Raw genomic sequence first — 41,869 nt, 5'->3', positions numbered from 1 at the left:
CGGCGGCAGTGGGTCGGGCGGGCAAGGCGCTTCACAGGATGGGCAGGGCGAGGACGACTTCACTTTTCGCATCACCCGCGAAGAGTTCATGAACTACTTCTTCGACGACCTGGCGCTGCCCCGCATGATCCGCACCCAGCTGCTGGCGGACGTGCCCGAGTGGAAGGTGCGCCGCGCCGGCGTGGTCTCCGAGGGCAACCCGACCAGCCTGCACGTGGTGCGCTCCATGCGCGTGGGCCTGGCGCGCCGCATTGCGATGGGCGGCGACCCGCGCCGTGAGCTCAAGCGCGCCGAGGAGCAGCTGGCCGACCTGGAGCGCCGCGCCGAAGGCCCGCCGCCCGAGGTGGAGGTGCTGCGCAAACAGGTGGCCGAGCTGCGCGAGCGCCTCAAGCGAGTTCCCTTCCTCGACCCGTTCGACCTGCGCTACCGCAACCGCGTGCGCGAGCCGATGCCCACCAGCAAGGCGGTGATGTTCTGCCTGATGGACGTGTCCGGATCGATGGACGAATCGCGCAAGGACCTGGCCAAGCGCTTCTTCATCCTGCTGTACCTGTTCCTCTCGCGCCATTACGAAAAGACCGAGGTGGTGTTCATCCGGCACCACACCCAGGCTGCCGAAGTCACGGAAGAGGAATTCTTCCACGCCACCGAGAGCGGCGGCACGGTGGTGTCGAGCGCGCTGACGATGATGAACGACATCATCCGGGCCCGCTACATGGGAAGCGAGTGGAACATCTACGGCGCGCAGGCCTCCGACGGCGACAACTGGCAGCAGGACTCGTCCAAGTGCCGCGCATTGCTGGAGCACAAGATCCTGCCGCTGGTGCGCTACTACGCGTATGTGCAAGTGGCCGACGAAGACCAGAACCTGTGGGAGGAGTACACGCGGGTGCGTGACGCCAACCCGCAGTTCGCCATGCAGAAGATCTGCACGCCTTCGCAGATCTTCCCGGTCTTTCGCGAGCTGTTCAAGAAGAATCCGGCGGTGGCCTGATGCAAGAGTCGCTCCTCGAACCCGGCGTCACGGCCGCGGACGTCCCCGCCAATCGGCTGCCCAATCCGTCGGACTGGGACTTCGATCTGATCGAGACCTACTTCAACGCCATCCGCAAGACGGCGGAGCGGTTCGGCCTGGACACCTACCCGGCGCAGCTGGAGCTGATCACCGCCGAACAGATGCTCGACGCCTATGCGTCGGTCGGCATGCCCGTGAACTACCGGCACTGGTCGTTCGGCAAGCACTTCATCGCCAGCGAGAAGAACTACCGGCGCGGCCACATGGGGCTGGCCTACGAGATCGTGATCAATTCCGATCCCTGCATCGCCTACCTGATGGAAGAGAACACCATGCCGATGCAGGCACTGGTGATGGCGCATGCGTGCTTTGGCCACAACTCGTTCTTCAAGGGCAACTACCTGTTCCGCATGTGGACGGATGCCAGCTCGATCGTCGACTACCTGGTCTACGCCAAGGCCTACATCGCCGAATGCGAGGAGCGCCACGGCATCGAGGCGGTCGAGCAGACGCTGGACGCCTGCCATGCCTTGATGAACTACGGCGTCGACCGCTATCGGCGGCCGCAGAAGATCTCGATGGTGGAGGAAGAGATCCGCCGCAAGGACCGTGAGTCGTACCTGCAGCAGCAGGTGAACGACCTGTGGCGCACGCTGCCCACCAAGGCCGGCAAGCAGGCCAAGAAGGAAACCCGGCGCTTTCCGGAGGAGCCGCAGGAGAACATCCTGTACTTCATCGAGAAGAACGCGCCGCTGCTGGAGCCCTGGCAGCGCGAGATCGTGCGCATCGTGCGCAAGGTGGCGCAGTACTTCTACCCGCAGCGGCAGACGCAGGTGATGAACGAAGGCTGGGCCACGTTCTGGCACTACACGCTGCTCAACACCATGTACGACGAGGGCCAGCTGGCCGACGGCTACATGATGGAGATCCTGAGCTCGCACACCAACGTGTTGTTCAAGCCGCCGGTGACGCACCCGGCCTACAGCGGCATCAACCCGTATGCGCTGGGCTTTTCCATGTTCTCGGACATCAAGCGCATCTGCACCGACCCCACCGACGAGGACCGCGCCTGGTTCCCCGACATCGCCGGCAGCGACTGGGTCAAGACGCTCGATTACGCGATGCGCCACTTCAAGGACGAGAGCTTCATCGGCCAGTACCTCAGCCCCAAGCTGATGCGGGAGTTGCGGATGTTCGCCGTGGTCGACGACGCCGCCCAGTCGGAACTGGAAGTGGCGGCCATCCACGACGACCACGGCTACCGGCGCCTGCGCGAGTCGCTGGCCCGCCAGCACGACCTGGGCTGGCGCGAGCCGAACATCCAGGTCTGGAACGTCAACGCCCGAGGCGACCGCTCGCTGACGCTACGGCATGTGCGCCACAACGACCGCCCGCTGGACAACAGCGCCGAGGAGGTGGTCAAGCACGTCGCCAGGCTGTGGGGCTTTCGGGTGCGGCTCGAAAGCGTGGATGCCCACGAGCGGGTGATGCAGCACTGGGAGGTGACCCCGCCCATGCACCAGCACTGAACAGGCCCGTCTGCCTGCGAAGGCGGGGATCCAGCGGCAGGGCAGGCGTTGATCGGGTGTCCTGCCGGCTTCGACCCAGGAATCCAGGCGGCCGTTGCGCTAGCGCCATCTGGATTGCGGCTGCAGGCCGCAATGACAGGGGGTGCTCCACCGCCTGGCCTAAGCCGCCCCTTGCGACCGCCCCGCCTGCGCTGCCACTCCCGCCAGCACGGCCTCGGTCGCAGCCTGCGCCATTGCCGCCGAGGCCTCGCTGGCGTGTTCCAGTGTCGGCAGCCGGTCCGCCTGCGCCAGCAGCGCCAGGTTGTTCCTGCCGATACCGACGTATGTCAGGCCCGCCGCGGCCATCGCGTGCGGCTCGTACAGGTTGCGGCCGTCGAGCACAAGTGGCGAGCGCAGCGCGTTCTTCAAGGCCCGCAGGTTCGGGCTTTTGTAGTTCTTCCACTCGGTCAGAACGATCAGCGCATCGGCGCCCTGCGCCGCATCCAGCGGCGTGGCCACGAAGGTGATGTTGCGCAGCAGTTCCCGGTCGTCCTGCAGGTCGCTCGCAAGCGCGCGGGCGGCCTGCTCCTGCGCGACCGGGTCGTGGGCGCGCACCTGCGCGCCGGCGCGCAGCAATGCCGCGATGATCGAGCGGCTGGGCGCATCGCGCATGTCGTCGGTGCCCGGCTTGAAGGCCAGGCCCCACACGGCGAAGGTGCGGCCCGCCAGGCTGCGGCCGAAGCGGGCGAAGATCTTGTCCAGCAGCACGCGCTTTTGCGAGTGGTTCACGCGCTGCACCGCGTCCAGCACCTGCAGCGGTTGTCCGTGTTCCAGCGCCGTTCGGCACAGGGCGTCGACGTCCTTTGGAAAGCACGAGCCGCCGTAACCGGTGCCGGCGTACAGGAAGCTGTAGCCGATGCGCGGGTCCGAGCCGATGCCCTGGCGCACCAGCTCGATGTCGGCGCCCACGCGGTCGGCCAGGTTGGCCAGCTCGTTCATGAAGCTGATGCGCGTGGCCAGCATGGCATTGGCCGCGTACTTGGTGAATTCGGCGCTGCGCACGTCCATCACGCGCGTGCGCTCGTGGTTTCGGTTGAACGGGCCGTACAGCTCGCGCAGCAGGGCGAGCGCGCGCCTGCCGCCGGCGTTGTCCTCCACGCCGAGGACGATGCGGTCGGGCCGCATGAAGTCGTCGATGGCCGCGCCTTCCTTGAGGAACTCCGGGTTGCTGGCGACCGAGAATTGCGCATCACCCAGGCCGCGCGCCGCCAGTTCCTCGTGCACCGCGGCCGTCACTTTCTGCGCGGTGCCCACCGGCACGGTCGACTTGTCGACGATCAGCTTGAAGCCGTCCATGTGGCGGCCGATGTTGCGGGCCGCCGCCAGCACGTACTTGAGGTCCGCGCTGCCGTCCTCGTCCGGCGGCGTGCCGACGGCGATGAACTGCACCTGGGCGAAGGCGACGCTGGCCGCCACGTCGCAAGAGAACTGCAGCCGTCCTTCCTCGACGTTGCGCTGAATGATCTCCTCCAGTCCCGGCTCGTGGATCGGGATCCCGCCCGCGTTCAGCAGCCGGATCTTGGTCTGGTCGAGGTCCAGGCAGAAGACGTTGTTTCCCAGTTCGGCCAGGCAGGCACCGGTGACCAGCCCCACGTAGCCGGTCCCGACGATCGTGACGTTCATTGCATCCTCTCCCTTTGCGCATGCGAATAGCCATGAGAGTAGGGGGGGCTCCCCGGCACCGTCTTGCCGACACTGCTTGTAGCCGCGTAGGACTGTTCCTACGAGTGGTCAGGCGAATGGCGGTGCCGTTCATCTCGTTGCATTTGTGACCATGGGCTCTGTCACAAAGGAGGATCAGCCATGATGTCGCGTGAAGCGAACCTGCCGCGTAAGGCAATGCGCGTGGCCATTCCGTTGTTCGTCGAGATCGATGGCAGGAATTACGCGGCCAGCGACTGGTCGACCACCGGCGTCGGCCTGGGCGAACTGGCCTTCGCGCCGAACCAGGGCGACGTGGTCCCGGCGCGCCTGAGTTTCCCGTTGCTCGAGTCGACGCTGCTGATCCCGGTGGAGCTGATCTACCGCAGCACCCATGGCAGCGTGCACGGCTTCGAGTTCCACGACCTGTCCGACCGCACGCGGCGGCTGCTGCGGCACTACATCGAGCTGTCCCTGGACGGCAAGCTGGGCGACGTCGACGACATCGTCGCCGTGGCGGCCTTGGCGCCGGCGGCGAGCCAGCCGGTGGCGCCGCTGTCGCTGCGGCCCGGTCCGGTGACCGCCGCCGGCCCACGCGCGGCGCGGCTGCTGGGCAGCGCGCTGGCCGGGCTGGCGGTGCTGGCGGTCGCTGGCGGCATCCTGTACTACAACCTGACCTACCAGCTCGAAGGCACCGGCTTCGTCAGCGGCAGCATCGCCCGCGTCACGGCCAACCACGACGGGCGGGTGGGCCACCTGCTGGTGCAGCCCGGCGCGCGCGTCGAGGCCAACACGCCCCTGTTCGCCGTGGAGAGCCCGAATCTGCGCAACGAGATCGAGGCGCTGGAGCAGCACGTGGCCCATCTCGGCGCCGAGCAGGCGCGGCTGGCCGGGGCCCGCCGCTCGGCCGAGGCCGGTCTGCTCCATTCCCTGCGGCGCGACATCGGCGAGCACGAGCGCGAACTGGCCAACGCCCAGCGCCTGCTGGAGTCCGGCGCCATCACCCAGCGCGACATGCTGATGGTGTCCAACCAGGTGCAGGACTCCAAGGTGAATTACCTGCGCCAGGTGGCCGAGGGCGCGGGCCGCACCCAGAGCCTGGAAAACAGCGACGTCGTCAGCCGCCTGCGGCTGGACCTGGCGGCCAAGAAGGTGCTGCTGGCACGGCAGGAGGCCCAGCTGGTGGTGCGGGCGCCGGTGCGCGGCAAGGTCTACCACGTCGACAAGCAGGCGGGCGAGTTCGTCTCGGCCCAGGACCCGGTGGTGCTGCTGGAGGCCGACGTCACGCCCAGCGTGCTGCTGCGCGTGCCGAACGACTCGGCGCTCAAGCTGCGACTGGGCATGCCGGCCAGCATCTACGTGCCGTTCGAAGACCGCCAGTACCCGGCCACGGTGGCGGCGGTCGGCCTGGCCGCGGCCAGCGCCGCGGCGGTGGTGACGCAGGAAGTGGGCGCCGACGAGACGCTGGTCAAGCTGGAGTTCGACGACCCGAAGGTGCGGCTGCCGGCCAACGCCCGTGTCAACGTCTGGATCCGCAACCCCGCCTTGCCGTGGTCATGAGCCATGGCACGGGCAGGGCGCACGCGCTCCTGAGCGCCATTCCGCCGCTGCTGCTGTTCGGCGGCGCGGCCCTGGCTTTCCTGCTGTGGGGCCGCGGGGTGCTGCACGGCATGCACGCGCAGGTGATCCTCGCCTTCAGCCTGTTCGCGCTCTGGCGCTACGGCTGGCAGCTGACGCACTACCTGCGCGCCGCCTGGTATGCCGGCTGGCATTACCCACGGCTGCGCGCCGCCGCCGAACAGGCCGCCGCCGGCCGCGCCTGGCCGAGCCGCATCTTCGTGGTCGTGCCTTCGTACCTGGAAGAGGCGTGGGTCAGCGCCTCCGCGATGCAGGCGCTGCTGGCCAACCTGGCCGAGCTGCCTTGCAAGGCGACCGTGGTGGTGGCGCTGGGCAGCGACCAGGACGAGGCCGTGGTTGGCGCGGCCTGCCGCGGCCACGCCGCGTTGGGCCAGGTGGAGGTGGTGTGCCAGCGGCAAAGCCAGGGCAAGCGCATTGCCCTGGGCCACGCCCTGCGCGCGGTGGCGCGCCGCTACGACCACGAAGCCGACAGCGTCACCGTGTTCATGGACGGCGACTCGTGGCTGGAGCCGGGCGCGCTGCGGCGGGTGCTGCCGTTCTTCATGGCCTACCGCGACCTGGGCGCGGTGACGACCAACGAAGAGGTCTACCTGCCCGCCGGCGGCGCCTGGTACCGCGACTGGTTCCGGCTCAAGTTCGGGCTGCGGCAGGTGCTGTTCCAGTCGCACAGCCTGTCGCACAGGGTGCTGACGCTGACCGGGCGTTTCTCGGTGTTCCGCACCTCGATCGTGGTGGCCGAAGACTTCCTCGCTCTGATCGAGAACGACACCATCGAGCACTGGCTGCACGGGCGCTTTCGCTTCCTGATGGGCGACGACAAAAGCTCCTGGTTCCACGTGCTCAAGAGCGGCTGGAGCATGCTGTACCTGCCGGACGTCACCTGCGTCTCGCTGGAAAGCCGCCAGGCCTCCTTCCTGCAGGCGAGCATCTCGCTGCCTTACCGCTGGTTCGGCAACACCCTGCGCAACAACCCGCGCGCGCTGGCGCTCGGGCCGGGCCACACCGGCTGGTTCATCTGGCTGGTGCTGCTCGACCAGCGGCTGTCGATGTGGACCTCGCTGGTCGGCATCGCCGGCGCCAGCGTGCTGGCCATCACCAAGTCCGCGCTGTACCTCCCGCTCTACGTGGCCTGGGCGGTGGCGGTGCGCAGCGTGCAGCTGGTGGTGATCGCCTGGCATGGGCACCCGGTGACGCTGCGGACCATTCCCATCATGCTGTACACGCAGTGGGTCGGTTCGCTGGTCAAGATCCGCGCCTGGCACCACCTGGCCGACCAGAACTGGAGCAAGGGCAAGGCCAACCAGCGCGTCGCGGCGAGCGGCGGCTGGCCACGCCGGCTGGTGCCCACCGGCCGCATGCTGGTGGCGTACGTCGCCTTCGCGCTGGTGATCCTGCTCGGGCACAGTGCGCTGCGGCTGCCCGGCACCGAGTTGTTCGCGGCGCAGCGCCACGCGCATGCAGCGGCCGCCGCCATGCTGGCCGCTGCAAATGCCGCGCCGGCGCCGCTCGCGGCGTTGGCCGACGTGCGTGCCGACGACGGCCGCGACGACGCAGCCGCGTTGCAGGCATTGATCGAATCGGCGCCGCCGGGCCCCGTCCGCCTGCGGCTGCCGGCCGGCCAGCTGGACTTTCACCGGCCACTGGTGATCCGCCGCGACGACGTCAGCATCACCGGCGCCGGCGCCGACCGCACGCGCATCGTCTCGTGGCTGCGCAAGCCGGAACCGGCCGTGTTCCGCATCGAAGGCGCGCCCGGCCCGCGGCTGGGCTCGCTGGCGCGCCCGGCCGGCGAGCAGGAGGCGCAATTGCAGTTGTCAGGCGGCCAGCAGCCGGCGGCCGGTGATTTGCTGTGGCTGCGCCAGCCGAACGACGAGAAGCTGTTCCGGGCCCTGGGCAGCGAGCAGTGGCGGCGCGAGTATCCGTACCTGCGGCAAGCGCTGGTGCGCGTGGCAGGCGCCGCCGGCGACGTCGTCAGGCTGGCCGAACCCGTCGGCACCGCCTTGGACACCGGCACCACGCAGGTGATGCAGGTGCGGCCGGTGCGCGGCGTGCGCCTGGCCGATTTCAGCATCGAGCAGCGCGCCGGCGAGCGCGCCATCGGCTCGGTGGCGCACCGCTACGAAAACCTGGAGCCGGACTTCGCGGTGGACGCGATCTCGCTGATGTGGACGCAAGACGCGGTGGTGGACGGCGTGGCGATCCGAGCGGCCGGCCGGCACCCGCTGAACATCGAGCAAAGCCACGGTTTCCTGGTGCGCAATTGCCTGATCGACGGCGCCTGGAACAAGGGCGAGGGCGGCAGCGGCTACCTGCGCATCGCGCGCAGCCACCGCGGCATGGTGGAAGGCTGCACGGTGCGCGGCATCCGCCACATCGCGCTGCAGTGGAGCGCCTCGCACAACCAGCTGCGCAACATCGACAGCGCGGTGGACATCAACTTCCACGGCGGCTACGCCCACCACAACCGGGTGGACGAGGTGCGCTTCGCGCTGCCGCCGCAGCACCCCTGGCCGCAGGTCTACATCACGCCGCGCAACGCGCGCTGGGCGCCGCCGGACGGGCCCGGCAACCTGGTCAATGGGCGCGCAGCGAATACAGCTCCTGCGGCTGGCGCGGCTTCACCAGCGCGCTGACCTGCGTCAGCACGTCCAGCACCTCCAGCCGCGCCGTCAGGATCTCGCGCTGCAGCTCGTGCAGCCGCAAGGTCAGCTCCTCGACGTCGCGGTCGGAGTCGGGCAGGCTGGAGATCGGGTGGTCCAGACGGTAGCAGGCCAGCTCCGCCTTTTGCCGCACCATGCGGTTCTCCGCCTGCAGCAGCCGCATGTCGTTTTGCTTCAGGCGCAGCCGCTCCGACAGCAGCGCCAGCTTTTGCGCCAGCGCCGCGCGGATCGAATCCTGCTGGTCCTGGAACATCCCCTGGCTGGCGGCGGCGACGGCGTCGCGCACCTCGTCGTTGCCGATCGGCACCCGCAGCCGCACGCCGGCCACGGTGTACGGGCCGCGTTCGAAATCCTTGGAGCGTTCGACGTAGAGACGCACCGAGGTGTTGTCCTTGACCGAGGGCAGGAAGCGGTTGCGCTCGGCCAGCAGCTGCTGCAGCCGAAAGTCGGCCGAGCGGGCCACGGCGCGCTCCAGCAGTTCGGCGTCCGGCTGCAGTTGCACGTCCTCGATCTGGTTGATCAGCTCCTGCGCCTGCGGATAGACCAGCACGTCGCCCAGCCCGGTGTAGTGCTGGGCCCGCAGCGCGGCCCGTTCGGCCTTGTATTCGACTTCGGCGACGTCGCCCCGGGTGGCGCGGCCGGCGGCCAGCTCCTGCTTGCGGCGCTCCAGCACCGGGCGGATCGCGCCGGCCTCGCGCTGGTACAGCAACGCCAGCAGCTTGTTGCGCATCTGCTCCACCGCCAGCAGGTTTTCCTGCAGCTGGCGCTGCTCCATGTCGCGCAGCAGCTGCACGTAGTGGGTTTTGCTCTCCAGCTTCAGGCGCTCCAGCGTGCGGCGTGCCTCGCCGCGGCCCTGGTCGTACAGCTCCCATTCCAGCCCGAAGCTGTAGCGGCCGCCCTCGTTGGGGGCGAACGACTGGTCCGTCATCCCAGTGGCATACAAGCCCTTGAACGGTACCACCGCATCGAGCCGGGCGAAGTAGCTGTCACGCTGCTGCTCCATGCGGTCGGCCAGCGCCGCGTTGACCGAGCTGCCGGCCGGCGCGCTGGACGACAGCGGCGGCACCTGCTGGCTGGTGAGCACCTGGCCCGTCATGCTGCTGCACAGGCTGGCCGCCAGCCGCAGCCGCACCTGCTGGGCATTGGCGCCGGTGAAGGCAGCGGCGGCGGCGAGGGCGATCGCGGCGCGCGCGCAGATCTTGAGCGTGGCTCGCTGCATGGTGTTTTTCGGGCTTCCTGATGAATTGGCACTCAATGCTATGCCAGCCCTGCATCCCGCGGGGGCCGCGGCGCGGCCTGGATGCAAGAAGGAGACACCGATCCAACCTGATGCGAGGCCAGCGCATCCTGGGCACCGGCACCGGCACCGGCACCGGCACAGGCACAGGCACAGGCACCGGCACCGGCACCGGCACGGACACCGGCACCGGCACCGGCGGCAGCGGCCTGGGCAGGGCCATGGCCGAGCGTTTCCTGGCGCTGGGCGCCGACGTCTCCAGCCGCGGCCGGTGCACGGGCGGTCTGCGACGAAAGCGCGGCCGAATGGCGCGACCGCTTTCCGGACCGCACGATCGCCACCTTCGAAGTCGACATCCGGGTGGCCCAGGCGGTGCAGGACATGGTCGAGGCGCTGGCGCCGGGGCGGTGCGACAGGCTCACCGCGCAGAGCATCATGACGGGCGGCGGCAAGGCGCTGGCCGAGGCGGCAACTTCTACGGGCCGCGCAGCTGGAGCGATTCCGAATGGCAGGCCGCGCGCGCCAACAGCGAGGCGCAGAACGCGAAGGACCGCGGCCGGCGGTCCTGAGGGCTCATGCCAGCGCCGTCGCCGGCAGCACCTCGACGGCGGGGTCGCCGCGCCGCGTGACGCTCTTGCGTCCGGTCGTCATCAGCTTGTCGAGCGAATCGGCCAGCGCCTGCGAGGCGCCGACGCGCCAGCCGCTGCTGCCGGCCAGCTCGCGCAGGGCCGAGACGCAGGTGATCGACTCGCCCGGGGCCAGCGTGTGGCCCTGGTCGCCATGCAGTTCGTCGTGCACGGCCACCAGGGTGACCGGGCCGGCGTGCAGCGCCACCACCGGCTGGCGCTCCTTGGGCGCGGCCTTGGTCAGGGCGAAGGCGGCGCGCAGCGCGCGCAGCTCGGGCGGCGTGGTGAGCGTGCCTTCGTCGCCGGCGAACACGGCCATCAGCTCGGTGCCGAACGGGATGACGTGGGCGGCGCCGAACAGGTAGAGCGTGTCGCGTGCCGACTGCTGCACCTGGCGCACCAGCTGCGGCACGTCGGCGCTGGGCTCGGCCTGCAGCGAGCCGATCAGGTCGGCCATCAGCACGATGGCCGAGCCGTAGACGACGTCGCCGTCCTGGTTGGCACGCCGGGTCCAGCGGGCGTTGATCTCCGTGATCAGCCGGCTTTCGTACTGCTTGCCCAGGCTTTCCTTTTGCTGCTCGAGCGCGTCCTCGACCACGTTCGACATCGAGTTCATGAAGGCCTCCTGCTGCACCTGGCGGCGCGCCAGCACCGAGGTGATGGACTCGCACAGCTCGTCAGGTCGGTAGGGCTTGGTCAGGTAGTCGTCGGCGCCGGCCGACATGCCCTGGCGCATGTGCTTGCGGTCGGACATCGCCGTCAGCAGGATCATCGGCACCGTCGCCAGGTGCGGGTCGGCGCGCAGCGTGGCCACGACTTCGTAGCCCGTCATGCCGGGCATCATCACGTCGCAGACGATCACCTCCGGCCGGCTCGCGCGGGCCTTGGCCACACCTTGCGGCCCGTCGGAGGCTTCCTCCACGGCGTGGCCCGCCTTTTTCAGGGCGAAACTTGCGACGAACCGCTGGGCGTCGTCATCCTCGATCAACAACACTGCTGCCATGCCGCATTATTCACTTGGAAACGGCCGCGATTCCCGGGCGCTCTCAGTTCGCCGCGAAAAAGCTCAGGTTTTGCCCTGAGCCAAAAAGCTCAGGTTTTGCCTGAGCCAAAAACTCAGGTCACGCCCTGGGCCAGCATCGCGTCGGCCACTTTCACGAAGCCCGCCACGTTGGCGCCGTCGACATAGCTGATCGAGCCGTCTTCGCGCTCGCCGTGCTTGACGCAGGCCGCGTGGATGCCCTGCATGATGAGCAGCAGGCGGGCATCCACCTCCTCGCGCGGCCAGGAAAGTCGCATCGCGTTCTGGCTCATCTCCAGGCCCGAGGTGGCCACGCCGCCGGCGTTGCTGGCCTTGCCGGGCGCGAACAGGACGCGGGCCGCTTCGAACACCTCCACCGCCTTCAGCGTGGAAGGCATGTTGGCACCTTCGGCGACGCACAGCACGCCGTTGCTGACCAGCGTGCGCGCGTCCTCTTCGTCCACCTCGTTCTGGGTGGCGCAAGGCAGGGCCACGTCCACCTTCACGCCCCAGGGGCGCAGGCCCGGGTGAAACTGGCTGCGAGTGCGCTGGGCGTAGTCGCTCACGCGGCCGTACAGGTGGTTCTTGACCTCCATCAGCTCGCCCAGCTTCTCGGTGGTGAAGCCTTCCTCGTCGACCACCGTGCCGCTGGAGTCAGACACCGTGACCACGCGGGCGCCCAGCGCCATCGCCTTTTCGATCGCGTACTGAGCGACATTGCCCGAGCCGGAGACGCTCACGCGCAGGCCGTCGAACGAGCGGCCGGTGCGCTGCAGCATTTCCTGCGCGAAGTAGACGGTGCCGTAGCCGGTGGCTTCCGGGCGGATCAGCGAGCCGCCGAAGGCCATGCCCTTGCCGGTGAAGACGCAGTCGGCGCGGTTGCTCAGCTTTTTCATCATGCCGGCCATGAAGCCGACCTCGCGGCCGCCCACGCCGATGTCGCCGGCCGGCACGTCGGTGTCGGAGCCGATGTGGCGGAACAGTTCGCTGATGAAGGCCTGGCAAAAGCGCATCACTTCACCCGGGCTCTTGCCCTTGGGGTCGAAGTCGCTGCCGCCCTTGCCGCCGCCCATGGGAAGCGTGGTCAAGGCGTTCTTGAAGGTCTGCTCGAAGGCCAGGAACTTCAGGATCGAGGCATTGACCGACGGGTGAAAGCGCAGGCCGCCTTTGTACGGGCCGATGGCCGAGCTGTGCTGGATGCGAAAGCCGCGGTTGACCTGCACGTCGCCATGGTCGTCGACCCAGCAGACGCGGAAGGTGATCATGCGTTCCGGCTCGACCAGGCGGTCGAGCAGGCCGTGTTCGGCATAGCGCGGATTGCGGCCGATGAAGGGCCATAGGCTCTCCATCACCTCGCTGACGGCTTGCAGGAACTCCGGCTGGCCGGGATTGCGGGTGGCCACATGGGCCAGGAAATCGTGCGCGCTCTGGTATTTCACTGCGGGAAGGTTCTTATGACGGGAAGATGCAAATTTTGCCTGAAGTCATGCATGACTTTGGTGCATACGACAAAGGTTCGCACCTGGGCGGCGCGACTGGCCTGCCCCGTTGAGTCCCTTCCCGCCGCTGCCGTTACTTGTCGCCCCAGACTTCCTGGGCGGTTTCGATCACCAGCCGCAGCTTGCTGCGCTGGTCTTCGACGGCGATGTTGTTGCCGTGCACGGTGCTGGAAAAGCCGCACTGCGGCGACAAGGCCAGCTGCTCCATCGGCGCGAACCTGGCAGCCTCGTCGATGCGGCGCTTCAGCGCGTCCTTGTCTTCCAGCTGGCCGAACTTGGTGGTCACCAGGCCCAGCACCACGGTCTTGCCCTTGGGCAGGAAGCGCAGCGGGCGGAAGTCGCCGGAGCGGGCATCGTCGTACTCCATGAAGTAGGCGTCGATGTCCATTTCCTTGAGCAGCGCCTCGGCCACAGGCTCGTAGTTGCCGGCCGCGGCGTGGGTGCTCTTGAAGTTGCCGCGGCACAGGTGCATGCCCAGCAGCATGCCGGCGGGCTTTTGCGCCACCACCTTGTTGATGAAGGTGGCGTAGCGGTGCGGCAGCTCGTTGGGGTCGTCGCCGCGCTGGCGGGCCGCTTCGCGCATCTTCTCGTCGCACAGGTAGGCCAGGTTGGTGTCGTCCATCTGGACGTAGCGGCAACCAGCTTCGAACAGGGAGCGCAGCTCGTCACCATAGGCCTTGGCCACGTCGTCGTAGAAGGCCGGGTCCAGCTCCGGGTAGGCGTCCTTGCTGATGCCGGCGCGACCGCCGCGAAAGTGCAGCATGGTCGGCGACGGGATCGTGACCTTGGGCGTGAAGCCGGCTGCCACCTGCGACTTGAGGTGCTCGAAATCGGCTTTCTGGATGTCCTTGGCGTGGGTCACCTTGTCGATCACGCGGATCACCGGAGGCGCCAGTTCCTCGGTGCCGTCAGGCTTGCGGATGGTGACCGGGATGTCGGTCTTGACGCCGCCGAGCTGCTCGAGGAAGTCGATGTGGAAGTAGGTGCGGCGGAACTCGCCGTCGGTGATGCTCTTGAGGCCGACGTCCTGCTGGAACTTCACGATCTCGGTGATCGCCTGGTCTTCCACCGTGCGCAGCTGCTCGGGCGTGATCTCGCCGCGCGCCTTCTGGGCACGCGCCTGCAGCAGGGATTGGGGGCGCAGGAAGCTGCCGACGTGGTCGTAGCGGGCGGGGAGTTGCATCATGTTGTTGGTCCTCGGGTCTGGCGGGAAGGGAATAGTTTATGCGTGGCCGCATGGCTGTGATCCCGGGCTTGACCCGGGATCCAGGCGGCGCTCGATCGGGCGCCGGACTGGATTGCGGCTCGAGCCCGCAATGACAAGGTCGGTCTCAGAGGTCCAGCACCAGCACGTCGCTCCTGGCGCGCGAGCAGCAAGGCGTGAACTGGTCGTTCTTGGCCTTTTCGTCGTCGGTGAAGTACAGGTCGCGGTGGTCGCACTCGCCGTCCAGCACGCGCGTGATGCAGGTGCCGCAGACGCCTTGTTCGCAGGACACGAGGATGGTCACGCCGTGCTTTTCCAGCGCCTGCACCACCGTCTCCTTGGCCCCGACTTCGACCAGCTGGCCGCTGCTGGCCACCTTGACCCGGAACGCGCGGTCGCCGCCGGTGTCCTGCGCCGCGGCACCGAAGTATTCGAGGTGGACGTTCTCGCCGGCCCAGCCGAGGTCCTTGGCGGTCTTGACGACGAAGTCGATGTAGCCGGTGGGGCCGCACACGTACAGGTGGGTGCCGGGGTCGGGCTGGCCGATCGCCGCGCGCAGGTCGAGCTTCTGACCAGCGTCGCCATCGTCGTGGTGGAACTGCACCCGCTGGGCGAAGGCCGAGGCGGCGATCTCCTGGCGGAAGGCGGTGCGGTCTTCCGAGCGGGACGAGTAGTGCATGGTGAAGTCGGCGCCGATGGCGGCCAGCCGCTGCGCCATGCACAGCAGCGGCGTCACCCCGATGCCGCCGGCAAACAGCAGCGTGCGCTTGGCGTGCACCAGCGGAAAGTGATTGCGCGGCTCGCTGATCTGGAGGGTGTCGCCTTCCTTGATCGCGTCGTGCATGGCGACCGAGCCGCCGCGCGAGGCGGGGTCGCGCAGCACGGCGATGCGGTAGCGGTGCTGCTCGCCGGCGTCGTTGCACAGCGAGTACTGGCGGGTCAGCCCGCCCGGCACCTGCACGTCGATGTGCGAGCCGGCGCTGAAGCCGGGCAGGGCGGCGCCGTCGGCGCGGGCGAGTTCGAAGCTGGCGATGCCGGCGGCTTCCTGCTGCTTGCGCAGGACTTTCACTTCAATCATTTTGTTCTCTCAGGCTGCGAGTTGCTGCGGCCGCTCGGCCGCGATCAGGCCGTCGATGATACGGCGCGACTGGACCCCGCCGGCGTCGATGTTCAGCATCAGCAGGCGCCGCTCGGGGTAGCGCAGCAGGTTGCGCTGCTGCGCCTCGAGCACCTCCATGTCCTCGGCGAACACTTTCGCCTGGCCGTCGCGGATCTGCGCGGTGAGCGCCTTGTCGCGCGGGTTGAAGTTGCGCGCCATGCCCCAGAAGTACCACATGCTGGTCTCCGATTCGGGCGTGAGGAAGTCGACCACGATGCTGGAAACCTTGTCTTTTGGGTCGGCGTCGTAGCCGCCTTTGCCGGCGTGCGCCACGCCCACCTCGATCATGACGTGGCTGGGCGGCTCGAAGTGGCAGACCTGCCAGCGGTCCACCGGCACGTCGTCGGCCAGGTTGTTGCCGCGCAGGTTGGCCTTCCAGAACGGCGGCGGCATCACGTTGTCCATGAAGCGGCTGGTGATCACGTGGTCGCCTTCGGTCCTGGTGGTGACCGGCGTCTCGTCGATTTCCTTTTGGCCGATGCTGGTGGTGTGCACGTAAGTCTCGTGCGTCAGGTCCATCAGGTTGTCGACCATCAGCCGGTAGTCGCACTGGATGTGGTACAGCCCGCCGCCGTAAGCCCAGTCGGGGCTCTCGGCCCAATCCAGCTTGGGCAGCCTGGCCACGTCGGCCAGGCCAGCGTCGCCTGGCCAGACCCAGACGAAGCCGTACTTCTCGGCCACCGGATAGGCGCGGATCTTGGGAAAGCCGCCGACCCGCTGGCCCGGCATGGCCACCGTCTTGCCGTCGCAGCCCATCACCAGGCCGTGGTAGCCGCACACCAGCTTGCCTTCGCAGACCGAGCCCAGCGACAGCGCCGCGCCGCGGTGCGGGCAGAAGTCCTCCACTGCGGCGACCTGGCCGCCGTCACCCCGGTAAAAGGCGATCTTCTCGTTGCAGATCGTGCGGCCGAGCGGCTTTTCGTCGATCTCGTCGGGCATGCAGGCGACGTACCAGGCGTTCTTGGGAAACATGGTGGTTCAGCAAAGTGGGGAGAGAATGCACGAATTATGCTTTATGAAATACGCTCTGTATACAATTGCCCTGCTGTGCTTCGCGCGTCAACACTGCTCCGCAGTGGAGAGGCAAGGCGGATGCCGCAAAGCAAGACGACTGGACTGTATACAGGAAGAGCTGAATGAACACCGATCCCGAAATCGGCGGCTCGCAGGCCGTCAAGGCGCAACTGCGACTGCGCGAGATGATCCTGGCCGGCGAGTTGCCGGCCGGTGCCCGCATCGCCGAACTCGCGATCGTCGAGCGCCTAAAGGTGTCGCGCACGCCGATCCGCGCCGCCCTGATGCGGCTGGAGCAGGAAGGCCTGCTGGAGGGCTTGCCCAGCGGCGGCTATGCGGTGCGCACGTTCTCCGAGCGCGACGTCTCCGACGCCATCGAGCTGCGCGGCACCGTCGAAGGGCTGGCGGCGCGGTTGGCGGCCGAGCGTGGCGTGGCGGCGGTGGTTCTGGCCGAGGCGCGCGAATGCCTGGCGCAAGTCGATGCGGTGCTGCGGGAGCCGGCGCTGGACGACGAGGCGTTCCTGCGTTACGTCACGCTGAACCGGCGCTTCCACCTGCTGCTCAGCGAGATGGCCGGCAGCGGCTTGATCTCGCGCGAGCTGGAGCGGGTGGTGAGCCTGCCGTTCGCCTCTCCCTCGGGCTTCGTGGTGATGCAGTCCAATTCGCCGCAGGCGCGCGACATGCTGATCGTGGCGCAGGACCAGCACCGCCAGGTGCTCGACGCCATCGAGCGGCGCGAAGGCGGGCGGGCCGAAGCCATCATGCGCGAGCACTCGCGCATCGCCCAGCGCAACCTGCGGGAGGCGGTGCAAAGCCCGCACCTGCACCAGCTGCCCGGGGTGCGGCTGATTCGTCACCGATGAGTCACCCTAGAATGGTGGGCCTGACCTGCTGTCCGTCACCGGCTGCACGTTATCGTGGTGCCGCATAACTGGTAGAGGGCCTGCGGGGCTTTGCGCCCGGGGCCCATGCGTCCAGAATGCGCACCGAAGCTTTCGCAGGCAGCGCCGTGCAGTGCCGCCTGTCCACAACCAGGAGACCGCCATGCACAAGAGAACCGTCCTCCAGACCGCCCTGGCCCTCGGCCTGATCGGCGCCAGCGGCCTCGCCGTGGCACAAGACAACGTCTTCAAGATCGGCCTGATCCTGCCGATGACCGGCCCGCAGGCCACCACCGGCCGTCAGATCGAGGCCGCCGCCCGCCTGTACATGCAGCAGAACGGCGACACCGTCGCCGGCAAGAAGGTAAAGCTGATCGTCAAGGACGACACCAGCCTGCCCGACATGACGCGCCGCCTGGCCCAGGAACTGATCGTCAACGACAAGGTGAACGTCATCGCCGGCATGGGCATCACGCCGTCCGCGCTGGCCGTCGCCCCGTTGGCGACCCAGTCGAAGACGCCGCTGGTGGTGATGGCCGCCGCCACTTCCAGCATCACCCAGGCTTCGCCGTACATCGTGCGCACCAGCTTCACGCTGCCGCAGGCATCGGTGGCGCTGGCCGACTGGGCGCCCAGGAACGGCATCAAGAAGGTCGTGACCCTGGTGTCCGACTACGGCCCGGGCATCGATGCCGAGAAGTTCTTCAAGGAGCGCCTGCAGTTCAACGGCGGCCAGGTCGTCGAGGCGCTGCGGGTGCCGCTGCGCAGCCCCGACTTCGCGCCATTCCTGCAAAAGGTGCGCGACCTCAAGCCCGATGCGTTGTTCGTGTTCGTGCCGTCGGGCGCGGGCGCCGCGGTGATGAAGCAATTCGGCGAGCGCGGCATGGACAAGGCCGGCATCAAGCTGATCGGCACCGGCGACGTGACCGACGACGACCAGCTCAACGACATGGGCGACGTCGCCCTGAACGTGGTGACTTCGCACCACTACTCGGCGGCGCACCCGTCGGCAGCGAACAAGAAGTTCGTCGACGCATTCGGCAAGGCCAACAAGGGTCTGCGCCCGAACTTCATGGCCGTGGGCGGCTACGACGGCATGCGCGTGATCTACGAAGCGGCCAGGAAGACCGGCGGCAAGGGCGATGGCACGGCGCTGCTCGAAGCCATGAAGGGCCAGCTGTTCGAGAGTCCGCGCGGCCCCATGTTCATCGACGCGCAGACCCGCGACGTGGTGCACAACATCTACCTGCGCAAGGTCGAACGCAACAAGGACGGCCAGCTGTGGAATGTCGAGTTCGACGTGATCAAGGACGTCAAGGACCCGGGCAAGACGAAGTGACTTCGGCGCGCATCCGCTCGCCTCGCACAGGGTTGGGGACCAGGGACCAGGGACCAGGGCTAGGGAAACAGCCAGCCCCCTAGGCCCCAGCCTCTAGCCCCGCTCAAAAATGCTCACCATCCTCTTCGACGGCATCGCCTACGGCATGCTGCTGTTCATCCTGGCCGTCGGCCTGGCAGTGACGATGGGCTTGATGAACTTCATCAACCTGGCCCACGGCGCATTCGCGATGGTGGGCGGCTACATCCTGGTGCTGCTGATGCAGCGCTACGACGTGCCGTTCCTGGTCTGCCTGCCGCTGGCCTTCGCCGGCGCGGCGCTGCTGGGCGCGGTGCTGGAGCGCACGCTCTACCGCCCGCTGTACAAGCGGCCTCACCTGGACCAGGTGCTGTTTTCGATCGGCCTGGTGTTCATGGCGGTCGCCGCCTTCGACTTCTTCGTCGGCTCCACCCAGCAGATCGTGCAGCTGCCCGAATGGCTCAAGGGCCGTACCGAGCTGGGCAGCGATCCCTGGACGCTGGGCATGGGCCACTACCGGCTGTTCATCATCGCGGTCTGCGCGGCGCTGACCTTCGTGCTGCAGTACGTGCTGGCCAAGACCCGCTTCGGCAGCCGCCTGCGCGCCTCGGTCGACGACCAGCGCGTGGCGGCCGGCCTGGGCATCAACGTCAACATCGTGTTCCTGTCGACCTTCGCCTTCGGCTCCGGCCTGGCCGGCCTAGGCGGCGCGCTCGGCGCGGAAGTGCTGGGGCTCGACCCGCAGTTCCCGCTCAAGTTCATGATCTATTTCCTGATCGTGGTGGCGCTGGGCGGCACGTCATCCATCACCGGCCCGCTGGTCGCCGCGCTGCTGCTGGGCATCGCCGACGTGGCCGGCAAGTACTACATCCCCAAGATGGGCGCCTTCATCGTCTACTGCCTCATGATCGCCATCCTCTTGTGGCGGCCGCAAGGCCTGTTCACCCGCACCGGTGGCAAGGCATGAGCGCGCCCGCCGGACTCGACGCGCGCGCCTCGCTGCTGCGCAACAGCCGCATCCGGCCCTGGGAACCCGTGCTCTGGATCCTGGCCTTCCTGGCGCCGGTGGTGCTGCCGCAGCACGCGGCCATCGTCAACGAAGTGGCGATCGTCGCGCTGTTCGCAATCTCGCTGGACCTGGTGCTGGGCTACACCGGCATCGTCTCGCTCGGGCACGCCGCCTTCTTCGGTTTCGGCGGCTATGCGGCGGCGCTGTTCGCCAAGCACCTGATGCCGGACCCGCTGCTCGGGCTGGCCGTGGGCATCGTCGCCGGCACCGTGCTGGCGGCGGCGGCCAGCGTCACCATCCTGCGGGGCACCGACCTGACGCGACTGATGGTGACGCTGGGCGTGGGCCTGATCATGCTGGAGCTGGCCAACAAGCTCGACTGGCTGACCGGCGGCGCCGACGGCCTGCAGGGCGTGGTGATGGGTCCGCTGCTGGGCACCTTCGCGTTCGACCTGGCCGGCCGCACCGCCGCCTACTACTCGCTGACGGTGCTGTTCCTGCTGTTCCTGGTGGCCCGCCGCATCGCCCGTTCGCCGCTGGGCTTCACGCTGCAGGCGATCCGCGACAACCGGCTGCGCGCCATGGCCATCGGCATCCCGGTCAATGCGCGGCTGGTGGTGGTCTACACCATCGCCGGCGCGATGGCGGGCGCCGCCGGCGCGCTGCTGACGCAAACCACCGGCTTCGCCTCGCTCGACCTGTTCGAGTTCCACCGCTCGGCCGACGTGATGCTGATCCTGGTGGTCGGCGGCACCGGCTGGCTGTATGGCGGTGTCGCCGGCGCCATCGTGTTCAAGCTGATGCAGGATGCGCTGTCGGCCATCACGCCGCAGTACTGGACCTTCTGGCTGGGCCTGTTCCTGGTGGTGCTGGTGCTGGTCGGCCGGGATCGGTTGCTCAAACCGCAGTCGTGGTTCAAGCGGGGACGCGGGCAATGAGCGACGACATCGTGCTGTCGGCCAGGGGCCTGGTCAAGCGCTTTGGCGGCATCACCGCCACGCAGAACGTCGACCTGGACGTGCGCCGCGGCGCCCGCCACGCGCTGATCGGCCCGAACGGCGCCGGCAAGACCACGCTGATCAACCTGCTGACCGGCGTGCTGCCGCCCACCGAGGGCCGCATCGTGCTGGAAGGCGAAGACATCACCAACCTGGCGCCACACAGGCGGGTGCGGCGCGGCATGGTCCGCACCTTCCAGATCAACCAGCTGTTCAACCCGCTGACGCCGCTGGAGACGCTGGCCCTGGTCGTGTCCCAGCACAAGGGCCTGGGCGGCGGCTTCTGGAAGCCGCTGGGCACCAGCAAGGAAGTGGCGCGACGCTGCGAGCAGCTGCTGGCGCAATTCCACCTCACGGAGGTGATGAACCAGCGCACCGAACACCTGGCCTATGGCAAGCGCCGGCTGCTGGAGATCGCCATCGCGCTGGCCTGCGAGCCGCGCGTGCTGCTGCTGGACGAGCCGGTGGCCGGCGTGCCGGCCGGCGAGCGCGAGGAACTGCTGCAGACCGTGGCCGCCTTGCCGGCCGACGTCTCGGTGCTGCTGATCGAGCACGACATGGACCTGGTGTTCAGCTTCGCCGACCGGATGACGGTGCTGGTCAACGGCGCGGTGCTGACCGAAGGCACGCCCGATGAAATCGCCAACAACCCCGAAGTGAAGGCCGTGTACCTGGGACATGGCGAGGAAGTGGCCGCCGGGCCGCCCCAGGGCGCCAGCGCCGCGTCGGGGGGCAGTGCAGCGGGCGTGCCCGCAAACTCGGGGACAAACATCCATGGCTGAACTTCTGAAGGTCGAGAACCTGAGTGCCGGCTATGGCGAAGCGGTGGTGCTGAACGGCGTCTCGTTCTCGCTGGACGAAGGCCGGACGCTGGCGTTGCTGGGGCGCAACGGCACCGGCAAGACCACGTTGATCAACACGCTGGCCGGCGCCACGCGCCAGCATGGCGGCAGCATCACGCTGGCCGGCAAGGCGCTGCACAAGCTGCCTTCGCACGAGCGGGCCGCCGCCGGCATCGGCTGGGTGCCGCAGGAGCGCAACATCTTCAAATCACTGACGGTGCACGAAAACCTGACGGCGGTGCAGCGGCCCGGCCGCTTCACGCCGGGCCGCGTCTACGAGATGTTTCCGCGGCTGGCCGAGCGCAAGACCAACCTGGGCACCCAGCTGTCCGGCGGCGAGCAGCAGATGCTGGCCGTCGGCCGCGCGCTGGTGGTCAACCCGCGCCTGCTGCTGCTGGACGAGCCGCTGGAAGGGCTGGCCCCGATCATCGTGAGCGAGCTGCTCAAGGCGATCGCCCGCCTCACGCGCGACGAAGGCCTGTCGGCCATCATCGTGGAGCAGCATCCGCAGGCCATCCTGGCGATCTCGCACCGGGCCGTGGTGCTCGATCGCGGCACGGTCGTGCACTCCGACACCGCGCAGTCGCTGCGCCAGGCGCCGGAACTGCTGGAGCGGCTGCTCGGTGTGGCACGATAAGACCATGAACATCGATCGCAGGCAAGCCCTGGCGGCTGTGGCGGCGACCGCCGCACTGGCCGCACCGTGGGCCGTGGCGCAGGCCGCCTTTCCCTCCCGGCCGATCCGCATCGTCGTGCCGTTCGGTGCCGGCGGCATCGCCGACCTGACGGCGCGGGCGGTCGGCAAGGAGCTGGGCGAGCGCCTCAAGCAGAGCGTGATCATCGACAACCGGCCCGGCGCCGGCGGCGTCAGCGCGGGCGAGCTGGTGGCGCGGGCCGAGCCGGATGGCCACACCTTGCTGCTCATGAGCAATGGCACGGCCGTCAGCGCCGGGCTGTTTCGCAAGCTGCCGTTCGACGCGCAAAAAGACTTCGCGCCGGTTTCGCTGATCGGCACCTTCGACATCGCGGTGCTGGTGGCGCAGAACTCGCGCTTCAAGACCCTGGCCGAGCTGCTGGCGTACGCGAAGGCGAATCCCGGCAAGCTGAACATCGCCACCGTGGCCGTCGGCAGCACCCAGAACCTGGCGGCCGAACTGTTCAAGACCACTGCCGGCATCGAGGCGCAGGTGGTGCCGTTCAACGGCACGCCGGCGGTAATCACCGCGTTGCGCAGTGGCGAAGTCGATGCCGGCGTCGAAATCCTGGGGCCGGTCAGGACGCAGATCACTTCCAAGGCCTTGCGCGCGCTGGCCGTGCTGGGTGACAAGCGCCCGGTCGGCCTGGGCGAAGTGGTGCCGACGGCGGCCGAAAGCGGCGGCCCGCTGGCCGGTTTCGACGTGGCCTCGTGGAACGCGCTGGCCGCACCCGCCGGCACGCCGCGGCCGGTGGTCGAGCGGCTGCAACGCGAGGTGGCGGCCGCGTTGGCGACGCCAGAGTTGAAGCAGCGGCTGGCCGACTTGAGCGTGGAAGCGCGTTCCAGCACGCCCGAGCAACTGGGCAGCTTGCTGGGCAGCGAGATCCGCCGCTGGAGCCAGGTGATCGAGCGGGCCAGGATCGCGCGCCAGTGACCATGGACATCCGGCGCATCGGCCTGGTCGGCTACGGCGAAGTGGGCAGGATCTTCGGCCCAGGCGTCCAGCCCGGCTAGTGCTCGCCGTCCTGGCCGTCACCGGGCCGATCTATCTGGTGGTGGCGCTCGGCTGGCTGCTCACCCGCGGCGGCCTGTTCGCCCGCGCCGACATGCGGGTACTGGGCAAGTTCGTCGTCAACGTCGCGCTGCCTGCCTTGCTGTTCACCGCGCTGTCGCAGCGCAGCGTGGCCCAGGTGCTCAACCCGGTCTTCGTCGCAGCCTATGCGCTCGGCTCGCTGGTCGCCATGGCCGCCGGCGTCTGCTGGGCCCGCCGCATCGCCGGCAAGCCGCTGTCGGCGGCCGCCATCGCCGGCATGGGCATGTCCTGCCCCAACAGCGGCTTCATCGGCTTTCCGCTCATCGCCCAGCTGTTCGGCCCGGTCAACGCCGGCATCGCGCTGGCGCTGGCGATGGTGGTGGAGAACTTCCTGACCCTGCCGCTGGCGCTGGCGCTGGCCGAAAGCGACATCGGCGAAGGCGGCGGGGGCCAGGGCTGCGGCCAGCGCCTGCGCCTGGCCTTCGCGCAATCGACGCGCTCGGTGGCGCGCAACCCGATGCTCTGGGGCATCGCGCTCGGATTCCTGTTTTCGCTGACGGGGTGGCGGCTGCCGGCGCCGGTGGGGCGCAGCGTCGACCTGCTGGCCGCCGCCTGCGCCGCGCTGGCGCTGTTCGTCATCGGCGGCTCGCTGGTGGGCGTGCGGGCGCAGGCGCTGGCGCGCGACGCCGGCGTGATCGCTGCAGGCAAGCTGCTGCTGCACCCGCTGGCGGTGCTGCTGTTCGTGCTGCTGCTGCCGCCCATGGCGCGCGAGTTGCAGGTGGCGGCGGTGGTGATGGCGGCGGTGCCGATGCTGGGGATCTACCCGATCCTGGCGCAAAAGCACGGCCACGAGACGATGGCCGCGGCGGCCCAGCTGACCGCGACCTTGGCTTCGTTCTTCACGCTGACGGCGGTGTTGTGGGTGGTGCAGCGGGGGGTCTAGGGCGCGGGATGGTGCGCAAGCTCCATCCCCATGGTCAAACGTGCGCCACCACGCTGGGCGCCGTCTTGCGGATCAGATCGAGCGCCGCCTTCTGCACCGGCGTCGCGGGCCGCTGCAGGCTGGTGGCCAGCGACAGGCGGATGCGCAGCGGCGGCTGGCCGATCTGCTGCGCGGTGTAGGCCGAGGGCCGCGGCGAGTTGAGCAAGGCGTTGCGCGAGAGGATGGCGCAGCCAGCGCCGTCGAGCACCAGTTCCAGGATGGCGGAGACCCCGTCGATCTCCAGCGCCACGCTGGGTCGGCAACCGATGTCCGCCATCTGCGCCTCGACGTGCATGCGGATCGCGTTCGGCCGCGTCGGGATCACCAGCGGCAAGCCAGCCACCTCGGCGAGCTGAACCGGGCCTGGCGGCGGGTCTTCATGCAGGCCGGGCGGGCGGGCCCGCACCAGCAGCAAGTCTTCTTCGAGCAGGGGCGTCACGTCCATCTCGCGGGTGGGCTGGGCGTTGTACAGCACGACGATGTCCAGCCGCCCGCCGATGAGGCTTCGCTGCAAGCCCCCGGACAAGCCTTCGCTGATCGACAGCCTCGCCTCGGGCAGCGCCTCGCGGAAGGCCCGGGACAAGGGCACGGTCAGCACCCGTGCCACGCTGCTGGGCAGGCCCACCGCCACCCGGCCCGACAGGCCGCCGCGCAGCCGTCCCATGTCTTCGCGGGCCCGCTCCACCTGGTGCAGGATGCCGCGGCCGTGGTCCAGCAGCAGTTTGCCGGCTTCGGTCGGCACGGCGCCGCGACCGTTGCGCACCAGCAGGGTCTGGCGCAGTTCCACTTCCAGCATGCGCACCTGCCGGCTCAGCGCCGGCTGCGCCACCTCCAGCTCGATCCCGGCGCGCGTGAAGCTGCCGAGCTCGGCCACGCGAACGAAGTACTCCAGTTGTTTGAGATCCATGTGTTCGGCGATACCTTGGTCTTCATTATGCTGAATCGCTATAGCTGCTAGTCGTTCCCTGGCCTTGGTTCATCCGGTCTGGGGCGACCACAATCGCGGCATGACCCTCCCGCTCCGTGGAATCTCCTCGATGGCCACGCGCCAGCTGCTGAACGAACTGGCCGCCGCCTGGCAGCCGCCTGCTGGCTGTTCGGTGACCATCGAGTCGGTGGGTGGCGTCGACGCCGCCAGGCGGGTGGCCGCCGGCGAAGCCTTCGACTTCGTGGTGCTGGCCTCCGAGGCGATCGACAAGCTGGTTGCCGCCGGCCATGCCGTGGCCGGCAGCCGCGTCGACATCGTGCAGTCCGGCGTTGCGATCGCGGTCCGCGAAGGCGCACCGCGTCCGGACGTGGGCAGCGAGCAGGCGCTGCGCGCGGCAGTGCTGGCGGCGCCCACCATCGGCTATTCCACCGGCCCGAGCGGCACCGCGTTGCTGCAGCTGTTCGAGCGCTGGGGCATCACCGCGCAGGTGCGCGAGCGGCTGGTGCAGGCGCGCCCGGGCGTGCCGGTTGGCGCCCAGGTCGCCAGCGGCGACGTCGCGCTGGGCTTCCAGCAATTGAGCGAGCTGGTCAACCTGCCAGGCATCACGGTGCTCGGCGGCATGCCCGACGCCGTGCGCATCGACACCATCTTCTCGGGCGCGATCTGCGCGGCAGCGACGCAGGCCGAAGCGGCGCGCGCGCTGCTCGCCTTCATGGCCTCACCCGAAACCACGGCCGCCAAGCGCCGCAACGGCATGGACGCCGCCTGACACCCCACCGCCCCCGCGGGCGCAACGACAAGGAAGAGACATGAGCCTGATCATCGATTGCCACGGCCACTACACGACGGCGCCCAGGCAGCTGGAAGTGTGGCGCAACCGGCAGATCGCCGGCATCGCGGACCCGTCCGCCAGCCCCAAGCCGTCCGAGCTGACGATCAGCGACGACGACATCCGCGAGACCATCGTGGCCAACCAGCTGCGCCTGATGCAGGAACGCGGCAACGACCTGACGCTGTTCTCGCCGCGCGCCAGCTTCATGGCCCACCATATCGGCGACTTCGAGGTCTCCAGCACCTGGGCGGCGATCTGCAACGAGCTGTGCTTTCGCGTCAGCCAGCTGTTCCCGGAGAACTTCGTGCCGGTGGCGATGCTGCCGCAGTCGCCCGGCGTCGACCCCGCGACCTGCATTCCGGAGCTGGTCAGGTGCGTCGAGGAGTACGGCTGCGTCGGCATCAACCTGAACCCCGACCCGTCCGGCGGCCACTGGAAGAGCCCGCCGCTGACCGACCGCGCCTGGTACCCGATCTACGAGAAGATGATCGAGTACGACATCCCGGCCATGATCCATGTGTCGACCAGCTGCAACCCGGCCTTCCACACCACCGGCGCGCACTACCTGAACGCCGACACCACGGCCTTCATGCAGTGCGTGCAGGGCGACCTGTTCAAGGACTTTCCGCAGCTGCGCTTTCTGATTCCGCACGGCGGCGGCGCCGTGCCTTACCACTGGGGGCGCTTTCGCGGGCTGGCGCAGGAGATCAAGAAGCCGCTGCTGGACACGCACGTGATGAACAACATCTTCTTTGACACCTGCGTCTACCACCAGCCGGGCATCGACCTGCTCAACACGGTGATCCCGGTCAAGAACGTGCTGTTCGCCTCGGAGATGATCGGCGCCGTGCGCGGCATCGACCCGACCACCGGCAACTACTACGACGACACGAAGAAGTACATCGACGCCTCGACGATCCTGAGCGCCGACGACAAGCACCAGATCTTCGAAGCCAACACGCGCCGCGTGTTCCCGCGCCTGGACGCACTGCTGAAACAACAAGGACGCTGACCATGTACGAACTGGGCGTTGTCTACCGCAACATCAAACGCACCGACCGCGAAGTCGCCGACGCATTGGCGAAATTCGGCTCGGCCACGGTGCACGAGGCCATGGGCCGGGTCGGCCTGATGAAGCCGTACATGCGGCCGATCTATGCGGGGGCGCAGGTGTCGGGCACGGCAGTCACGGTGCTGGTGCACCCCGGCGACAACTGGATGATGCACGTGGTCGCCGAGCAGATCCAGCCCGGCGACATCGTGATCGCCGCCTGCAGCTCGGAGAACACCGACGGCTTCTTTGGCGACCTGCTGGCCACCTCCTTCCAGGCGCGCGGCGCCCGTGCGCTGGTGATCGACGCCGGCGTGCGCGACGTCAGGACGCTGACCGAGATGGGCTTCCCGGTCTGGAGCAAGGCCATCAGCTCCAAGGGCACGATCAAGGCCACGCTGGGTTCTGTCAACATTCCCGTGGTCTGCGCCGGCGCGCTGGTGACGCCGGGCGACGTGATCGTGGCCGACGACGACGGCGTGGTCTGCGTGCCCGCTGCCATGGCGAAGAAGACTCTGGACGCCGCCACCGCGCGCGAAGCCAACGAAGGCGAGAAGCGCGCCAGGCTGGCGTCGGGCGTGCTGGGGCTGGATATGTACAAGATGCGCGAACCGCTGGAGAAGGCGGGACTGCGTTATATCGACTGAACACCATGGAATTCACCAAGACCCCCGGCTGGCTCGACTGGTATGCCGGCCCCGCCAAGCCGCAGTTCCAGCTGCCGCCCAACGCCGTCGACGCCCACTGCCACGTGTTCGGCCCCGGTGCCGAGTTCCCGTTCGCGCCCGAGCGCAAGTACACGCCTTGTGACGCCAGCAAGCAGCAGCTGTTCGCCTTGCGCGACCACCTGGGTTTCGCAAAGAACGTCATCGTGCAGGCCACCTGCCACGGCGCCGACAACAGCGCCATGGTCGATGCCCTGCAGCATTCGAACGGCAAGGCGCGCGGCGTCGCCACCGTCAGGCGCAGCGTGACCGACCAGCAACTGCAGGAGATGAACGCCGCCGGCGTGCGCGGCGTGCGCTTCAACTTCGTCAAGCGGCTGGTGGACTTCACGCCCAAGGACGAACTGATGGAGATCGCTGCCCGCATCGCCCCGCTGGGCTGGCACGTGGTGATCTACTTCGAGGCGGTCGATCTGCCCGAGCTGTGGGACTTCTTCACCAGGCTGCCCACCACGGTGGTGGTTGATCACATGGGCCGGCCCGATGTCTCCAAGCCCATCGATGGGCCCGAGTTCCAGCTGTTCCTGAAGTTCATGCGCGAGCACCCCAACGTCTGGAGCAAGGTCAGCTGCCCCGAGCGGCTGTCGGTTGCCGGCCCGCCGGCTTTGAACGGCGAACGCAATGCCTACCCAGACGTGGTGCCGTTCGCCCGCGCCGTGGTCGAGGAGTTCCCGGACCGCGTGCTGTGGGGCACCGACTGGCCGCACCCCAACCTGAAGGACCACATGCCCGACGACGGCCTGCTGGTGGACTTCATCCCGCACATCGCGGTCACCAGGGAACTGCAGCGCAAGCTGCTGGTCGACAACCCGAACCGCCTGTACTGGCCCGAGGAGACAGGCAAATGAAGAAAAGCACCACGGGACTGCTGCTGGCCGGTGGGCTTCTGACCCTGCTGGCCGGCTGCGCCACCCGGGCCGCCGTGACCACGGCCGCGCTCGCGCCGGCGCAGTGCACGGGCCTGACTGGCCAGCGCATCGACGCCAGCCGCGTCGGCATCCCCAGTGGCGCGGCCATCATCGACTCCGCCGTGATGGTGGCGGCGAGCGCCGCCACCATCAACGAGCGCGCCCCGACACCCGCGGGCAAGATCGAGCCGGCCCTGCCGCAGCACTGCAAGGTGCTGGGCCGCATCGCCGGGATGGACGCGCGTGCGCCCTTCATCCACTTCCAGGTCAACCTGCCGGCGCAGTGGAACGGCCGCTCGGTGCAGTACGGCGGCGGCGGCTTCAACGGCGTGCTGGTCACCGCCACCACGTTGGTGCCAGCCGCCCGCTTCGATGCGCCGGTGCCACTGGCGCGCGGCTACGTCACCTACGGCACCGACTCCGGCCACCAGAACAAGCCGGGCGAGCCGCCGCAAACCTTCGCCATGAACGACGAGGCGCTGGTCAACTTCGCCCACGCCTCGTACAAGAAGGTGCGCGACGTCGCCGTTGCGGTGATGAAGCAGGCGTACGGCAAGGCGCCCGAGAAGCTCTATTTCGTCGGCAGCTCCGAAGGCGGCCGCGAAGGCCTGACCATGGCCCAGCGCTATCCGGCCGATTTCGACGGCATCCTGGCCCGCGTGCCCGTGATCAACTGGACGGGCCTGCAGCACGCCGGCCTGCGTGACGGCCTGGCGCTGGTGGGCGACGGCTGGATGAAGCCCGCCCACGCCAAGCTGGTGCACGACGCCGTGCTGGCTTCGTGCGACGGCGCCGACGGCCTGACCGACAGCGTGGTGTCCGATCCCGTCGGCTGCCGCACGCGCTTCAACGTGGAGCTGCTGCGCTGCCGCGGCGCAGCTGCCGACAACTGCCTGACCGACGCGCAGGTCAAGGCCGTGCGCACGCTGCACTCGCCGCTGGACCTGGGCGTGGAGCTGGCCAACGGCGTGCGCCACTACCCGGCGCGCGGCCCCAGCGGCGAGAACACGGCGTCCGCGGGCCCCACCGGTGGCTGGCAAGCCTGGTGGACGGGCACGGCCCCGCCGGCCTTTCCGCCGGTGCCGGCCAACGGCATCGCCTGGTTCTATGGCGCCGGCGCCATCCAGTATTTCTATGCCCGCAATCCGCAGGCCGACGTGCTCAGCTACCGGATCCAGGACCACCTGCCGCGCGCGCGCGAAGTCTCGGCCTTGATGGACTCGACCCATCCCGACCTGTCGGCCTTCCATGCCCGCGGCGGCAAGCTGATCCTGCTGGAGAACATGGGCGACTACGCACAGAGCCCGTATGCTGGAATCGAGTACCACCAAGCCGTGGTGCAGCGCCTGGGCGCCGACACCGTCAAGCGCTTCGTCAAGCTCTACACCGCTCCCGGCGTCGACCATGTCGGCTCCGGCGCGCCGGCCAACGCGGAACTGTTCCCGGCGCTGGTCGCCTGGGTCGAGCAGGGCCGCGAACCTGCCGGCCTGGAACTGGTCGAACAGGAGACCAAGGCCCCGTTCAGCGTTACCCGCGCGCGGCCGCTGTGCGAATGGCCGACCTGGCCGCGCTACCGCGGTGGCGACGTCAACGCGGCGGCCAGCTTCACCTGCACCCAATGAGAGGAGGCCATCATGCCTTTGGATAAACCGTACACCGACGTGCCCGGCACGACCATCTTCGACGCCGAGCAAAGCCGCAAGGGCTACTGGCTCAACCAGTTCTGCATGTCGCTGATGAAGGCCGAGAACCGCGAAAAGTTCAAGGCCGACGAGCGTGGCTACCTCGACCGGTGGGCCATGACCGAAGACCAGAAGCTGGCCGTGCTGGCCCGCGACCTGAACCGCTGCATCGCGCTGGGCGGCAACATCTACTTCCTGGCCAAGATCGGCGCCACCGACGGCAAGAGCTTCCAGCAGATGGCCGGCTCCATGACCGGCATGACCGAGGAGGCCTACCGCGACATGATGGTCGGCGGCGGCCGCGCGGCCAGCTGGGGCCGCAAGGACAACAAGGACACCGAATAATGGCCCGCATCACCGCATCCGTTTTCACCTCGCACGTGCCCGCCATCGGCGCGGCCATGGACCTGGGCAAGACCCAGGAGCCGTACTGGCAGAAGGTCTTTTCCGGCTACGACTTTTCGCGCCAGTGGATCAAGGACAACAAGCCCGACGTGGTGTTCCTGGTCTTCAACGACCACGCCACCGCGTTCAGCCTGGACATCATCCCCACCTTCGCCATCGGCACCGCCACCGAGTACGCGGTGGCCGACGAGGGCTGGGGCCCGCGCCCGGTGCCCAAGGTGGAAGGCGCGCCCGACCTGGCCGCGCACATCGCGCATTCGGTGATCCAGCAGGACTTCGACCTGACCATCGTCAACAGGATGGACGTCGACCACGGCCTGACGGTGCCGCTGTCGCTGATGTTCGGCGACACCAAGGAGTGGCCGGTCAAGGTGATCCCGTTCGCCGTCAACGTGGTGCAGTACCCGGTGCCCAGCGGCATGCGCTGCTTCAAGCTGGGCCAGGCGATTCGCAAGGCGGTGGAGAGCTACGACGAAGACGTGAACGTGCAGATCTGGGGCACGGGCGGCATGAGCCACCAGCTGCAAGGCCCGCGTGCCGGCCTGATCAACAAGGAGTGGGACAGCAGGTTCCTGGACCGGCTGATCGATGACCCGGAAGGCCTGGCCGGCGTCGACCACATCGAGTATGTCAAGGAAGCCGGCAGCGAAGGCATCGAGCTGGTGATGTGGCTGATTGCGCGCGGCGCGATGGCCGACGTCGGCGATGCCGGCGGGAAAAAGCCGACACTGAAGCACCGCTTCTACCACGTGCCCGCATCGAACACGGCCGTCGGCCACATGATCCTGGAGAACAACCAATGACCAAAACCATCCGCATCGCATTGGCCGGCCCCGGCGCCTTCGGCATCAAGCACCTGGACGGGCTGAAGAACATCGAGGGCGTGGAAGTCACGTCCATCATCGGCCGCGAACTGGGCAAGGCCAGGGAAGTCGCCGACAAGTACGGCGCCAAGCACGTGACGACCGACCTGGGCGAAGCGCTGGCGCGCGACGACGTCGACGCCGTGATCCTGTGCACCCCGACGCAGATGCACGCCGAACAGTCGATCGCCGCCATGAAGGCCGGCAAGCACGTGCAGGTCGAAATCCCGCTGTGCGACAAGCTCGAAGAGGGCCGGGCAGTCGTTGAAATGCAAAGGAAGACCGGCCTGGTGGCCATGGTGGGCCACACCCGCCGCTTCAACCCCAGCCACCAGTACGTGAACCAGAAGATCGTGGCCGGCGAGTTCAACATCCTGCAGATGGACGTGCAGACCTTCTTCTTTCGCCGCACGAACATGAATGCGCTGGGGCAGGCGCGCAGCTGGACCGACCACCTGCTGTGGCACCACGCCGCGCACACGGTGGACCTGTTCCAGTACCAGACCGGCAGCAAGGTGGTCAAGGCGAACGCGGTGCAAGGCCCGATCCATCCGACGCTGGGCATCGCGATGGACATGAGCATCCAGCTGCAGACCGAAAGCGGCGCCATCTGCACGCTGAGCCTGTCGTTCAACAACGACGGCCCGCTGGGCACGTTCTTTCGTTACATCGGCGACACCGCGACCTACATCGCGCGCTACGACGACCTGTTCACGGGCAAGGAAGAAAAGATCGACGTGAGCCAGGTGGATGTGTCGATGAACGGCATCGAGCTGCAGGACCGCGAGTTCATCGCCGCCATCCGCGAAGGGCGGGAGCCGAATTCGTCGGTCGGCCAAGTGCTGCCGTGCTACGAGGTGCTGGACCAGCTGGAGCGGCAGCTGACAGCCTGATCGGGCGCGGATTGAAACCACTGCCCCAAGCGGTGGGTGCACTGGCGCGAGTGGCTTCGCCCGTCAGCGATGACGGGCGTGGATTGAAACCGGTTCGTCGAGACCAATCGCGGCGACTCGCTGCAGGGGCTTCGCTCGTCAGCGATGACGGGCTTGGATTGAAGCAACTACGACGCCGCTAGACCGACTTCCGCGCGAGGCCCGCCAGGACGCCTGGCAGCTTCCCGTCATCGTCGCCCGCCGGCGCGGGCTCGCCGGCGGGCGCTTTCCAGCGCGCGGCGACAGCGCCAGCAGCTCCGGGCGCATTGGCTGCAGCAGCGCCATGTCCCAATTTTGCAACAACGCTGGTCCGACTGGGCGGTTCATCAGTTCGGCGATGTTCTTGTGCCGGCGACTGGCACGGACACGCACGCTGGTACGTGCTGGCAACCGCCTCGTGCGGCCCTTCAAGCACTGCAAGATGTTGCCGTCGTTGGAGAAGAGTCGCCGGTGATGCCGTTCCTGCTGTTCTCCGCCCGGGCATCGGCCAGGATCGCATCCAGCTCGGTCGACGCGAAGGGGAGGCGGCGCACGCCATCGTGGCCGAGCTTGCCGGCGTGGAACTTTCCACCTGTCACACATCTGCACGTAGGTGCGTTGAACTCCTGCGCGTAGGCCGTGTCCTACCGCCTTCTTGCCCGGAGGGAACCAGCTCACATGCGCAAATCCACAGTCGTTGCCTTCATCACCGCCGTCCTCAGCCCCTGCGTGGCACAAGCCGATGCATTCGAGGAAGGCATGAGCACGATGTGGGAGGTGCTGTGGCACCAGAGCGGCACCGCCACGCGGCTCGTGCGTTGGGAGCAGGACATCAAGGTCCGCGTGATCGGCGCCAATGCGGCACCGCACCGGCTCCACACCTTGAAGGCATTGCGCGATGTCGCGGCCGAGGCGGGCGTGAAGGTGGAGGACGTGAGTGACCGGCCGGACGCCGCGCAGCAGGCCAACGTCAGCATCGAGATCAGCGCCGACCACGCGCTGAGCGCGGCCCAGCCGTGCGAGACGCGCCTGGATTTTCGCAGCGAGACGACGCTCGACGGCGCTGCCACCCAGATGCGGGGCAGCGACGCTTACCGCTGCGCTTACCACGAGGCCATGCACATCATGGGCGTGCGCGGCCATCCCGAGGGCGACACGGTACTGAGCTACTTCGCGGCGCACGTGGACGGCCTGACGCCGCTGGACAAGGCCATGCTGCGTGCCTGGTACGCGCCGGCCGCCCGTGCCGGCATGACGCCGTTCGAGCTGCTGCCGGTGCTGGCCGACCAGCTGGTGGCCAGCATGCCGAGCCGGCAGCTGGCGACGCTGGCGCGCGACCGCTTCCTGGCCCGCACCATTGGCGAGATGGAGGCATTCGTGGACGGCCGGGGCGACGTGCCGGTGATCGTCAAGCGCAGCGGCAAGTCGTCGGAGCTGGGCGTGCGTTTCGGCCGCATGGAGATGAGCTACTTCCTGGGTGTCGCCTACCAGCAAGGCCTGGCGGTGCGGCGCGACCAAACCAAGGCCGTGCGCTGGCTGCAGCGCGCCGCCGACCTGGGCAGCCGCAGCGCCCAGGCCCGGCTCGGCGCCGGCAAGGTGGCCGGCAACAGCTGACCCGCTCCGGTTGCAGACCGGAGCGCGAGGTGCCTGGCCCTGCACGATCTGCATTCCGTTCAGCTTTGGTTCAGCCGACCGGCGGCACCATGGAGTCCTCTCAACCGGGGAGCCATCATGCAACGCCTCTCGTCCACCAAATTCCTGTTCGCCGCCCTCGTCGCCTGCTGCGCCCTGGGCGCAGCCTCCGCCGCCCATGCCCGCACCGACGTGCACCTGTCCATCGGCGTCCCGTTCGGCGGCTATGTGCAGCCCGCGCCGATCTATTACCAGCCGCGTCCGGTCTACGTGCAGCCGGCACCCGTGTACGTGCAACCGGCGCCGGTGTACTACTACCCGACCAGCTACCACGGCCGCGGCGGGCGCTCGCACGATCGCCGCGGCGCCTGGGGTGACGCCGACCGCGACGGCGTGCCGAACATCCACGACCGCTATTTCGACGACCGCCATTTCGACGGCCGCCACTTCGACGGCCGCCGCGGCGGCTGGCGCGACGCCGACCGCGATGGGGTGCCGAACCGCCACGACCGCGCGCCGCACAACCCGTACCATCGCTGACGCCAGGTTGGTGGCGATCCACCCGAGGAAGGCGAGGGCCAGCTCGCCTGGCCAAGGGCGTTGGTCCAGGTGGCGCCGGCCCCGGGCGGATCGAACCACCCGCTCATGGCCAGGAACGGCAGGATCGAGGCGGCGCTGCTCCAGCGACGGTCGCTGGCCTGGAGGTCGGCGGTGGCTGTCATGCGCTGCATCCCCCGCAAACGGCTGATGGTCGCCCCTGGCTGGCTGGCCGCGCTCGGGATGCGGAATGCTACGGGTGGTCGCTGCGCGTGAGTTCGGCCGAAGCGGTGGGCGGCGGCTCCTTGGCTTGCTGCCCCGCGATGGCTTCGAGCCGCGTCAGCCGCGCCTGCCATTGCTGCGGCGTGTCGCCGGTGGCGTCGCGCAGTTCATCGGCCAGTGAGCGCAGCCGCGTCCAGGCTGCGCGCTTGCTCTGCCGCCATCCGGACAGGTAATGCTCGACGTGGTCGGCGGGATCGAGGTTGCCGACCGCCCACTCGCGGCGGGCGTCGGTGTTGCAGCCGAAGATGTCGCTGACCACCTTCAGCTCGGTGATCCACTTCTGTTCCAGTGCGGCAATGCGCTCGCCGTCATGCTCCAGGATCATTCGACGGGAACCAGGGCGTGCAGGACCGTGGTTTCGGTGTGGCGCTCGCGGTGGCCGTCGCGCGGCGGCGGCTCGTTGCGCGACAGGCGCCAGACGAAAGTCTCGGCATTGTCCAGCCCGAAGCGCCGGGCGGGATCGCCCAGCCAGTAGGCGCTGCCAGATTCGGTGAACGCCACCGGCGTGCCGGCCGGGCCCATCAGCCGGACCTGGACCACGCGCGAGGTGACGATCGTCTGGCCGTCGGCGTGGCCTGGACGGTTGTAGACGAGGCCGACGACACGGTCGTCGCCGGCGACGCTCCATTGCCTGATTTCCTGGTGCTGCATGCGCTTTCCTGAAAGCGCGACCTTAGTGTGTTTTACCTAAGCAATATGCCTATGAGTCAGGATTTCGAAGGAGGTACCCATTAGTGCTCATTCGCCGTGCGGCGCCGCAGTCCCTCGAACGAAACCAGCTCCCCGGCCAGCGCGCTCGCCACCACCGTCGCCGGGCTTGCGAGCCACACCTGCCCGGGTCCAGAACGTCCGGGGAAGTTCCGGTTGACCGCGCTGACGGTCACCTGGCGGGCCTGCACCGAGGAGCCCGGCCCGCAGTTCGCGCAGGCTCCGCACGACGGCTGCAGCATCCGCGCCCCCGCCTGCGCGAACACGCGGTCGTAGCCGCGGTCGACGCAATAGTCGCGCACTGCGGTCGTCCCGTACTGCAGGAACAGCTGCACATGCGCCGGCACCCGCCAGCCGTTCGCCAGCCCCCACTCCAGCACCGCGTGGTACTGGTCGAAGTCTTGCCGCTTGCCGGCCGTGCAGGAGCCGCCGTAGGCAATGTCGATTCGCACGGGCGTCGGCAGGTTCTCGATTGCAATCCCGTGACCGGGGTCGCCCGGCGCGGCCACCATCGTCTGCAGCTTCGAGCAATCCACCCGCAGCACTTCGCTGTACGCCGCGCCGGGGTCGCTGCGCATCCACGGCGCGATCACGCAATCGACGCCGCGCCGCTCCTTGAGGAAGCGCACGGTCTCTGCATCGGGCTCGACGATGCCGGTCAAGCCGCCGAGCTCGGCCGTCATGTTGGTCAGCGTGGCACGTTCGTCCGTGGACAGCGCGCGGACCACGGCGCCACCGAACTCGAACACCTTGCCCACGCCGCCGCCGGCCTGGATGGCCGGCAGCTGCAGCAGGTGCAGCACCACGTCCTTGGCCGCCAGGCCGGCGGGCAGGGCGCCTTCCAGTTCCACCCGCAGCACCGGCTGCATCGTCAGCCGCACGGCGCCGGTGACAAAGGCATTGGCCATGTCGGTGGTGCCGACACCGAAGGCCACGCAGCCGAGCGCGCCGCTGTGCGGCGTGTGCGAGTCGGTGCCGGCCAGCAGTTGCCCCGGCAATGCGTGGTGCTCGGCCATCATCGCGTGCGAGATGCCGGCCTGCTGGCCGCTCGCGCTGGCGGCGGGGGCTTCGGCTTCGGTCGGCGTGCGGTACTCGCGCAGGCCGTAGCAGCCGGCGAAGTCGCGCTGGGCCTGGCACATGGCCTGCATGTTGGGCACCAGGCCGGCGGCCAGGTGGGCCGGGCTTTCCTCGGTGTACGAAGTGTGGTCCTCGAACACCAGGATGGATGCGGGCGCGTGCAGCCGCAGGGGCTTGCCCAGGGTGGCGTGCAGCATGTGCGCCGCCATGCCGGTGTAGTACTCGTGGATGAAGCGCCAGTCGGCGTGGACGAAGCAGCCTTCGCCGGGCTGGGGGGCGGCGCTGGTGACGGGGGTGGTGAGGAGGTGGCGCTGGACGATTTTCTCGAACAGGGTCAAGGCACGGTCGGGGGATGGATCGCGCGCCGAGCCGGCAATGACAGGCGCGCCAAGCAGGTGTTGCTGCCCGAAGCGCAGCAGGCCGCCACTGCGCAGGATCGCGGCAGCCAGGGCGTCGCGCCCGGCCACCAGTTCGTCGACGGTGATCGCTTCGCCGCGCCGGATGCGCTCGACCAGCGCCAGGTCGGTGGAGGTGAACAGGCCGATGTTGTCGGCGTTCTGGCGGTAGATGCGCTCGAAGCTGTCGGCGATCACCAGCCGCACGCCGGCCAGCTTTTCGGCGGCGGGGCTGTGCTCGCGCGACGAGCCCTTGCCGTAGCGGCGCCCGGCCACCGTCACTCGGAAGCCGCCGGCCTGCACCGCGCCGGGCGCGATCGGGCGGGCGCCGTCGGCCGTGGTGTAGCCGGTGTAAGGAAAGCGCGCCAGCCGGTCGTCGTAGTGCGACATGATGCGCACCGGCGTGATCTCGTCGGTGGAGACGTCGTCGCGCAAGGCCCCGGCCTGGACGCGCGACAACTGCCGCCCCTGCAATTGCGCCTGCATGGCTTGCGGCTCACTGGACAGGAACAGGATGCGCGGGGTCGGCCCGAGCTGCAAGGTGGCGGTCATGGTGAAGCGAGAGTGGCAAGGTGGTCCAGCAGCATCCGCGCGGCCGGCGAGAGTGTCGGGGCGTCGCGGTAGCAAAGCACGAAGCGGCGCGCTGCCCACGGCTCGTCCAGCGGCACGCAGCGCAGGCCGTCGGCGCTGGCGTGCGGCGGCACCACCTCGCGCGGCACCAGGCTGATGGCGAGCCCGGCGCGCACCACCCGCAGCGCGGCTTCGAAGTTGGTGACGATCACGCGGTGGATGATGCTGCGCCGCAGGTCGGCGGCATGCCGCTGCAGCATCACCTGGACGGCGCTGTTGACCGGCAGGCTGACCTGCTCGAACTCCAGCGTGTCGGCAAAGCGCAGGCTGCGGCGGCCCGCCAGCGGATGGCCTCGTGGCACCACCACGCACAGGCGGTCGCCGCGGTAGGGCCGCGACTGCAGCCCGCTGACGTCGGCCGCGTCCCAGCAGACGCCCAGCGAGGCCCGGCCTTCGCGCACGCCGCGCACGATGTCCGGGCTGACGCGCTCTTCCATGTCGACCTGAATGGTGCGGTGCGCCGGCTGCTTGAGGAAGGCTGCCACGTCGTCGGCCAGCGACTCGGTCATGGCGGAAACCGAGGCGAGGATGCGCACCTGGCCGCTGCCGCCCGCCACGTAGCGCTCCATGTCCTGCGCGATGCGGGTGGCGCCATCGAGCATCACGCGGGCATGTTCCAGCAGCGTCTGGCCGGCGGCCGTGGGCAGCACGCCATGGCGCTTGCGCACCAGCAGCGGCGTGCCGACCTGGCTTTCCAGCTGGGCCAGCCGCTTGCTGATGGCCGAGCCGACGATGCTTGCGCGCTCACCGGCGCGCGCGATGTTCCCGGTCTCGCAGACGGAGACGAACAGGCGCAAGGTGGTCAGGTCGAAGTCGCGCAAGGTATTCCGGATCGGAACTTCAAGGTTCCGTAATTGCGTCAGGAGGGTTTCCCGGAAATTCTAAACTCGGGGTATGCCATCCACCCCAATTTTTCAGCCGGCGCTGCCGCGCCAGGTGACGATCCGTGAAATGGGCCTGCGCGACGGCCTGCAAAGCGTCGCCACCATCGTGCCCACCGCCGCCAAGATCGAATGGATCCGCGACGCCTATGCCGCCGGCGAGCGCGAGATCGAAGTCGGCTCGTTCGTGCCACCTCGCTTGCTGCCGCAGCTGGCCGATACCGGCGAGGTGCTGGCCTTTGCCCAGACCTTGCCCGGCCTGCGCGCCTCGGTGCTGGTGCCCAACCTCAAGGGCGCGCAGCGCGCCCTCGAAGCCAGCGCCGAACTGATGCTGGTGCCGCTGTCGGCCAGCCACGCCCACAGCCTGGCCAACCTGCGCAAGACGCCCGACGAGGTGGTGGCCGACATCGTGCGCATGCGCGAAGAGCGCGACGCCTCGGGCGCCCGCACGCTGATCGAGGTCGGCATCAGCACCGCCTTCGGCTGCACCATCCAGGGCCGCGTCGAGCCGGCCGAAGTGGTGCGGCTGGTGCGGGCCGTGCTGGATGCCGGTGTCGACAGCGTCAGCCTGGCCGACACCGTCGGCTATGCAGACCCGGCGATGGTCTCGCGGCTGTTCGAGCAGGTGCTGCGGGTGGCGGGCGATCGCCTGACCTGCGGCCACTTTCACGACACCCGCGGGCTGGCGCTGGCCAACGTCTACGCCGCGCTGCAACTGGGCATGACGCGCTTTGACGCCTGCACCGCCGGCATCGGCGGCTGCCCGCACGCGCCCGGCGCCAGCGGCAACGTCTGCACCGAAGACCTGGCCTATATGCTCGCCAGCATGGGCATAGAGACCGGCCTGGACTTCGACCGCCTGCTGGCACTGCGCGCCAAGGTGGCGGGCTGGCTGCAAGGCGAGGCCACGCACGGCTCGGTCTGGCGCTCCGGCCTGCCCAGGACCATGAAAATCCAGGAGACTTCCCATGCATGACGCCGCCAACGGACCGCAGCCCCTGAAGGGCCTGCGCGTGGTCGAATTCACCCACATGGTGATGGGCCCGACCTGCGGCATGCTGCTGGCCGACATGGGCGCGGAAGTGATCAAGCTCGAGCCGATCGGCGGCGAGCACACGCGCCGCCTGCTCGGCGCCGGCGCCGGCTTCTTCCCCATGTTCAACCGCAACAAGAAGAGCATCTGCATCGATCTGCACCAGCCCGAAGGCGCCGAGATGGCGCGCCAGCTGTGCGCCACGGCCGACGTGGTGGCGGAGAACTTCAAGCCCGGTACCATGGCCAAGTACGGGCTCGACTACGCGGCGCTGAGCGCCGTCAATCCGCGCGTCATCTACGTCAGCCACAAAGGCTTCCTGCCGGGGCCTTACGAGCACCGCACGGCGCTCGACGAAGTGGTGCAGATGATGGGTGGGCTGGCGTACATGACCGGCCGGCCCGGTGACCCCGTGCGCGCCGGCACCAGCGTCAACGACATCATGGGCGGCCTGTTCGGCGCCATCGGCGCGCTCGGCGCGCTGATCCAGCGCGGCATCACCGGCAAGGGCATGGAAGTGCAGTCCGCGCTCTACGAAAACAACGTGTTCCTGATGGGGCAGCACATGCTGCAGTACGCGATGACCGGCAAGCCGGCGGCGCCGCTGCCCGCCCGCGACAACCCCTGGGCGGTCTACGACGTGTTCACCGTCAAGGACGGCGAGCAGATCTTCCTGGCTGCCGTGAGCGACGTCCAGTGGCAGAAGTTCTGCGACATCTTCGGCTTCGCCGACCTGAAGGCGGAGCCGGCCCTGGCCACCAACAACCAGCGCGTGCAGCAGCGGCCCAGGTTGCTGGCCACACTGCGCGAGCGGCTGGCTCCGCACACCGCGGCCGAGTTGTCCGCCGCCATGGAAAAAGCCGGCCTGCCTTTCGCGCCCATCCGGCGTCCCGAGGACCTGATGGACGACGAACACCTGCTGGCCACCGGCGGTCTCGCCGACGTGACGCTGCCCGACGGCCCCAAGGCGGGCCAGTCGGTCAAGACCACGCTCTTTCCCATCACCATGCAGGGCTGCCGGCTCGGCGTGCGGCTGCAGCCGCCGCGGCTGGGCGAGCACAGCCGCGAGCTGCTCTCCGCGGCCGGGTACAGTTCGGGGGAGATCGACGATCTGCGAGCCCGCGCAGTGATCAGCTGACCCGCGTCGGCGACAACATCCCAGGAGACTTGGCATGACCCGAACCCACCAACCCACCCGCCGCCATTGCCTCGCCGCCATGGCAGCCGCACTGGCCGCCACGCCGCTCGCGAGCTTCGCGCAGCCCGCCGGCACTGTCCGCTTCATCCTTCCCAATGCCACCGGTTCCGGTGTCGACGCGATCACGCGGGCCGCCGCGCCGGCGCTGGGCAAGGCACTGAATGCCTCCGTCGTGGTCGACAACCAGCCGGGCGCCGGCGGCATCGTCGGCCTGCAGGCGCTGGCGCGCTCGGCTCCCGACGGCAATACGCTGGCGGTGGTGTCGAACAACGTGGTGATCTTTCCCAGTGTGCTGAAGTCGCTGCCCTTCGACATGCCCGGCGACTTCACCCCCATCGCAGTGGTCGGCGCCACGCCAATGGTGCTGGTGGTGAATCCGGCCAAGGTGCCGGCGACCAACAGCCGCGACTTCATCGCGCTGCTCAAGAGCAAGCCGGGCGCGCTGAACTTCGCCTCGGGTGGCAACGGCACCATCCTGCACCTGGCCACCGAACTGTTCCTGGACGCTTCGGGAACCACGGCGCGCCACATCCCCTACAAGGGCGTCGGGCCGATGGTCACCGACCTGATCGGCGGCCAGGTCGACTTCGGCACCGCGGCGCTGCCCAGCGTGCAGGCGCACATCAAGAGCGGCGCGCTGCGTCCGATCGGCATGCTGACGGCACAGCGCACGGCGGCTGCGCCGGACATCCCGACCTTCGCCGAGCAGGGCTTGCCGAATTTCGTCGTCGACGCCTGGTTCGCCGTGATCGGCCCCAAGGGCATGAGCGCCGCCAGCGTCAGGAAGGCCCATGACGCGGTGGTCGCCGCCTTCGCCGATCCGGCGGTGAAGGAAGCGATGGCCAAGCAGGGCAACACGATCACCATCAGCAGCACCGAGCAGGCCCAGCAGGCCTTCCGCAGCGAGCTCGCGAAGTACGCCGCGCTGGTGAAGAAGGTCGGGCTCGAGCCGCAGTAAACGGCTTCGCCGCGGGCCAAGCCGCACACCCTACGGGCTGCCGCCGGATCGCTGCGCGCCATCCCGGGCACATGGTGCGCAGCGGAGCTGCACACCCTACAGGGTTGCCGGCGGGTCGATGCGCGCTATCCCGGGCACATGGTGCGCAGCGAAGG

Annotated in this window: 37 protein-coding genes; 25 read left to right on the top strand and 12 right to left on the bottom strand. The window is 68.6% G+C overall.

All coding sequences use genetic code 11. The features are described 5' to 3' along the window. Window positions 1-994, top strand: a 994-nt coding sequence (locus JWP65_RS03720; protein WP_299760472.1) for a YeaH/YhbH family protein, incomplete at its 5' end; no start/stop codon positions are given. Further along, window positions 994-2,544: a SpoVR family protein gene (locus JWP65_RS03715; protein ID WP_299760470.1), complete on the top strand. Its 1,551-nt coding sequence runs from the start codon at window positions 994-996 to the stop codon at window positions 2,542-2,544. The genes JWP65_RS03720 and JWP65_RS03715, both read left to right, overlap by 1 nt. 159 nt (window positions 2,545-2,703) lie before the next feature. On the opposite strand, the gene JWP65_RS03710 is transcribed toward JWP65_RS03715, so the two are convergent. After that, window positions 2,704-4,206: a UDP-glucose/GDP-mannose dehydrogenase family protein gene (locus JWP65_RS03710; RefSeq protein ID WP_299760468.1), complete on the bottom strand. Its 1,503-nt coding sequence runs from the start codon at window positions 4,204-4,206 to the stop codon at window positions 2,704-2,706. Window positions 4,207-4,386: 180 nt separating this feature from the next. Here JWP65_RS03710 and JWP65_RS03705 point away from each other — a divergent pair, with 180 nt between their 5' ends. After that, window positions 4,387-5,784: an HlyD family efflux transporter periplasmic adaptor subunit gene (locus JWP65_RS03705; RefSeq protein ID WP_299760466.1), complete on the top strand. Its 1,398-nt coding sequence runs from the start codon at window positions 4,387-4,389 to the stop codon at window positions 5,782-5,784. Further along, complete coding sequence (locus tag JWP65_RS03700) at window positions 5,781-8,495, top strand: glycosyltransferase (RefSeq protein WP_299760464.1); 2,715 nt, start codon at window positions 5,781-5,783, stop codon at window positions 8,493-8,495. The genes JWP65_RS03705 and JWP65_RS03700 overlap by 4 nt, the downstream gene beginning before the upstream one ends. Here JWP65_RS03700 and JWP65_RS03695 read toward each other — a convergent pair. From JWP65_RS03695 to JWP65_RS03670, 6 genes are all read right to left on the bottom strand, one after another. Then, window positions 8,437-9,741, bottom strand: coding sequence for a hypothetical protein (locus tag JWP65_RS03695; protein ID WP_299760462.1), 1,305 nt, complete (start codon window positions 9,739-9,741; stop codon window positions 8,437-8,439). The two genes, JWP65_RS03700 and JWP65_RS03695, sit on opposite strands and share 59 nt — an antisense overlap. A gap of 591 nt (window positions 9,742-10,332) precedes the next feature. Next, window positions 10,333-11,388: a response regulator transcription factor gene (locus JWP65_RS03690; protein WP_299760460.1), complete on the bottom strand. Its 1,056-nt coding sequence runs from the start codon at window positions 11,386-11,388 to the stop codon at window positions 10,333-10,335. A 113-nt stretch (window positions 11,389-11,501) separates the two neighbouring features. After that, the gene (gdhA, locus tag JWP65_RS03685; RefSeq protein ID WP_299760458.1) at window positions 11,502-12,845 is read right to left on the bottom strand and encodes an NADP-specific glutamate dehydrogenase; all 1,344 of its coding nucleotides are present in this window, start codon (window positions 12,843-12,845) and stop codon (window positions 11,502-11,504) included. A 133-nt stretch (window positions 12,846-12,978) separates the two neighbouring features. Continuing rightward, complete coding sequence (locus tag JWP65_RS03680; RefSeq protein WP_299760456.1) at window positions 12,979-14,091, bottom strand: 5-methyltetrahydropteroyltriglutamate--homocysteine S-methyltransferase; 1,113 nt, start codon at window positions 14,089-14,091, stop codon at window positions 12,979-12,981. A 145-nt stretch (window positions 14,092-14,236) separates the two neighbouring features. After that, window positions 14,237-15,187, bottom strand: a complete 951-nt coding sequence (locus JWP65_RS03675) for a PDR/VanB family oxidoreductase (RefSeq protein WP_299760454.1) — start codon at window positions 15,185-15,187, stop codon at window positions 14,237-14,239. 9 nt (window positions 15,188-15,196) lie between these two features. Then, complete coding sequence (locus JWP65_RS03670; protein WP_299760452.1) at window positions 15,197-16,240, bottom strand: aromatic ring-hydroxylating dioxygenase subunit alpha; 1,044 nt, start codon at window positions 16,238-16,240, stop codon at window positions 15,197-15,199. A gap of 164 nt (window positions 16,241-16,404) precedes the next feature. Between JWP65_RS03670 and JWP65_RS03665 the strand changes: the two genes are divergently transcribed. From JWP65_RS03665 to JWP65_RS03630, 8 genes are all read left to right on the top strand, one after another. Beyond that, window positions 16,405-17,145, top strand: a complete 741-nt coding sequence (locus JWP65_RS03665) for a GntR family transcriptional regulator (RefSeq protein ID WP_299760450.1) — start codon at window positions 16,405-16,407, stop codon at window positions 17,143-17,145. A gap of 181 nt (window positions 17,146-17,326) precedes the next feature. Then, on the top strand, window positions 17,327-18,502 hold the full coding sequence (locus JWP65_RS03660; protein WP_299760449.1) for an ABC transporter substrate-binding protein: 1,176 nt from the start codon (window positions 17,327-17,329) through the stop codon (window positions 18,500-18,502). A 109-nt stretch (window positions 18,503-18,611) separates the two neighbouring features. After that, window positions 18,612-19,487 carry a branched-chain amino acid ABC transporter permease gene (locus JWP65_RS03655; protein WP_299760448.1) on the top strand — a complete coding sequence of 292 codons (876 nt, stop codon included), beginning with the start codon at window positions 18,612-18,614 and terminating at the stop codon, window positions 19,485-19,487. Next, window positions 19,484-20,467, top strand: coding sequence for a branched-chain amino acid ABC transporter permease (locus JWP65_RS03650; protein WP_299760446.1), 984 nt, complete (start codon window positions 19,484-19,486; stop codon window positions 20,465-20,467). The genes JWP65_RS03655 and JWP65_RS03650 overlap by 4 nt, the downstream gene beginning before the upstream one ends. Continuing rightward, complete coding sequence (locus JWP65_RS03645) at window positions 20,464-21,309, top strand: ABC transporter ATP-binding protein (RefSeq protein ID WP_299760444.1); 846 nt, start codon at window positions 20,464-20,466, stop codon at window positions 21,307-21,309. The genes JWP65_RS03650 and JWP65_RS03645 overlap by 4 nt, the downstream gene beginning before the upstream one ends. Next, window positions 21,302-22,006, top strand: a complete 705-nt coding sequence (locus tag JWP65_RS03640) for an ABC transporter ATP-binding protein (protein WP_299760442.1) — start codon at window positions 21,302-21,304, stop codon at window positions 22,004-22,006. The genes JWP65_RS03645 and JWP65_RS03640 overlap by 8 nt, the downstream gene beginning before the upstream one ends. Before the next feature lie 4 nt (window positions 22,007-22,010). After that, on the top strand, window positions 22,011-22,997 hold the full coding sequence (locus JWP65_RS03635) for a tripartite tricarboxylate transporter substrate binding protein (RefSeq protein WP_299760440.1): 987 nt from the start codon (window positions 22,011-22,013) through the stop codon (window positions 22,995-22,997). 79 nt (window positions 22,998-23,076) lie between these two features. Further along, window positions 23,077-24,039, top strand: coding sequence for an AEC family transporter (locus JWP65_RS03630; RefSeq protein WP_299760438.1), 963 nt, complete (start codon window positions 23,077-23,079; stop codon window positions 24,037-24,039). 34 nt (window positions 24,040-24,073) lie between these two features. Here JWP65_RS03630 and JWP65_RS03625 read toward each other — a convergent pair whose 3' ends face one another. Then, a complete protein-coding gene (locus JWP65_RS03625; protein WP_299760436.1) occupies window positions 24,074-24,985 on the bottom strand; it encodes a LysR substrate-binding domain-containing protein in 912 nt (303 codons plus the stop codon). Window positions 24,986-25,085: 100 nt separating this feature from the next. On the opposite strand from JWP65_RS03625, the gene JWP65_RS03620 reads away from it, so the two are divergent. The 10 genes from JWP65_RS03620 (at window position 25,086) to JWP65_RS03575 (ending at window position 34,555) form a co-directional block, all read left to right on the top strand. Continuing rightward, complete coding sequence (locus JWP65_RS03620) at window positions 25,086-25,775, top strand: substrate-binding domain-containing protein (RefSeq protein ID WP_299760434.1); 690 nt, start codon at window positions 25,086-25,088, stop codon at window positions 25,773-25,775. A 40-nt stretch (window positions 25,776-25,815) separates the two neighbouring features. Continuing rightward, complete coding sequence (locus tag JWP65_RS03615; RefSeq protein WP_299760432.1) at window positions 25,816-26,850, top strand: amidohydrolase family protein; 1,035 nt, start codon at window positions 25,816-25,818, stop codon at window positions 26,848-26,850. Window positions 26,851-26,852: 2 nt separating this feature from the next. Further along, window positions 26,853-27,536, top strand: coding sequence for a 4-carboxy-4-hydroxy-2-oxoadipate aldolase/oxaloacetate decarboxylase (gene ligK, locus JWP65_RS03610; RefSeq protein WP_299760430.1), 684 nt, complete (start codon window positions 26,853-26,855; stop codon window positions 27,534-27,536). Window positions 27,537-27,541: 5 nt separating this feature from the next. Continuing rightward, complete coding sequence (locus JWP65_RS03605; protein WP_299760428.1) at window positions 27,542-28,462, top strand: amidohydrolase family protein; 921 nt, start codon at window positions 27,542-27,544, stop codon at window positions 28,460-28,462. Continuing rightward, window positions 28,459-30,144: a tannase/feruloyl esterase family alpha/beta hydrolase gene (locus JWP65_RS03600; protein WP_299760426.1), complete on the top strand. Its 1,686-nt coding sequence runs from the start codon at window positions 28,459-28,461 to the stop codon at window positions 30,142-30,144. The genes JWP65_RS03605 and JWP65_RS03600 overlap by 4 nt, the downstream gene beginning before the upstream one ends. 12 nt (window positions 30,145-30,156) lie before the next feature. Beyond that, window positions 30,157-30,549 carry a protocatechuate 4,5-dioxygenase subunit alpha gene (ligA, locus tag JWP65_RS03595; protein WP_299760424.1) on the top strand — a complete coding sequence of 131 codons (393 nt, stop codon included), beginning with the start codon at window positions 30,157-30,159 and terminating at the stop codon, window positions 30,547-30,549. Continuing rightward, the gene (locus JWP65_RS03590) at window positions 30,549-31,412 is read left to right on the top strand and encodes a class III extradiol dioxygenase subunit beta (protein WP_299760422.1); all 864 of its coding nucleotides are present in this window, start codon (window positions 30,549-30,551) and stop codon (window positions 31,410-31,412) included. The genes ligA and JWP65_RS03590 overlap by 1 nt, the downstream gene beginning before the upstream one ends. After that, window positions 31,409-32,365: a Gfo/Idh/MocA family oxidoreductase gene (locus JWP65_RS03585; protein WP_299760420.1), complete on the top strand. Its 957-nt coding sequence runs from the start codon at window positions 31,409-31,411 to the stop codon at window positions 32,363-32,365. Before JWP65_RS03590 ends, JWP65_RS03585 begins: the two co-directional genes overlap by 4 nt. 696 nt (window positions 32,366-33,061) lie before the next feature. Then, complete coding sequence (locus JWP65_RS03580; protein WP_299760418.1) at window positions 33,062-33,997, top strand: hypothetical protein; 936 nt, start codon at window positions 33,062-33,064, stop codon at window positions 33,995-33,997. A 117-nt stretch (window positions 33,998-34,114) separates the two neighbouring features. After that, entirely contained in the window at window positions 34,115-34,555 is a 441-nt protein-coding gene (locus tag JWP65_RS03575) for a PXPV repeat protein (protein WP_299760416.1), read from the top strand. 250 nt (window positions 34,556-34,805) lie between these two features. Here the strand turns inward: JWP65_RS03575 and JWP65_RS03570 are convergent, their stop codons facing one another. The 4 genes from JWP65_RS03570 to JWP65_RS03555 form a co-directional block, all read right to left on the bottom strand. Continuing rightward, window positions 34,806-35,159, bottom strand: a complete 354-nt coding sequence (locus JWP65_RS03570; RefSeq protein ID WP_299760414.1) for a hypothetical protein — start codon at window positions 35,157-35,159, stop codon at window positions 34,806-34,808. Next, entirely contained in the window at window positions 35,156-35,485 is a 330-nt protein-coding gene (locus JWP65_RS03565) for a hypothetical protein (protein WP_299760412.1), read from the bottom strand. Before JWP65_RS03565 ends, JWP65_RS03570 begins: the two co-directional genes overlap by 4 nt. An 80-nt stretch (window positions 35,486-35,565) precedes the next feature. Beyond that, the gene (locus JWP65_RS03560) at window positions 35,566-37,566 is read right to left on the bottom strand and encodes an aconitase family protein (RefSeq protein WP_299760410.1); all 2,001 of its coding nucleotides are present in this window, start codon (window positions 37,564-37,566) and stop codon (window positions 35,566-35,568) included. Beyond that, entirely contained in the window at window positions 37,563-38,465 is a 903-nt protein-coding gene (locus tag JWP65_RS03555) for a LysR family transcriptional regulator (protein ID WP_299760408.1), read from the bottom strand. The genes JWP65_RS03560 and JWP65_RS03555 overlap by 4 nt, the downstream gene beginning before the upstream one ends. 73 nt (window positions 38,466-38,538) lie before the next feature. On the opposite strand from JWP65_RS03555, the gene JWP65_RS03550 reads away from it, so the two are divergent. The 3 genes from JWP65_RS03550 to JWP65_RS03540 are packed head-to-tail and all read left to right on the top strand — an operon-like array spanning window position 38,539 to window position 41,714. Next, window positions 38,539-39,501, top strand: coding sequence for a hydroxymethylglutaryl-CoA lyase (locus JWP65_RS03550; protein ID WP_299760406.1), 963 nt, complete (start codon window positions 38,539-38,541; stop codon window positions 39,499-39,501). Then, window positions 39,494-40,696: a CaiB/BaiF CoA-transferase family protein gene (locus JWP65_RS03545; protein ID WP_299760404.1), complete on the top strand. Its 1,203-nt coding sequence runs from the start codon at window positions 39,494-39,496 to the stop codon at window positions 40,694-40,696. The genes JWP65_RS03550 and JWP65_RS03545 overlap by 8 nt, the downstream gene beginning before the upstream one ends. 34 nt (window positions 40,697-40,730) lie before the next feature. Continuing rightward, window positions 40,731-41,714: a tripartite tricarboxylate transporter substrate binding protein gene (locus JWP65_RS03540; RefSeq protein WP_299760402.1), complete on the top strand. Its 984-nt coding sequence runs from the start codon at window positions 40,731-40,733 to the stop codon at window positions 41,712-41,714. Window positions 41,715-41,869: the final 155 nt, after the last annotated feature.

Origin of the sequence: Ramlibacter sp., from assembly GCF_028292805.1 — a bacterium.
In the GTDB taxonomy this organism is placed as follows: Bacteria; Pseudomonadota; Gammaproteobacteria; order Burkholderiales; family Burkholderiaceae_C; genus Ramlibacter.
This window is presented reverse-complemented; position numbering and strand designations above follow the sequence as displayed.

Excerpts from the sequence above, each read along its gene's own strand:
- JWP65_RS03715 (WP_299760470.1), top strand. The coding sequence starts at position 994 with ATGCAAGAGTCGCTCCTCGAACCCGGCGTCACGGCCGCGGACGTCCCC.
- JWP65_RS03710 (WP_299760468.1), bottom strand. The coding sequence starts at position 4,206 with ATGAACGTCACGATCGTCGGGACCGGCTACGTGGGGCTGGTCACCGGT.
- JWP65_RS03705 (WP_299760466.1), top strand. The coding sequence starts at position 4,387 with ATGATGTCGCGTGAAGCGAACCTGCCGCGTAAGGCAATGCGCGTGGCC.
- JWP65_RS03700 (WP_299760464.1), top strand. The coding sequence starts at position 5,781 with ATGAGCCATGGCACGGGCAGGGCGCACGCGCTCCTGAGCGCCATTCCG.
- JWP65_RS03695 (WP_299760462.1), bottom strand. The coding sequence starts at position 9,741 with ATGCAGCGAGCCACGCTCAAGATCTGCGCGCGCGCCGCGATCGCCCTC.
- JWP65_RS03690 (WP_299760460.1), bottom strand. The coding sequence starts at position 11,388 with ATGGCAGCAGTGTTGTTGATCGAGGATGACGACGCCCAGCGGTTCGTC.
- JWP65_RS03680 (WP_299760456.1), bottom strand. The coding sequence starts at position 14,091 with ATGATGCAACTCCCCGCCCGCTACGACCACGTCGGCAGCTTCCTGCGC.
- JWP65_RS03675 (WP_299760454.1), bottom strand. The coding sequence starts at position 15,187 with ATGATTGAAGTGAAAGTCCTGCGCAAGCAGCAGGAAGCCGCCGGCATC.
- JWP65_RS03670 (WP_299760452.1), bottom strand. The coding sequence starts at position 16,240 with ATGTTTCCCAAGAACGCCTGGTACGTCGCCTGCATGCCCGACGAGATC.
- JWP65_RS03665 (WP_299760450.1), top strand. The coding sequence starts at position 16,405 with ATGAACACCGATCCCGAAATCGGCGGCTCGCAGGCCGTCAAGGCGCAA.
- JWP65_RS03660 (WP_299760449.1), top strand. The coding sequence starts at position 17,327 with ATGCACAAGAGAACCGTCCTCCAGACCGCCCTGGCCCTCGGCCTGATC.
- JWP65_RS03655 (WP_299760448.1), top strand. The coding sequence starts at position 18,612 with ATGCTCACCATCCTCTTCGACGGCATCGCCTACGGCATGCTGCTGTTC.
- JWP65_RS03650 (WP_299760446.1), top strand. The coding sequence starts at position 19,484 with ATGAGCGCGCCCGCCGGACTCGACGCGCGCGCCTCGCTGCTGCGCAAC.
- JWP65_RS03645 (WP_299760444.1), top strand. The coding sequence starts at position 20,464 with ATGAGCGACGACATCGTGCTGTCGGCCAGGGGCCTGGTCAAGCGCTTT.
- JWP65_RS03640 (WP_299760442.1), top strand. The coding sequence starts at position 21,302 with ATGGCTGAACTTCTGAAGGTCGAGAACCTGAGTGCCGGCTATGGCGAA.
- JWP65_RS03635 (WP_299760440.1), top strand. The coding sequence starts at position 22,011 with ATGAACATCGATCGCAGGCAAGCCCTGGCGGCTGTGGCGGCGACCGCC.
- JWP65_RS03625 (WP_299760436.1), bottom strand. The coding sequence starts at position 24,985 with ATGGATCTCAAACAACTGGAGTACTTCGTTCGCGTGGCCGAGCTCGGC.
- JWP65_RS03620 (WP_299760434.1), top strand. The coding sequence starts at position 25,086 with ATGACCCTCCCGCTCCGTGGAATCTCCTCGATGGCCACGCGCCAGCTG.
- JWP65_RS03615 (WP_299760432.1), top strand. The coding sequence starts at position 25,816 with ATGAGCCTGATCATCGATTGCCACGGCCACTACACGACGGCGCCCAGG.
- ligK (WP_299760430.1), top strand. The coding sequence starts at position 26,853 with ATGTACGAACTGGGCGTTGTCTACCGCAACATCAAACGCACCGACCGC.
- JWP65_RS03605 (WP_299760428.1), top strand. The coding sequence starts at position 27,542 with ATGGAATTCACCAAGACCCCCGGCTGGCTCGACTGGTATGCCGGCCCC.
- JWP65_RS03600 (WP_299760426.1), top strand. The coding sequence starts at position 28,459 with ATGAAGAAAAGCACCACGGGACTGCTGCTGGCCGGTGGGCTTCTGACC.
- ligA (WP_299760424.1), top strand. The coding sequence starts at position 30,157 with ATGCCTTTGGATAAACCGTACACCGACGTGCCCGGCACGACCATCTTC.
- JWP65_RS03590 (WP_299760422.1), top strand. The coding sequence starts at position 30,549 with ATGGCCCGCATCACCGCATCCGTTTTCACCTCGCACGTGCCCGCCATC.
- JWP65_RS03585 (WP_299760420.1), top strand. The coding sequence starts at position 31,409 with ATGACCAAAACCATCCGCATCGCATTGGCCGGCCCCGGCGCCTTCGGC.
- JWP65_RS03580 (WP_299760418.1), top strand. The coding sequence starts at position 33,062 with ATGCGCAAATCCACAGTCGTTGCCTTCATCACCGCCGTCCTCAGCCCC.
- JWP65_RS03575 (WP_299760416.1), top strand. The coding sequence starts at position 34,115 with ATGCAACGCCTCTCGTCCACCAAATTCCTGTTCGCCGCCCTCGTCGCC.
- JWP65_RS03570 (WP_299760414.1), bottom strand. The coding sequence starts at position 35,159 with ATGATCCTGGAGCATGACGGCGAGCGCATTGCCGCACTGGAACAGAAG.
- JWP65_RS03565 (WP_299760412.1), bottom strand. The coding sequence starts at position 35,485 with ATGCAGCACCAGGAAATCAGGCAATGGAGCGTCGCCGGCGACGACCGT.
- JWP65_RS03560 (WP_299760410.1), bottom strand. The coding sequence starts at position 37,566 with ATGACCGCCACCTTGCAGCTCGGGCCGACCCCGCGCATCCTGTTCCTG.
- JWP65_RS03550 (WP_299760406.1), top strand. The coding sequence starts at position 38,539 with ATGCCATCCACCCCAATTTTTCAGCCGGCGCTGCCGCGCCAGGTGACG.
- JWP65_RS03545 (WP_299760404.1), top strand. The coding sequence starts at position 39,494 with ATGCATGACGCCGCCAACGGACCGCAGCCCCTGAAGGGCCTGCGCGTG.
- JWP65_RS03540 (WP_299760402.1), top strand. The coding sequence starts at position 40,731 with ATGACCCGAACCCACCAACCCACCCGCCGCCATTGCCTCGCCGCCATG.